This is a genomic window from Novosphingobium hassiacum (genome assembly GCF_014196055.1).
Taxonomy (GTDB): domain Bacteria; phylum Pseudomonadota; class Alphaproteobacteria; order Sphingomonadales; family Sphingomonadaceae; genus Novosphingobium; species Novosphingobium hassiacum.
Map to the genome: position 1 here is coordinate 167,778 of NZ_JACICY010000002.1, position 54,324 is coordinate 222,101.

Consider the following 54,324-nt stretch of genomic DNA (forward strand, 5'->3'; position numbering starts at 1 on the left):
CCGGCAGGGCGCAAAGGCAAGCGCGGCACGATCGGCGTTGCCTTGCGTTTCCACCTCGGGCCGCATATCGAGCTGGCCGCCAGTTCGGACGGCAAAGGCGCAACGCTCGCCCTGCCCGACGGCAGCCTATGGCAATTCCGATCGGGTCGCGATGCGATATCGATCGAGGAAAGCCTCTGGGCCGATGGACAGGGGCGCCCGTTTGCAACGCGCCAGCTGGTCATCGCAAGCAAGGTTCCCCGCAGCGGAGAGAGCTTCTCCTGGCTGCTCAAGAAGATGAGATAGGAAACCCTTCACGTGACGACGGTTACCATCAAGCGGGCGCTGCTTTCAGTGTCTGACAAGTCCGGGCTTGTCGAGTTGGGCAAGGCCTTGAGCGCGCGCGGTGTCGAACTGCTTTCGACTGGCGGCACCGCCAGGGCGCTGCGCGATGCGGGCCTGAGCGTCAAGGATGTGTCGGAGCACACCGGCTTCCCCGAAATGATGGATGGCCGGGTCAAGACGCTGCACCCCACGATCCACGGCGGACTGCTGGCGGTGCGCGACAATCCCGAACACGCCGCCGCAATGGCCGAGCACGATATTGGCGCGATCGACCTCGTCGTGGTCAACCTGTACCCGTTCGAAGCGACCGTGGCCAAGGGTGCCGAGCGGGACGAGGTGATCGAGAATATCGACATCGGCGGGCCATCGATGGTGCGCTCTGCCGCCAAGAATCACGGCTACGTGACGATCCTGACCGACGCTGCCGACTATGCCGCGTTCCTTACCGAGCTGAACGAGACGGACGGCGCGACCACGCTGGAATTCCGCCGCAAGATGGCCGCCAAGGCCTATGCCGCGACTGCGGCCTACGACGCCGCGATCTCGCAGTGGTTCGCGAGCGTCGATCAGGGCGAGCATTTCCCGCCTGTGCTGGCCAGCGCGTTCACCCGCGTGACCACGCTGCGCTATGGCGAGAATCCGCATCAGGATGCAGCGCTCTATGTCGCGCGCAATCCCGCCGTGACGGGTCTGCCTCAGGCAACACAGGTTCAGGGCAAGGAGCTGTCCTACAACAATTACAACGACGCCAACGCCGCACTGGAACTGATCGGTGAATTTGCCGGCGCCAAGCCGACCGTCGTCATCGTCAAACATGCCAACCCCTGCGGTGTGGCGAGCGCGGACACATTGCTCGATGCCTGGAAGGCGGCGCTCGAGTGTGATTCGGTCTCGGCTTTCGGCGGGATCGTGGCCACCAACGTGCCGCTCGATGGCCCCACGGCCAACGCGATCTGCGAGATCTTCACCGAAGTGGTCGTGGCACCCGGAGCCGACGATGCCGCCAAGGCCGCGTTTGAGCGCAAGAAGAACCTGCGCCTGCTTCTCGTCGACAGCCTGCCCGATGCCGATCGCAAGGGACTGGTCACCGTGCCGATTGCGGGCGGGTTGCTCGTGCAGGACCGCGACAGTGGCAAAGTTACGCGCGATGACCTCAAGGTCGTGACCAAGCGCGCACCGACCGAGCAGGAACTGGCCGATGCGCTGTTTGCCTGGACCGTGGCCAAGCACGTCAAATCGAACGCGATCGTCTATGCCAAGGACGGCATCACTGCCGGCATCGGCGCGGGCCAGATGAACCGTCGCGATTCCTCGCGCATTGCTGCGGCCAAGGCCAAGGAAGCCGCCGAGACCTTTGGCTGGGCCGAGCCACGCACGACGGAATCGGCAGTCGCATCCGACGCGTTCTTCCCGTTTGCCGACGGGTTGATGGCGGCAGTCGAGGCGGGTGCTACTTGCGTAATCCAGCCCGGTGGGTCGATGCGCGACAACGACGTGATCAAGGCCGCCGATGAAGCGGGCCTCGCCATGGTGTTCACCGGAATGCGCCACTTCCGCCACTGAGCGCGGCTGTGCCAACGTGAAAAAGGCCGGTTCCCGCAGAGGGGACCGGCCTTTTTCATGTCACTTGATCGCGGCGATCAACGGTAGAAGATGTGCCCGTCGACTTTGGCCATGCGCACTTTGCCCCAGCGGGGCGAAACGTGCGTGGCGTGAAAGAACATGGCGCCTTCGACCGGGCTTTTCCACGAGCCCTGATCGGCGATGACGGCAATACGTACCGCATTCTGCCAGGCGTGGCTTGCGCGGTTGATTGCGGGCATCGAACGGCCACGGATGAACGAGAACTGCGAGGGCTGGTAAACCACGCCGCAATAGGAAGCGGGGAATCGGCCAGACTGCGAGCGCGCGATCACGACGCGGCCAACAGCAAGCTGTCCTGCCAGCGATTCGCTCTTCGCTTCGAAGAAGATGGCTCCGGCCAGGCATTCCAGTTCGTCGGAAAGGGCGGAGGGGGTGTCGGTCTGCTCAACCAGGGTGGCGAGCGAGGAAACGCTTGGCGCTTCCGAGGTTCCGACCATGTCATCAGCCTGCGCAGTGGCAACGGCTTGAACGACGGGCTGGGAGATAAACGCAGTCGCTGCGGCGACAGGAGCGTTATAACCTTGGGCGCTGGCGTGGGAACCGCCGGTGCTGAGCAAGGTTGTGATAAAAGTCGCAGCAATACTAAAGCTTGCGGCGTAACGGAACTTCTTGCTCATTCAAATTCATCAACGTGCGGTGAGCTTCCGGTCATGGCGCGACAAAAAGCCCTGCCACGCGAAACATCGCATGGGGGCAACTTGCCGAAGGGCCATGTCGGTTGCCCCCCGTCTGCGTGCCAATGCGGTCAGCTTGATCGCCTTCCGTCACCGCCTGCGCAAATCTGGTGGGCTGCCTTTATTGTGCATCTGCGAAGAGTCAACCCGCGTTCAGGTTGCCGACAGAGCACTCTGGATGAAGCGTTGCGGTTTTGCGACAGTCAGTTCGACTATCCACAAGTCGGGGTCCTGACTTTTCCGACGGTCAAGATAGTCTTCAAATTCCACTTTATTATCAGTTACTTGCGACTTCACCAGCGACCATTTCCGGGTGCCATCTCGCTCTGGCAGACGCTCGTAGAGTGTGCCAAGCCCTTGTTTATCCAGTATAACAATCAGGATCGTTCCACCGTCCCGATCACCCTTTTGCAACACCATTCCGAAGTCACCCTCGGCTTGAGCGGCTCGCATTAGTCCCGATACTTCGAGGTGAGCAGGGAGCCGTGTATCCATCTAGCCCAAAGCCGCGCGCAGGCCTGCGTTGTAACCATCGAGGCTCGACAAAGGGATCCGCGAACGCTGGAATGTCCCGGTTCCCCGCCCGACTTCTTCGCCCTCGGCATCGATCAGCCGGGCTTCGGCGACCAGCACGCGACGGCGGCCGGAAATCCACTGGCCTTCGGCGACCACCGGCCCAACCTTGATCGGCTTGGTGAACAGCAGGTTGAATGATGTCGTCAGCAGGAAGCGGTCGGTGACGTGGGTATTGGCGGCGTAGAATGCGGCGTCATCGAGCATCTTGAAATAGATCGTGCCGTGCGCGGCCCCGGCTGCATGAAAGCAGGCAGGCGTGACATTAAAGTGGATGCGCGATTTGCCTTCGGCGAGAATCTCGAGACGGGATTCGAACAGGTTGTTGACCGGCGCCGAGACGTACAAGCCCTCGAGCGCGCGCCAGTGCAGGCGGGCGCTGTCGTTGCCGCTATCAGGCTGCGTCACGGTCGAGGACGTTGACGAGCAACCCGTAGAGCGCATCTGCGCCGGGTGCGGAAACCAGCCGGTCGTGCATCTTTTCATCGCGCATCAGGCGCGAGATGGCCGCCAAGGCCTGGAGATGCGTGGCACCAGCCTGCGAGGGTGAGAGCAGGCCGAACACGCAATCGACCGGCATGCCGTCAGCAGAAGCGAAATCGACCGGATTTTCGAGGCGAAAGAACACTGCTACCGGACGCTCAAGCCCGTCGATCCGGGCATGGGGAATCGCCACGCCGCGGCCGAAACCGGTGCTGCCCAGCCGCTCGCGCTCGTCGATGCCCTCGATCACCATGTCCGGATCGAGCGCATAGACCTCCGCAAAGCAGCGCGAGAGATCGCTGAGGATCTGCTGCTTGGTGTCGGCGCGAACCACGCGCACGGCTTGCTGGTCAAGTGTGAAGAGAGCCGTCATAGCGGATTGAATGGCGTCACATAAGTGCAGGAGCACGGTGAATTGGGGGGCGCAATGCGCCGGAATGCCCTTGAACGCAAGTCCAAACCGTTGGGACAATCCGGGCTGCAACCAGCCAAGAAAATGGGGAAGGCGACCTGCGCCCTCCCCCTTGCGACTTGCCGGTCATGACCGGGATATCCTAGCGCGGTTCGACCCAGCCGATCGATCCATCGCCACGGCGGTAGACCATATTGTGTACGCCGGTGCCCGCGTTTTCGAACATCAGCGCGTTGGTATTGCGCAAGTCGAGCATCATCACTGCGTCCGAAACGGTCGCCGTCGGCACGTCGACGCGGGTTTCAGCGATTACCAATGGCGCATCCTGAGGCTCGTCTTCACTCTGTTCGTCATGCGCGAACACGGTGTAAGCGGCTTCCTGGCCATTGAGGTTGGCGATGTCTTCCTTTTCGGCGTGGACCGAGCTTTCGTGACGATCCTTGAGCCGGCGCTTGTAGCGGCGCAGCTGCTTCTCGATCTTTTCGGCCGACTGGTCGAGCGCGATGTGCGCGTCCTGCGCGATGCCGCTACCCTTGAGGATCAGGCCATTGGTGACGTGCGTGACGATGTCGCAGCGAAATCCGCCGTGCGGGGCTTTCCCCATCGTGACATGCGAGGAAAGCGCTCGGGAGAAATACTTGTCGACGATGGTGGAAAGTCGCTCCTCTGCGTGGGTTTGCAAGGCGGCGCCGGTATCGACCTGGTGTCCCGAAACGCGAATATCCATATTTCACTTCTCCTGTGCACTCGGGCGAGCAGACCCGGTCGCGCGCTTCAGCGCGACCAGAGCGGCTCGCTGAAGCCCGCCATGAATTCGGCATGACGGGCCAGCTCCTGCGCGCTCGCAGCATGCGGGCGCGGGGATCGGAATAGGCGCGTGGCAGATGCGGAAACGGTCATGACATCGACCGTCGTGACCGAACCTGAAACTATTGAACTTCCGGCCATTGCCGCTTCGACCGCCAGTTCAAGGCCGATCTGCCGTCCGCCCATAAGCTCTACGTAGAGCTGGGCGAGCAGTTCCGCATCGAGCAGCGCGCCGTGCTTGGTACGGTGGCTGCGGTCGATGCCGTAGCGCGAGCACAGCGCATCGAGGCTGAGCTTTGCGCCGGGATGCTTGCGACGCGCGATCGCGACCGTGTCGATCATGCGATCACGGCTGACGGGTTCCAGACCGCACTTGGCCAGTTCGGTGTTGATAAAGCCGAAGTCGAAGCCCGCATTGTGGGCGACAAGCGGCGCATCCCCGATGAAGTCGAGAAACTCCTGTGCCCTCTCGGCAAATTTCGGCTTGTCCGACAGGAACGCGATCGACAATCCGTGGACGTTTTCGGCCTCGGCCGGCATGTCGCGTTCGGGATTGAAGTAGCAATGGTAGACCGCACCGGTGGCTACCCGGTTGAGCATCTCGATGCAGCCGATTTCAACCAATCTGTCACCCGATCCGGGATCGAGGCCGGTCGTTTCTGTGTCGAAAACGATCTCACGCATTAATGGATATGTGGACCCCGCCGAGGGGGCTGGCAAGGGCGTTCGCGGTTAACCTGCCCGGTTTTTTTCCTTGATGGACGCGATCAGAGCCGCCACTCGCGTGCGCGTTTCATTCAAGGTCAGTCCGGTATCGATCACGTACGTCGCCCGCGCCCGCTTCTCGGCATCGGGCACCTGCAGCGACAGGATGTGGGCGAATTTCTCGGGCGTCATGCCGGGTCGTGCAAGGACGCGTTGACGCTGGGTCTCAGCGGGCGCGGACACGACCGCGACCGCATCAAGATCGGCACCGTGGCCCTTTTCAAACAACAACGGGATGTCGAACACGATCAGTGGCTGAGACGCATGTTCGATCATGAACGCCTCGCGCATGTGGGCGACGGCAGGATGGACGATGGCTTCGAGCCGCTTGAGCGCCTCGGGATCGCCGAACACTTTTGCACCGAGCTCCTGCCGCTTGACACCCTCAGGCCCGGTGGTGCCGGGAAACGCCGCCTCGATCGCGGGGATCAGCGCGCCATGTGGCCCTTGCAGGTGGTGCACAGCGGCATCGGCGTCGAACACCGGCACGCCCAATTCGCACAGCATCAGCGCTACGGCCGACTTGCCCATGCCGATCGAGCCGGTCAGGCCGAGGATGAAGGGGCGGCTCATGCCAGCAGCCTTGCGCGCAGTTCAACGTCGGCCGGGCCGCGTGGCGGGATAGCTCCAAAGAACTTGCGAAATGCGTGGTCGGCCTGTCCGATCAGCATCGACAATCCGTCGATCGTGTTGAATCCCGCTGCCTTGGCCGCTTTGAGGAAAGCGGTCTCGAGCGGGCTGGTGACGATGTCGTAGAACACCGAACCGGGTGGGGCGTGAGTCAGGTCGAACGCGAGCGGTGGTTGCCCGGTCATTCCCAGCGATGAGGCGTTGACGACAAGGTCGAGGCAGCCTTCGCGGTCGTCGAACGCAAAGTCGGTGGCATCGGTAAAGTGTCCGAGCGGCGCAACATGGTGCTCGCCTGCAGGATCGAGTTCATCAAGCAGGGCACGGGCCTTTGCCGGATCGCGGCCCGCGAGCACGACGACCATATTCTCACCTGCAAGCGCTGCCACGATGGCGCGCGCGGCCCCGCCGGTGCCGAGCACGCGTGCCATGCGAAAGTAGTGGGTCTGGGCAAGTAACGGCTGCAACGGTTCGAGAAATCCGGGAGCGTCTGTATTGTAGCCGACCAGTTCGCCGCTTTCGGGAACGATCGTGTTGACCGCGCCGATCCGCGCGGCCAGCGGATCGAGCCGGTCGAGATGCGCGATGACCGCCTGCTTGTGCGGCATGGTCACGTTGCAGCCTCGCCAGTCGGGATCGCTGCGGCGCGCGGTGAGATAGTCTGCGAGACCTTCGCTCTTCACCAGGGCGCGGCGATAATCACCCGCTATGCCCAGCTTCTCGAGCCAGAAGCCATGGATCACCGGCGATTTGGACTGTGCGATCGGATCGCCGATCACTTCTGCGTAAGGGCCGCTCACGCTTCGAGTTCCCCTTGGGTGCGCAGTGCGCTGAGTAGCGCCAGCAATGGCATGCCGAGAATGGTGAAATGGTTGCCTTCGACCTGTTCGAACAGCTGCACCCCCAGAGCCTCCATCCGAAACACCCCGACGCACCCGGAAACGGCGGGCCACTCCCTGTCGAGATAGCTGTCGATAAAGCTGTCGGAAAGCTGTCGGACCTTGAGTCTGGCCACCTCGCAATGACGCCATGTGCAAGACCCATCGCGCATCAGCACCGCGGCCGAATGGAGCCGCATCTCGTTGCCGGAAAAGAACCTGAGATGTTCGGCAGCATTCTCGCGGCTCGCTGGCTTGTCGAACATGCGCCCGCAGACTTCGACGAGCGAATCACCGCCGAGAACGAGTCGACCGGGTTTGCCCACTGAGACCGCCATTGCCTTGGCCTCGGCCAGGATCATCGCGATGTCGCACGGCGACACACCGATCAGCTCGCGCTTGATCGCACCTTCATCGACGTTGCCGGCGCAGGCCTCGAACGGCACGCCGGCTGCATCGAGCATGGTTTTGCGCGACGCGCTCTGGCTGGCAAGGACCAGCGTCATATCGGTTTTACTCCGTCTGCACCGCCGCCGCCGGCAACGCGTTCGTTATACAAATTGATCACGGCTGCTGCAGTTTCCTCGATCGAGCGGCGCGAGACGTCGATCACCGGCCAGCCGTTATCGGCAAACATCCGCCGTGCATACTGCACTTCGCGGGTGACGTGGTCATTGTCGACGTAGGCGGTTTCTGGTGCCTGGTTGAGCGAGAGCAGGCGATTGCGGCGCACTGCGATCAGGCGCTCGGGACTGGTGGTCAGGCCGACGACGAGCGGGCGGCCGAGCGTGAACAGCATCGACGGCGGCGGGCTTTCGATGACGATCGGGATATTGGCGACCTTATAACCGCGATTGGCGAGATAGATCGAGGTGGGGGTCTTCGAACTGCGCGAGACACCGGCCAGCAGGATGTCGGCTTCTTCCCAGTTTTCCCAATTCACCCCATCATCGTGCGCGATGGTGAACTGGATCGCATCGACGCGGGCAAAATACGCCTCGTCCATCATGTGCTGGCGGCCGGGGCGCCCCTTGGCCTGGACGCCCAGTTGTTGTTGCAGGGCATCGGTCACCGTATCGAGCGCAGGCACGCTGGGCAGGCCTAGCGTGGCGCAGCGCTGTTCGAGCCGGGTCCGCGTCTCGGGATTGACGAGTGTATAAAGCACCAGACCGGGGTTTGCCGCGATCTCGCCCATGATACGGTCGAGATGCTGCATCGAGCGCACCATCGGCCAGAAATGGCGCACGACGTCGGCGCCATCGAACTGCGCAAGCGCGGCCTTGGCGATCATTTCCAGCGTTTCGCCGGTCGAATCCGACAGGAGGTGCAGGTGCAAACGCTGCATTCACGCGCCTTTGGCAAGGGGCCGGGACAGCCCTGTGGACACCCGTCCGATAAACCACGGGAGAGGAGCGGGGACAAGTTGAACGCACAGATCCATGCTTCTTTCCGGCCTTGCTCCTCCATGGTTATAGACAGTGAGGCTGGCTTGTCCCCAGCCTGTGGAGAGCGTTGAGAACTCGCGCTTGACCCGTTTTGCCGCAGAGTCGGACCAGTGGAAAAGTGTGGAAGGTGACTCACAAATCGGGCAGAGCGCCGCCGTCCCCGCTTTCCACAGGGCCAACTAATACCATCAACCTGATTCTAAGAATCTAGTTTAAGTAGAATGGATCGAAACCCGCGATGCCCGGCCCCCTTCTCGAGACTCTCAAAGGTGCCAATCTTGCCCGCCGCCCGATATGGCTGATGCGTCAGGCGGGGCGCTATCTGCCCGAGTATCGCGCACTGCGGGCAGAGCGTGGCGGCTTCCTCGCGCTGGTCTACGACACCGACGCTGCGGCCGAGGTCACCGTCCAGCCGATCCGGCGCTTCGGCTTCGATGGCGCGATCCTGTTTTCGGACATCCTGATCGTGCCTTACGCGATGGGTCAGGATCTGCAGTTCCTCGCCGGAGAAGGTCCCCACCTTTCGCCACGGCTGATCGATGCCACGCTGGAGAGCCTCACAGCCGTGCCTGAGCGCCTTGCCCCGATCTATGAGACGGTGGCCAAGGTGAAGGCTCAGTTAGCGCCTGAGACGACCTTGCTGGGCTTTGCAGGAAGTCCGTGGACTGTGGCGACGTACATGGTCGCAGGTGAAGGCAGCCGCGATCATCACGACACCCGCGCCATGGCCTATCGCGATCCGCAGGCGTTCCAGGCGATCATCGACGCAGTCGCGGACGTGACCATCGAATATCTCTCGGGCCAGGTCGAGGCAGGCGCAGAAGGCCTGCAGCTGTTCGATTCCTGGTCGGGCAGTCTTGCCCCTGCGCAGTTCGAACGCTGGGTTATCGCACCAAACGCGAAGATCGCCGCCGAAATGCAGCGCCGCTATCCGCACGTTCCGATCATCGGCTTCCCCAAGGGCGCAGGCGAGAAGCTTGCGGCTTATGCCCGCGAAACCGGCGTGAATGCTGTGGGCGTGGACGAGACGATCGACCCGTTGTGGGCCGCGCGCGAACTGCCAGCGAACATGCCGGTGCAGGGCAATCTCGATCCGTTGCTGCTGCTGTCGGGCGGTGCGGATCTGGAAACGCAGACGATCCGGGTGCTCGAAGCTTTTGCCGACCGTCCTCACGTGTTCAATCTGGGCCACGGCATCGGCCAGTTCACGCCTCTCGAGCATGTCGAGCAGTTGCTGAAGATCGTGCGGAATTGGTCGCGTTAGTGCCTGCTCGATGAGGCTCTTGCAAAGACCATCAAGCAAGCCGAAATAGCGCCGGGCGACCACTCGCAGCGACGCGGAACCGCAACTCATGCAGCAGGTACTGGCGATGATCTATCTCTGGCTGAAGGCCGGCCATCTCATCTTCGTGATCTTCTGGATGGCAGGCCTGTTCATGCTGCCGCGGTTTTTCGTGTATCATCAGGAGTCCGCGCCAGGTTCCCCCGAAAACGCGATCTGGATCGATCGCGAGGCCAAGTTGATGAAAATCATCATGTGGCCATCGCTGCTGGTGGTTTGGGTACTGGGCCTGACGCTGGCGATGAGCATCGGCGCGTTTTCGCAAGGCTGGTTTCATGCCAAGCTGGCGCTGGTTCTTGCGCTGACCGGATACCATTTCTGGCTGGCCAACTACGCGCAGCTCCTGGCGGCGGGCCAGAGGAAGCTGACCGGCAGGAAGCTGCGCATGCTCAACGAGATCCCCGGCATCGCTGCGGCGTTGATCGTGATCCTGGTGATCGTGAAACCGTTCTGAGCGATACGCGCGCAATTGACTAAATGGCAGCGTGGGCATATCCCGCGACCGACCGGAAATAGATGCGCTGCCTCAATGCAGCCTCCCTCTCGCTTTCTCCAAGCCCTTCAGAGGCTTCCGGCCATTCCAGCTTCTGCTTTGGATTTAGTACTATGCATTTGAAAGACCTCAAGAAAACACCACCCGCCGAGCTGGTCCAGATGGCCGAAGAGCTCGAGGTCGAAGGTGCCAGCACGCTGCGCCGCCAGGACCTGATGTTCGCGATCCTCAAGGAAATGGCCGAAGACGGCGAAGAAATCCTCGGCATCGGCACGATCGAGGTGCTGCCCGACGGGTTTGGTTTCCTGCGCAGCCCCGAAGCGAACTACCTCGCTGGCCCGGATGACATCTACGTTTCGCCCAATCAGGTCCGCAAGTGGGGCCTGCGCACGGGTGATACCGTCGAAGGCGAAGTCCGCGCACCCAAGGATGGCGAACGCTATTTTGCGATCACCCGCCTGATCAAGGTTAACTTCGATGAGCCGGACGCGGTCCGCCATCGCGTCAACTTCGACAACCTGACCCCGCTCTATCCCGATGAACGCCTGCGCCTCGACACGCTCGACCCCACGGTCAAGGACAAGTCGGCGCGCGTGATCGACCTCGTATCGCCGCAGGGCAAGGGCCAGCGCGCGCTGATCGTCGCGCCACCCCGCACCGGCAAGACCGTGCTGCTGCAGAACATGGCCAAGGCGATTACGGACAATCACCCCGAAGTGTTCCTGATCGTTCTGCTGGTCGATGAACGCCCCGAAGAAGTCACCGACATGCAGCGCAGCGTGAAGGGCGAGGTCATCTCCTCGACCTTCGACGAGCCCGCCACGCGCCATGTGCAGGTTGCCGAAATGGTCATCGAAAAAGCCAAGCGCCTGGTCGAACACAAGCGCGATGTGGTGATCCTGCTCGATTCGATCACGCGCCTTGGCCGCGCCTACAACACCGTGGTGCCATCGTCGGGCAAGGTCCTGACCGGCGGTGTCGACGCCAACGCCCTGCAGCGCCCCAAGCGCTTCTTCGGTGCGGCCCGCAACATCGAGGAAGGCGGTTCGCTGTCAATCATCGCCACCGCGCTGATCGATACCGGCAGCCGCATGGACGAAGTCATCTTCGAAGAGTTCAAGGGCACCGGTAACTCCGAAATCGTGCTCGACCGCAAAGTTGCGGACAAGCGCATCTTCCCCGCGCTCGACGTGGGCAAGAGCGGCACCCGCAAGGAAGAACTGCTGGTTCCAAAGGATCAGCTCAGCAAGATGTGGGTCCTGCGCCGCATCCTCATGCAGATGGGCACGATCGACGCGATGGAATTCCTGCTCGACAAGATGAAGGAATCCAAGACCAACGAGGACTTCTTCGCGACGATGAACCAGTAGAACTCGTTCGCGATAAACCCCGGACTTACGGGCAAGAGATTGAGGGCGGGGATAAATTCCCCGCCCTCGCTTGTTTCAGGGCATCATGCCCGCCACATTCCCGTTCATGGCCAATCGAACGCCAGCGCAGATCCGGCAGACGGCGCATACCGGCGTGGTCAAGGCGGTGCTCGGCCCGACCAACACCGGCAAGACCCATCTCGCCATTGAACGGCTCTGTGCGCATTCGTCGGGCGCGATCGGGTTTCCGCTGCGGCTGCTGGCGCGAGAGGTCTACGACCGGGTCTGCGCGATCAAGGGCCCCGACAAGGTCGCGCTGATCACCGGCGAGGAACGGATCGAGCCGAAGAACGCGCGCTGGTCGCTGTGCACGGTAGAAGCCATGCCGAGCCGCCCGGATGTAGCTTTCGTGGCGCTGGACGAGGCCCAGCTCGCGGCAGATCCCGAACGCGGGCATGTGTTTACCGACCGGTTGCTGCACACCCGTGGACGCGAAGAAACCATGCTGCTGGGCTCGGCCACGCTGCAGCCGATGATCAAGGCGCTGGTGCCCGAGGCGGAGATAGTTTCGCGCCCGCGCTTTTCCACGCTGACGCATGTGGGCGCCAAGAAGCTCTCGCGGATTCCACCACGTAGCGCGATCGTCGCGTTCAGTGCCGAGCAGGTCTACGTGATGGCCGAAATGCTGCGGCGTTTTCGCGGTGGGGCGGCTGTGGTGATGGGCGCGCTGAGCCCGCAGACGCGCAATGCGCAAGTCGCGATGTACCAGGCCGGCGAGGTGGATTACCTTGTGGCAACCGATGCCATCGGTATGGGGTTGAACCTCGATGTGCATCATGTCGCCTTCGCCGGCCTGTCGAAATACGATGGCCACCGCCACCGCCGCCTGACAACGGCTGAAATGGCGCAGATCGCCGGGCGCGCCGGGCGGCACCAGCGCGATGGCACGTTCGGCACGCTGTCGGGCATGGGCGGCCACGATCCCGCCTTCACCGACGAGGAAGTCTACGCGATCGAGGAGCATCGCTTCGCACCGCTGACCCGGCTGTTCTGGCGCGAGGCCGAGCCGCGGTTCGACAGCATCGCGACGCTGATCGAGGATCTCGAAAGCCCGCCACCCCGACCCGAACTGTCGATTGCGCCGCAAGCCATCGACCTTGCCGTGCTCAAGCGCCTTGCCGACGATCATGACGTGACCGGTAGCGTGCGCGGACAACGCGCGGTCCAGCGCTTGTGGGATGTCTGCCGCCTGCCCGACTTCCGCCAGCAGGGCGAGGAGGTGCACAGCCGCTTTGTCGCGCGGCTGTGGCAGGACCTCCAACGCGGCTATCTCGGGGCTGACTATGTGGCGCAAGCGATTGCGCAGCTCGATCTGCCGACAGGCGATATCGACACGCTGCAAGGGCGAATCGCCGCGATCCGTTCGTGGTCCTATATCGCGCAGCGGCCAGACTGGGTGCTTGCGAAAGAGGAGATGTCAGCGCGGGCCCGCGCGGTCGAGACGCGATTGTCCGATGCGCTGCACGCGCGACTGACCGAGCGCTTCGTCAACCGCAGGACCACGGTGCTGATGCGCAAGGCAGGCTCTGATGCGGGGCTGCTGCCGGTGCGACTGTCCGAGAGCGGTTCGGTGCTGGTTGATGACGAGCCGATCGGTCACCTCGAGGGGTTTCGCTTCGTGGTCGATCCGCTTGCCCGGGCGAGCGACCGCAAGTTGCTGCTGGCTGCTGCCGAGCGCCATCTTCCCGCGCTGTTTCAGGCGCGTGCCGAAGAACTGATCGTGGCTGCGAGCCAAGGCGACGGACTGCGCCAGGTTGACGACGCGCTGTTGTGGAATGATCTGAAAGTCGCGCGGATCGAGCGGGGACGAACCTTGCTCGAACCACGCGTTGTACCTGATCCGGCTCTCGACCGACTGCCACCTGCAGTCAGGGCAAAACTGGGCGATGTTTTGCAGGGCTGGTTTTCGGGCTTCGTAGCCCAGCTGCTCGGTCCGTTGCTGGCGCTGTCCGATGCGAGCCGAGCAAGCCAATCGGGGGCCAGCTTGCGCGCACTGCTGCTGCATATGGTCGAGGCGGGAGGTGTCTTGCCGAGAGCTGAATCCGGACTCGACCGGCTCGACCCGGTTCAGCGAGAGCATCTCAAGAAGCTGGGAGTGCGGATCGGTGCGCTCGACCTGTTCGTGCCTTCGATGCTGCGGCCCGCGCCGCTGGCGTTATGGTCAGCCTTGGCAAGCGTATACGGGACGGTGTCTGCTGCTCCCCCTGTATCGGTCGCCCCGGTGATTGAGGCGCAGAATGCTCCTGCCGGATATCGCAAGTTCGGCATCCAGTGCCTGCGCGTGGACCTCGCCGAGAAGCTGCTGCAAGCGGCCCATCGGACGCGTATCAGCAGCCGTGGACGCCGCTGCTACATCGATCCGGCGCTGGCCCGCTCTATGGGTCTGTCGACCGCCAGCTTCGCCGCGTTGTTGCGGGCAGGCGGCTTCCGCGTGTTCATGGGGCGCGAACTTGCCAAGGGAGCGCATGGCGCGCCTGTGCCACCGCTGTGGGAGTGGCGACCGACACGGTCCGGAGCGGCGGACGCTGCCTTGCCACCGCCCGTGCCAACCGGAGCGTTCGCCGCACTGGCGGAACTGGTCGCGCGTTAGGGAGAACGCCATTTGCGGATCGACAAGATTCTGTGGTTCCTGCGTTTTTCGGGGTCGCGCAGCCTGGCGCAGGACTGGGTAGCGGAAGGTCATATCCGTCTCAACGGACGCCGGATCGAGCGGGCCAGCGCCGACGTGAAAAGCGGCGACGTGCTGGTCCTGCCGATGCGCAGCGGGATCAAGGTGATCGAACTTGTCGACCTCCCTCTGCGACGTGGACCGGCCGTTGAAGCGCAAGCGTGCTATCGGGTGCTTGACGATCCGGGTGCAACGCCTCTAGCACGGCCTTCAAGAGAACTTGAGGGACGAAATTCGCCATGACTTATGTGGTCACCGACGCCTGCATCCGCTGCAAATTCATGGACTGCGTCGAGGTATGCCCCGTCGATTGCTTTTACGAAGGCGAGAACATGCTGGTGATCAATCCCAGCGAGTGCATCGACTGCGGCGTGTGCGAACCCGAATGCCCGGCTGAAGCGATTCTGCCCGATACCGAATCGGGTCTCGAGCAGTGGCTCGAACTCAACGCCAAGTTCTCGGCGGAATGGCCCAACATCACCGCCAAGAAGGATGCGCCCGACGACGCCGACGAGCACAAGGGCGAGGACGGCAAGTTCGACAAGTACTTCTCGCCGGAGCCAGGCGAAGGCGATTGATCTGACTTTTCCGGCTGGCTGACGAACCGCGAAGTTGTCGCCGATCTGGCGGCAACGACCGATTTTGTGTGCACTGCACACCGACGGGGCTGGTAATTTTATTGCCGAAGTGTTATATGGACCACCAAGCGCTGGTGGGCTCCTGCCTGTCTGGCGTCTTTTCACCACGAAAAGGCAGGACAACAAAAGCAAACGGATCGTTGGGCTTCGCAAGACCGCCTGTGGGCTGGCTATTGCCGCTTTCTCCCCGAAAAAGCACCCGATGACCGTTGGCTCGTCCCGCCCGCGTCGAAAGGAATACCAATGGCAGTCAAGGCTCTCGCCTTCGATGTTGGGGACTACGTAGTTTATCCGAAGCATGGTGTCGGCCGCGTGGTCGAGCTTCAGGACGAAGAAATTGCCGGCATGAAGCTGCAGCTTTACGTGCTGCGCTTTGAAAAGGAACGCATGACGCTGCGGGTTCCGGTCAACAAGGTCGAATCGATCGGCATGCGCAAGCTGTCATCGGACAAGACGTTGCGTGAGGCGCTCGATACTCTGAAGGGCAAGCCCAAGGTCAAGCGCACGATGTGGTCGCGCCGTGCCCAGGAATACGAAGCGAAGATCAATTCGGGCGACCTCGTGTCGATCGCCGAAGTGACGCGCGACCTGTTCCGTGCCGACGATCAGCCCGAGCAGTCCTATTCCGAACGCCAGATCTTCGAAGCGGCGTCCTCGCGCCTTGCGCGTGAACTGGCCGCGATGGAAAAGACCGACGAGCCGGCCGCGCTCAAGAAGATCCTCGCGATCCTCAACGAATACGCACCGAAGTATTACGAGACGGCCTGACCGTTTTCGGCCCAACACTATGAAAAGGCCTCCGGTTTCCGGAGGCCTTTTTCGTTGGTTCGCGTGATCAGACCGGGCGGATGAAGTAGCCGGCAACTTTCCAGCCAGTAGCTTCGCGCGCCAGAATGACGGTTTCGGTGGTCGCTGGCGCGTTTGCGAAGCCGGTCGAGAACTGCATCAGGATGTAATCGCCTTCGGGCGCGCCCGGCAGCACGCTGGTCTGCTTTGCGTCTTTCAGGGCCCGCGTGGCAAGCGCGCCGAGCGGCTTTCGAACCGGCTCGATCATGCTGGCCCACTTGGCGGTCGTAACCTGCGTCCTGAACATCGTAGCGGCACCGTTCCAGCTCTTGTCCCAGTTTCCTGCGTCTACCAGTCCAAGCCAGGTCCGCGCGGACGCTTCGGCTGCGGCGGTCACGGACGGGGACGGCGTCGAAGATGTTTGCGGAGCAGGCGATGCAGGTGCGGGCGGGGCGGTAACGGGGGCACCTTGTGCGAGCAGCACGGCAGCAATCGTGACAAGCATGGCTGTTAGACCTCCAATGATCCAGACATTTACGGATCGCTCGTTTCGGCCGATCCGCTGACCTGCCTCTGTCACCGCTTGCTCGTTCTCGCCCACCCCGAATTGCGTGTACCCAAGCGATTTGGGTGTGGCTTGTTCGGCTTCGGCAAGGATACGCGCGGCTTCGCGGCTGCTCGAAACACCCAGCTTGCGCCGCGAATCGCGCAGTCGTTCGTTGATCGTGTGTACCGACAGGCCGAGCGCCCGGGCTGATGACTTTGCGTCGTGCCCGGACAGCAACAGGCGCAATGTCTCCTTTTCCCGCTCGCTCAACTGGTTGGCATCGTCGTGCATTGAGGTCGAATAGGACAATTGGCCAAGCGATACGAGGGTGCAAAACACGATTGTTGAAGCAGCACCGATACGACCAACCGATGTCTGCGTTCCACTAACGACTTGGTCAATGTCGTATTACCGTGTTACCACGGCAACACAGCCGATAGAGGTTTGGCAGGAGAGAGATCGTCATGTTCCAGTCGCTCGTTCGCACGCTTGCCGGTGTCGCCGTGCTTGGTCTTGCTACCGCGCTTGGCGGTTGTGATGCCTCGAATATCTCGTTCAACGGCAAGAAGGGCGTTCCCTTGTCCGAGTTGGACCTGGGCGGCCCCGCGCCCACGACGATCACTCTGCTCGGACCCGATAACGTTCGCGTAACGCGTGGCGACAAGCTCGCGATTACCGTCGAAGGCGAAGGTACCGACAAGCTGCGATTTGCATTGTCCGAAGGTCAGCTCGGAATTGCGCGCGAGGACTGGAAGCTGGGTTCATCGAATCAGACCGCGACAGTCAACGTGACGGTGCCGATGCTGAGTGAGGTCGTTCTGGCAGGCTCTGGCAATCTGGTGACGGACCAGCTGGGTGGTGCGAATGCCAAGATCACGGTCGCCGGATCAGGCACGATCGAAGCGCGCGCAATCGACACGCCCAAGCTCGACGTCGATGTCGTCGGTTCGGGCAGGCTGCGCGCAGCGGGCAAGGCTACCGAAATGAAGCTGACCGTCGCGGGAAGCGGCGATGCCGAGATGGACGGGCTGACCGTCGATGAAGTGAAGGTCGATGTTGCCGGATCGGGCAATGCGCGCTTTGCATCCAACGGCAGCGTCAACGCCAATATCATGGGTTCGGGCGAGGTGCGCGTGTTTGGTCGCGCCACGTGCAAGGTCTCGTCGATGGGCTCGGGCAAGCTGGTCTGCGAAGCGGGCGTCACGCCGGATTCCAGCGACGCGGCGAACGAGGACAAGTAAGCGGTTCAACCGTCCGTCGCATCGCATTAAGCTCCATCTTGCCATGGCGAACTCATCGTGAGATTTCCGTGGCAAGGGAGCCACTTATGATTCACAGCCGCGCCATCGTGCTTTGTTTTCTGGCGATGCTCCCCGGGTGCGTCGCCAAAAGCGCGTTCGACCTTGCTACAGCGCCCGTGCGGATTGCTTCACGCGCGGTCAATACGACGGCGGATGCTTATGATCGCGTCACTGTCAGCGATTCGGAGCGTGACCAGAAGCGCGGACGCGAGATCCGCAGGCGTGAGGAGCGCTATGGCAAGCTGTCCAAGGACTACGATCGGGCGATGCGCAACTGCGACCGCGGAAATGATGAGGCCTGCGACGATGCACGACAGATCTATGGCGAGATGAATGCGATGCGCGGCTCTGTGCCCTACGAGCGGGACTGACGCTCAGACTGCAGCGCGGCGAAGGCGATCGTTTATGGCAAGGCCGATGCCTTCGTCGGGAATTGGTGCAACCGCGATGCGTGGCTGAGGAGCTGCAGCCCCGAGGTGCAGGCAGGCGTAGAGGTTTGCTGCAGCTTGGGCGAGGTCGCCGCCCTCGGACAGGCTGACGTTTCCCGGGATTTCACCGAAACCGATCAGGAACTCGCCCGGCTGAGCCTGATTGGCGGAAAGACGGACGGGTTTGCCTGGGGCGTAGTGGCTGGCCAACTGTCCGGGGGCTTCGATCTTTGTTGACGTCACGACGTCGCTCTGGCGGCCGAGTACGCGCGCCATAGCGGTCTCGGTGATCGGACCCGGGCGCAGGACGGTCCATGTGCCGTCGGCGCGCAAGGCGACGATGGTGGATTCGATGCCCTGTTCGGTCTCGCCGCCATCGAGGATCAGATCGACGCGTTTGCCCAACGAATCGGCGACGTGGAGCGCACTCGTCGGGCTGACGCCGCCGCTGCGATTTGCCGAGGGTGCGGCGAGTGGCAATCCACAGGTTTTCAACAGGGTCTGCATCACCTCGTGCGCGGGGACACGCAAGGCGACGGTCGGCAGGCCAGCGCTGACGGCTGCGGCGAGCGCGGCATCGTCGCGCCGGGGCAGAACCATCGTCAGCGCGCCGGGCCAGAATGCTGCTGCGAGCGCATGCGCACGATCGTCGAACACGGCAAGAGCCTGCGCTGCCGTAACGTCGGGCACGTGCACGATCAGCGGGTTGAAGTCGGGGCGACCCTTGGCGCGGTAGATGGCAGCTACCGCCGCATCATCGTCGGCGCGCGCCGCTAGTCCATAGACCGTCTCGGTCGGCACGGCGACGGTCCCGCCTGCCGCGATGATGGCAGCTGCCTTTGTCATGCCAGTGCTGTCCGGAACATGCACGTTCGAAGGCTTTGTCGGCTCCATGTCCTTCGCTATAGGGGGCGCGCCGGGTGGCGCAAGCGCTGCCGATGGGAGAGCCAAGCCATGTCGTTTACGCCGCCAACCGCCGACCAGATCCTGGCCATCAAGGTGAGCGCGGGCATCGACGACATTGCGCAGGCTGAGCGCTTCGCCGCCGCCACGCCCGACATGGTCGAGGCGATCGTCGAGGGCATCGGCGCGTTTGCCGCCGGCGAATGGGCGCCGCTGCATCGCGCGGGCGACCAGATCGGCGCGAAGTGGAAAGATGGCGTCGTCACCATGCCTCCGGGCTATGTCGCTGCGTACAAGGATTTCGTGGCCCAAGGGTGGGGTTCGATTGCCGGCCCTCAGGCGTTCGGCGGACAGGGCCTGCCCTTCACACTGGCAACCGCCGTGATGGAAACGCTGGGCGCGGCTAACATGGGCTTCACCCTGCTGCCGATCCTGACCGTCGGTGCGATCGAGGCGATCGACCATCACGGCAGCGATGCACAGAAGGCGCTCTATCTGCCCAAGCTGATCAGCGGCGAGTGGTCGGGCACGATGAACCTGACCGAGCCTCAGGCAGGCTCCGACGTCGGCGCGCTGCGCACCACTGCAACGCCGATCGTCGACGGCCCGCACGCTGGCAAGTACCGCATCGCAGGCACGAAGATTTACATCACGTTCGGCGAGCATGACGGGGCGGAAAACATCATCCACCTCGTGCTGGCGCGCACGCCGGGTGCGCCCGAAGGCTCGCGCGGGATATCGCTGTTCGTCGTGCCCAAGTTCCATCTCGATGCCGACGGCAATCCGGGCGAGCGCAACGATGTCCAATGCGTCTCGATCGAGCACAAGCTCGGCATCCACGCCTCGCCGACATGCGTGATGTCCTACGGCGACAACGCAGAATGCATCGGCGAGATGATCGGGCACGAGAACGGCGGCCTGCGCGCGATGTTTACGATGATGAATTCGGCGCGGATCAACGTCGGATCGCAGGGCGTGCAGATTGCCGAGCGTGCCTTGCAGCAGGCGAGCGCCTATGCCCGCGACCGAATTCAGTCCGCCCGCGCCGGATCGCCGGACAAGACCCCGGTGTCGATCGTGGAGCACCCCGACGTCCGCCGCATGCTGATGCGGATGCGCGCCTTGACCGAAGGCTCGCGCGCGCTGTTGTATTATACCGCCGGGCAGGTCGATCGCGGGACGCTGGGTGACGGCGCGGCGCAGATGCGCGCGGAACTGCTGGTGCCGATGCTCAAGGCCTGGGGCACCGACATCGGCTGCGAAGTCGCCAGCCTTGGCATCCAGGTTCACGGCGGCATGGGCTTTGTCGAGGAAACCGGCGCCGCGCAGCACTATCGCGACGCGCGGATCGCGCCGATCTATGAAGGCACCAACGGCATTCAGGCGGCCGATCTGGTGACGCGCAAGCTGGGTTACGAGAACGGCGGCGTATTGCAGGCGCTGATGGCCCAGATCGCAAGCGAGATGGAAGACGTCCCCGAGGTCGCGGCGCTGGCCAAGGACGCTGCGGCGATCGGCCAGTGGATGAGCACGACGGCCTCGCTCGATGACAAGCTGGCGGGTTCGGTGCCATTCACGACGATGTGTGCGGTGGCCGTGGCGGGCTGGCAACTCGGCCGGCAATCGCGCGCTTCCGGTTTGCACGCCAAGACGGCGGTCACGAAGTTCTTCAACCGGGTGATCGTGCCCGAGGCGCGCGGTCTGGGCTCGTCGGCGATGTCGGGCGCTGCGCTACTCTACGATCTCGACACGGACGCGCTGGTCGGATGAGCGAGGCGCTGCTTACGCGTATCGCCGAGGCGCTGGAGCGGATTGCTCCTGTACAAAGCCAAGCGGCCGACTGGCTGGCCTTTCCGGCCTATGTCTGGGACGGCAAGGGCGCGCGCGGGGTTGCACGGCTTGAAGCCCCTGCCCTCGATCTGATGCAAGGCATCGACAAGCAGAAGGTCGCCGTGGTCGAGAATGTCGCGCGCCTCGCTCGTGGGTCGGCGGCGCATGACATGCTGCTGTGGGGTGCGCGTGGCATGGGTAAATCGGCACTGCTGCGTGCGGCGACACTCTCCGCGCAGCACGCGTCGCCTGGTTCGATCGCGCTGGTTCAGGCGAGTCCCGACGCTGGCTTGGCCGATCTGTTCGCGACCTTGCGTGGGATCGACCGGCGCTTTCTCGTATTCCTCGACGATCTCGGTTTCGACGCGGGGGATTCGTCCGGCTCGCGTAAGTTGCGGTCGTGGCTCGAGGGCGGTGTCGAAGCGCGTCCTGCCAACGTGCGGCTGGCGGTGACATCGAATCGGCGGGCGATCGTTGAGCGACACCTGTCCGAACAGGACGATCCGATAAATCCCCGTGACGCGGTCGACGACCGGCTTGCGCTCGCAGACCGGTTCGGACTCAGCCTCGGCTTCCACAATTGCACGCAGGACGAGTATCTTGCGATTATTGCGGGCTATGCCGCCCACTACGGTCTTGCGTGGGACGAGGGCGATGGCCTCGAATGGTCCAAGCGACGCGGCGGGCGTTCGGGCCGCGTCGCCTGGCAATATGTGACCGAGCTGGCCGGGAGGGCCGGTCGCTCGCTCTAGTTCGTCGGTTTCACCAGATCCGATTCGGCATTGGGTTTCATGATGAATTTGCCCGTGCCCTTGGGCTGGGGTGGCGCCTGACGGGTCGGCAGCGGCGTGATCGCTGCGGCGGGTTGAGCGCCGGGCGCCGTCACCCGCCAGATCACTCCGCCGGTGTCATCGCTGACGAGCAATGCGCCATCCTTCGCAAAGGCAACCCACGTCGGACGACCGCGGGCATTTTCGTCATCGGTGAGGAAGCCGGTCAGTACCGGCACTGGCGGCTTCTTCAGGACATTGCCGCGATCGTCGAAGCCGACGAAGACGACATCGTAGCCCGAAAGCGGGCGGCGATTCCATGACCCGTGCCTCGCGATGAACGCGCCGCTGGCGAACTTTGCGCCCATGCGGTTGCCACCCTTGGAGAACGTCAGGCCAAGCGCCGCAACGTGTGCGCCGAGCCCGTATTCAGGCTTGCGCACGTATTCCATCAGGTACTGCGGCATCGGCGCTTCGACGCGCCAGTCGATGTTCTTCTTCCAGTACGCCCATGGCCAACCGTAGGCGGCGCCGAACGGAACGTTGGTCAGGTAATCCGGCACCAGGTCTGACCCTAGCATGTCGCGCTCGTTGACCGTGGTCCACAGCTCCTGGCTGTTGGGGTTCCAGTCGAGTCCGTTGGGATTGCGCAATCCGCTGGCGAATTCGCGCGCGCGCTTCTTGGTAAAGTCGTACTCATGGATGGCAGCGCGGCCCTTCTCAGCCTCGATACCGCCCTCGGCAATGTTCGAGGCTGAGCCGACCGTGACGTACAGAAGGTTGCCGTCGGGGCTGAGCAGGAGGTTGCGCGCCCAGTGATTGCCGCCGCCCGGCAGGTCCATCAGCTTTTCCGGCGTGCCCGAAAGCGTGGTCTGGCCCAGAGCATAAGGGAATGAGACTACCGCGTTGTGATTGGCGACGAGCAGGCGACCGTCGCGGAAAGCCATGCCGAACGGTGAATCGAGTGCGGGGTTTTCCATCACGAAACGCTGCTCGGCCGTGCCGTCGCCATTGGCATCGCGCAGCAGCACGATCTTGTTGGGCGACGTGCCGCCTGCCCCGACTTTCTTGAACAGGTAACCCATCACCATGCCGGTGATGCCGCCATCATCCTTGCGCGGTGGGGAGTTGGTTTCAGCGACCAGCACATCGCCGTTGGGCAGTGTGACGACGGTGCGTGGGTGATCGAGCTTGTCGGCAAAGCGCGTGACAACAAGTCCCTGCGCGGCGACGGGCGCCTCTCCGTCCTTCCACCCAATCGGGTCGGCTGTTTTGATCGTCGGTATCGTCTGCTCGTCCGGATCGGCGAGCTTGGGGCGAGTGCCGGTCGTGTCGGCCAGTGAATATTGCGCGGATGTGCCGTGGATCGACCACGCGATATAAGCCGCAATAATGGCGATGATCACGACGATCGCGATCAGGATTTTCTTGATGAGGTTCATGAGCTGGAACCTATGCACGCTGCGCCGCGAGGGCAATGGTTGCGTGCGAATGCAAATTGCGCCGTGCGACTTTTTGCCGTGCTTGCTATGGCCCTCAAGATGTTCAGCTTTGCCCCAACGCCCGGCCAATCGAAGGCCGACCTTCATGCCGATCTGACCGCAGCAGCGCTTGCCCTGACCGATGGCGAGCCTGACGCCGTCGCAAACATGGCCAACGTCGCGGCGCTGCTGTGGGAGTTTCTGCCGGACCTCAACTGGGCGGGATTCTACCGCATGGTCGCAGGCGAGCTGGTGCTCGGGCCGTTCATCGGCAAGCCCGCGTGCATCCGTATCCCGCTGGGCCAAGGGGTATGTGGCACGGCGGCACGGACCGCACAGACGCAACTGGTGGCCGATGTCCACGCGTTTCCGGGCCATATTGCCTGCGACGCCGCGAGCAGGTCGGAGCTGGTCGTGCCGGTGCTCCGCGATGGTACGGTGATTGCGGTGATCGATCTCGACAGCCCCTCCCCCGCACGGTTCGACGACGACGACGCGCGTGGGATCGAGACGCTGGCGCAGGCAATTGCCACGCGGATCTGATTTCGACCCGATTCGGGACAGCGCCAACTCTGGTGCGGTTGGAACCTTGGATTCCTGCGGGTTTGAATGGTAAGTTTGCGGTTAATCGATCGGCGCCATCTGTGCCGTGCCCCTGGGGGATACCGCAATGCCTCACCGCTCCACCGTTTCCGTGCTGACCAGCGCTGCGCTGCTGGCCGCTGCCCTGACCGCCGCTCCCGCGTTCGCCAAGGATCGTCACCCGCCAGTGCATGGCAACTGGCAGGGACAGTCCTATGGCGGCTATGGTCCTGGCCCCGTATATTACCCGCCTATGGTCGGCGCGCCGTGGCCGACGACGGTGATGGTGCAACCGGTCGACGGTGCCCCCGAGTACCCCGGTGGCCCGCAGGGCTATCAGCACTATCCGCAGCCCGATCCGCGCTGGAGCGAGATGGAAGAGCGCTGCCGTAAGGTCTATGGCGACAAGGGGATCGGCGGGGCGCTGCTCGGCGGTGTGATCGGTGGCGTTGTGGGTAATCGCGTGGCGGGCGGCAACCGCGTGCTGGGAACGGTCGCTGGCGCTGCGGTCGGCGCGGTCGCGGGAACAGCGATCGACAAGGCCGAGGACCGGGACTTGCGCCGTGAATGCGATGACTACGCGCGCTCGGTTCAGTATCAGCCTGCATATGGCTATCCCGGTGCCGGCGGTTATGCACCCTATGGCTATATGATGGTCCCGGTGATGGTGCCGAACCAGCAGCCCTGCACCGAGACAACGGTCGTGACCGAGCGCTGGGTAAGCGAACCTGTGCGTCATCGCTCGATCCCGCGCCGCAAGGAAAAGCGGATCAAGGAAAAGCGCGTTTATACGGGTTGATGCTCGGGTGTTTCACGTGAAACGGCCCGTCCTTAAAAAGGGCGGGCCGTTTTGCGTTGCCTGATCTGTGCGAGGGGAGATGTATTCAGAGCTTGCGGCCGATCAGTTCTTTCATGATTTCGTTGGTGCCGCCGAAGATGCGTGTCACACGCGCCGCGCGCCATGAGCGCGCAATGGCATATTCGTTCATGTAGCCAGCGCCGCCGTGCAGCTGCAGGCACTTGTCCATCACTTCCCACTGCAGTTCGGTGTGCCACAGCTTGGCAGCCGCGCCTTCTTCAGGCGTGAGTTCCTTCTTCAGGTGCCGTGCAAGCGCCCAGTCGAGATGCGCCCAACCCACCTGCAGCTTGGTCTTGAGATCGGCGAGCACAAAGCGCGTGTTCTGAAAATCAAGGATCGGTTTGCCGAAGGCCTTGCGGTCGCGGGTGAATTCGACGGTCTCGTCAAACGCTTTCTGGGCGGATGACTGTGCGCCTATCGCGATCGACAGGCGTTCCTGCGGCAATTCGCTCATCAGATAGATGAAGCCCTTGCCCTCTTCACCGAGGCAGTTGGTGATCGGCACGCGTACATCGTTGAAAAACAATTCGGAGGTGTCTGCCTCATCCATGCCGATCTTGTCGAGATTGCGGCCGCGCTGGAAGCCTTCGCTGTCGGCTTCGACGAGGACGATCGAAACACCTTTCCAGGCCGGCTCGATATCGGTGTCGGTCTTGCAGCAGACGAGCACGAGATCGGCGTTCTGGCCGTTGGTGATGTAGGTCTTCGACCCGTTGATCACGTAATGGTTGCCGTCCTTCTTCGCAGTAGTGCGCATGCCCTGAAGGTCGGAGCCGGTGCCCGGTTCGGTCATCGCGATTGCGGTGATGACCTCACCCGAGACCATCTTGGGAAGCCATTTCTGCTTCTGCTCCTCGGACCCGTAAGAGATCAGGTAGTTGACCACGATGTCCGACTGCAGCGAGAACCCGGTGGCGGCGCGCCCATAGTAGGAACTTTCCTCGTCGACGATCGCGTTGTAGCCAAAGTCGAGGCCCAGCCCACCGAACTCCTCGGGGACTGTCGGGCACAGCATGCCGAGTGCACCTGCCTTGGGCCAGATCGACTTGGGAACGATGCCCGCCTCGGCCCACTTGTCAGAATTGGGTGCAACCTCTTCGAGCAAGAAGCGCCTCACGGTCTGGCGGAAGGCTTCGTGATCTTCGTTATAGGCGGAGCGCGGGATTACATCGAGCGACATGGCCATTCTCTCCGGGTTTGTCTTGTTGCACGCAGCCTATGCGCGCAGACGCCTCCCGGTCAACGGCTATTTAATCGGATGATTAAGTCGCTAGAATTCCCCACCAGTCAGGCGCTGGCAGATCAGATCCAGCTGATCGAGGTTCTTGTAACGGATCGCCACCGCTCCGGTCGTCGGATCGGAATCGGCGGTGATTGTGACCTTGAGGCCGAGGAAGTCCTCGAGGTGCTGCTGGATCATCGCGATATCGGCCGCTCCGACCGGATCCTTGGCCGACCGCGCCTGACGCCGCACACCTTCGGGCCTGCTGGCCTTGCGTGCCAGTTTTTCGGCATCGCGGACAGACAGGCCCTGCCCCACGACCTCGCGCGCGAGCGCGACCGGATCGGGGGCGTTGATCAGCGCGCGCGCATGGCCCATGGACAGTTCGTCGCGCACGACCATGTCCAGCACTTCGTCGGGGAGCCCCAGCAGGCGCAGCATGTTGGCGACGTGGCTGCGCGACTTGTCGACGAACTTGGCAATTTCCTGCTGGGTTAGACCTTCGCTGTCGGCGAGACGCTGATAGGCGCGCGCTTCTTCGACGGGGTTGAGATCCTGACGCTGCAGATTTTCGATCAGTGCGAGGGCTGCCACTTCGCGATCGTCGAGCTTGCGCACGATCGCGGGAATTTCGTGGACTTGCGCCTTTTGCGCGGCACGCCAGCGGCGTTCGCCGGCGACGAGCTGATAGCGATTTCCACCCAGGGGCCGCACGATTACCGGTTGGATCACGCCGCGTGCGGCGATCGACTGGGCAAGTTCGTCGAGCGCTGCTTCATCGAAGTGGCGGCGCGGCTGTTCGGGGTGCGGCTCGATCGAGCCGACGGTGAGCATGGCAAGGCCGCCATCGCGTGATGTGGATGCATCGTCGCCCGAGACCGAGATGCGCGCGATCGGTTCTTCGCGACGGACTTCGCCCATCAGCGCTCCGAGGCCACGACCCAAACCGGTGCGACGCGGCGCGGCCTTCACTGCATCTTCGCTGCTCATGCCGCTATCCTCCGTTCGGGAAGGCGCGCAATCAACTCGCGCGCCAGCTTCATGTAGGCCTGCGAACCCGGGCAGGCATGATCGTAGATCAGCGCGGGCAAGCCATGGCTCGGTGCCTCGGACAGCCGCACGTTGCGCGGTATCACCGCTTCGAAAACCAAGTCGCGCAGGCATGAGCGAACGTCATCGGCGACCTGGTCCGTCAGGCGGTTGCGTCGGTCGAACATGGTCAACACGATCCCGAGAATGCCGAGATCGGCGTTGAACCGTTCCTGCACACGCTCGACCGTCTGCAGCAATTGGCTCAGGCCTTCGAGTGCAAAAAATTCGCACTGCAATGGCACGAGGATCGAGTCGGCTGCAGTCAGCGCATTGAGCGTGAGCAATCCCAACGAGGGCGGGCAATCTATCAGACAGATATCGTGACCGGTATCGCCGTTGAGGACCTTCCGGAGGCGATGGGTGCGGTCTTCGATCGTGACAAGTTCGACCTCCGCCCCGGACAAGTCGACCGTTGCCGGGACGAGATCAAGGCCCGGAATCCGCGTTGCCATCATGCAATCGGCAACCGATGCCTGATCGATCAGCAGATCATACGTCGACCGTTCGCGATCATTGGCCGATACGCCGATGCCGGTCGAACAATTGCCTTGCGGATCGAGGTCGATCAGCAGGGTCTTCCACCCCGTTGCCGCCAATGCGGTTGCAATGTTGATCGCCGTGGTGGTCTTGCCAACACCACCCTTCTGATTGGCTACCGCAATCGTGATCATCGACGTGTGCCTTTCGGGCGCGGTGTTCCAAGGAGGCTTCCGACAATGATACCCGCTGCTGGATCTGTCAGCGATTGTTCCACGTGGAACGTGTGACGCCATGATTCGGAGAGCATTGCCAGTTCATGCGGCGCTCCAGCCCCTTTCGGCAACAGCCACAGCGTGTCGGGTGTGGAAAAGCGCGCAGATACCGTGAGAAGTTTTTCGAGCGGGGCGAATGCGCGGGCAGAGATTACGGAGTAGACTTGAGTTTCTAGTTCTTCAACGCGTCCGTGGATCACGCGCACGTTGTCCAGGCTGAGTGCCGAGGCCGCGCGGCTAAGCCAGTCGGTGCGCAGGCGCCGCGAATCCACGACCGTCACTTGCCGCTCGGGTTGCAGCGCGGCGATGACCAGTCCAGGAAAGCCGGCACCCGTGCCCAAATCCAGCCACTCGCCACCGGGTAGTGTTTTACGTGGAACATGGAGCAACTGCGCCGAATCAACGATATGGCGCTGCCAGACATGCAGCAGTGTGCCTTGCGCAACAAGGTTCTGACGCGCGTTCTCTTCAAGCAACAGCGCCGCCAACTGGTCAAGGCGGCTAAGTACATCAGGGTCGATACCAAGCGTGGTCTTGAGCCAATCGCTCGCCTCGGCTTCGGTCGTAACAGTCATGCGCATTCCCGCTTGCGAGCGTGGACCAGCAAGTTCGCGAGAGCAGCGGGGGTTATGCCCGCGATGCGACCTGCGGCTGCGAGGCTCTCGGGCCGGGCGCGTTCCAGGCGCTCGACCATTTCGCGCGAGAGGCCAGGGATCGTGGCGAAGGGGAAATCATCGCCTAAGCGGACCGCATCAGACGCGCGCAAGTCGCGCAGCTCGGCGTCCTGCCGCGCGAGATATGGCGCGTAGGCCGCGTCTTCCTCAACCTCTTCGAGCAAGTCGGCTGCATAGTCGTGTGAACCCAGAAAGGGTTTGAGTGAGGCGAGATCGACTTCGGGAAAGCGCAACCATTCAGCGAGCGGGCGACGCGCGCCGTCGGGACGCACAGGCATTCCTGCTGTGATGAGCGCGCCTGACGTTGCATCGCTTGAAAGGCTTGCCGTGAGTTCGTCGCGCTGCTCTGCGCGGCGTTCGAACCACGAGCGACGCTCGGTGCCAACGCAACCGAGTGCGATGGCGGCGGGCGTCAGGCGGGTCGAGGCGTTGTTCGCGCGCAGCCGCAGGCGATATTCGGCACGGGCGGTGAGCATGCGATAGGGCTCGGTGACGCCGTGCAGCGTGAGGTCATCAACCATCACGGCCATGTAGGAATTGGCTCGGTCCAGCGCGGGGGCTTCGCAGTCAAGGACGGCGGCGGCGGCATGCATGCCAGCGACGAGGCCTTGCGCGGCGGCCTCTTCGTAGCCGGTGGTGCCGTTGATCTGCCCCGCGCAATAGAGGCCGGGGAGCGCCTTCACCTCTAGGCTGTGGCGCAAGGCGCGGGGGTCGATGTGATCGTATTCGACCGCGTAGCCTGGGGTGGTGATGACGGCTTGATCCAGACCCTCCATCGAGCGGACCATCGCTATCTGGATGTCGGTGGGGAGTGAGGTGGAAATACCGTTGGGATAGACGGCGGTGTCGTCGAGGCCCTCGGGCTCGAGGAACACCTGATGCCCGTCGCGGTCGCCGAAGCGGTGAATCTTGTCCTCGATCGAGGGGCAGTAGCGCGGACCTTGCGCATCGATCGCGCCGGTGAACAGCGGCGAACGATCGAGGCCGGTGCGGATGATGTCGTGTGTGCGCGCGTTGGTACGGGCGACGGCGCAGAACACTTGCGGTAGCGGGCGTGTCGGCGTGAGCGGAGACATCGTCCAGGGGTCGGCGTCGCTGGGCTGCTCGGGCAGGCGCGCCCAATCGATAGTGCGACCGTCGATACGTGGGGGTGTGCCGGTCTTGAGGCGCGCCATCGGGAGATCGGCGGCGCGCAGTTGCTTTGCGAGTTTGTGCGCAGCGCTCTCGTCGATGCGTCCGCCGTCCATGCACTCCTCGCCGCGAAACAGGCGTCCGCCAAGGAACGTGCCGGTGCACAGGATGACTGCCCTGCCCCGAAGCGCTGTGCCGTCGGCGAGATCAATACCGGTGACGGTACCGCGCTCGATGCGGAGCGCGGCAGCCTCTCCACCGATCACGGTCAAGTTCGGCTGGGTAGCAATCATGCGCTGGATCGCGGCGCGGAAACGCTTTCGATCGGCCTGGACGCGCGGCCCCTGAACCGCACTACCTTTTGAGCGATTAAGCATGCGATAGTGGATCGCGGCCTGATCCGCCGCGCGGGCAATGAGGCCGTCGAAGGCATCGACCTCGCGGACGAGGTGACCCTTGCCGAGGCCGCCGATCGCGGGATTGCAGCTCATCGCGCCTATCGTCGCGGGATCGAACGAGACGAGCGCGGTGCGCGCGCCCATGCGCGCGGCGACGGCGGCGGCTTCGACGCCGGCGTGTCCGCCGCCTACGACGATGATATCGAAGTCCTGCATGGCGGGTGCGATAGTGGAAATGGCGCTGCGGGTCAAAGCCGCCGATGTTTCACGTGGAACATCACTTGCCGATGCAGAAGCGACCGAACAGGGCGTCGAGCATATCCTCGGTGCCGGTCCGGCCGACAAGGGCGTCGAGGGCTCGGCGCGCGAGCCGCAGGTGTTCGGCAGCAAGGAGCGGGTCGTGCTGGATCTGGGCTTCCGTTAGCGCCTTTACGACGTCGGTCAGAAGCGCATGCTGACGGCGGTTCAGGGCGACAGAACCGGGAGCAGGTAGCGCGGCGCGGGCGTGGGAAAGCAATGCGTCGCGAAAAGAGATCATGCCCTCACCGGATTGTGCGGACAAACGGATCGCGCTGGCGGATTTGAGGAGTGCGTCGGGGCGGTCGATCTGCGCGGCGACTTCCAACAACGGAAGACCCGACGGTCCCTCCCCTTCGGGACCGAGCCAAAGGATCAAATCCGCGCGCTGTGCGGCGGCGCGGGCGCGGGCGATGCCGATGCGTTCGATCTCGCCCGCATGATCGTCGCGCAAACCGGCAGTGTCTACGAAGGTGAACGGGACGCCGTCGATCGCGACAGAGTGGGTCAGGACGTCTCGGGTCGTGCCCGGCTCGGCGGCGGTGATCGCGGCTTCGTGCTCGACCAGCGCGTTGAACAGCGTCGATTTTCCGGCATTGGGTGGCCCGGCGAGGACGACCCGGAAGCCTTCGCGCAAGGGTTCGGCGCGGGGGCGGGCAAGCCATTGACTGAGGCTCGCGGTTAGTGCGTCGCAGTCGGTGGCGAAGTTGGCGGGGAGCAAGCTCTCCCCCGCCCCGACATCGTCCTCATCGGAGAAATCGAGGGCGGCTTCGATCCGGGCGCTGAGCATCAGCAGCGCGCCGCGCCACGATTCGGCTTGGCGTGATAGCGTGCCTTCGGCCATCGCCAGTGCGGAGCGGCGCTGGAGTTCGGTCTCGGCGGTCAGGAGATCGGCGAGACCCTCGGCCTCGGCAAGATCGATGCGGCCGTTCGCGAAAGCGCGGCGGGTGAATTCGCCAGCCTCGGCGCGACGCAATCCGGGGAGCTTGCCGAGGGCGGCTTCGACCGCCGTAACCACAGCGCGGCCTCCGTGGAGGTGGAGTTCGGCGCTATCTTCGCCCGTTGCGGTGCCGGGTCCGGGCAGCCAGAGCACCATGGTGCGATCGAGCGGTGTTCCGTCCGCGGGATCGATCAGCGTTGCCAGCACCGCGCGTCGCGGCGGCGGTAGCTTGCCGGTCAGTGCGGATAGTGCGGGGCCTGCGTGTGCGCCACTGATGCGGATCACGGCGATGCCCGCAGGCGGCGGTCCGGAGGACAGGGCGAAGATCGTGTCGGTCACGCGCCCTGCCCTACACGATCGGATGCCTTGCGTCAGTCCTTCGGCTTCTTGCCGGAGAATGCGCCCATGCCGCCTTGTTCCATGAACTGCTGGAACATCTTGAGTCCCATTTCGCCCATCGGCGCGACCTGTTTGATGTAGCCCTGGAGTTGCTCGATGTTATTGACGCCTTGCATGGCCTTGGCGATGTTATCGACATAGACATCATTGGCCTTCGACACATCGGGCAGGCCGAGGAAGCGACGGGCTTCTTCGGGGGAACAATCGCACTCGACCGTGAATTTCATGACTGATGACTTTCGTGAAGCGGGTCCCGGCCCATGCGCGAGAATGTCATGCGTGCTTGGCAAAGTCCACGGGCAGGGCCAAACTCCTATTCGACCACGATAACCCAACGGCAGGATGAACGACATGGGCGAAAAAATCACGTTCGCAGCGCTTGATGGCAGCGCGGAGATTCCAGGGTACCTCGCCCAGCCCGAGGCTGGCGCCACCGCAGCGATCATCGTGGTCCCCGAGATTTTCGGGGTGAATGCAGGAATCCGACAGAAGTGCGAAGCATGGGCGGAGATGGGCTATGTCGCGCTGGCACCCGACATCTTCTGGCGGTTCGCGCCGGGTGTCGAACTCGATCCCGACGTGCCCGAACAGTTGCAGGAAGCGTTCGGCTATGCTGGCCAGTACGATCCAGAACTCGGCATTCAGGACATCGAGGCCGCGATCCGGTTCCTGCGCGGTCAGGATGGGGTCGGCAAGATCGGACTGGTCGGATTCTGTATGGGTGGCCGGATGGCCTACATGGCCGCGACGCGAACCGATATCGATGCGTCGGTCGGCTATTACGGCGTGATGATCGACCAGATGCTGGGTGAATCGCACGCCATTGCCAATCCGCTGCTGCTGCATATCCCCACCGCCGACCATTTTGTGGCGCCTGACGCGCAGAAAGCGATCCATGATGCGCTCGATGCTCATCCCAAAGTGACGCTGCACGATTACGAGGGGTTGGATCACGGCTTTGCCGCCGAGACGGGCAACCGCCGCGATGAGGCAGGGGCGGCGCTCGCTGATGGCCGTACGCGCGAATTCTTCGCGCATCATCTGGGATGATCTTCGCACGGCAGGGCAGTTGCGCCGGATCAATGCTGTCGCAACCGTCCTGCCCCACTTTGGTCGTGACGAACACTTGGGAGAAGCGGCATGAACCTCGGTCTGGCAGCATGGCATCGCTACATGCAGAGCAACGATCCGGCACAACTGGATCAACTTGTCGCCGACGATGCGGTGTTCCATTCTCCGGTTGTGCACACGCCGCAGGTGGGCCGCGAAAAGGTGCTGATGTACCTGACGGCGGCGGGCCAGGTCTTCGGCAACGGGACCTTTCGCTATGTCCGCGAGCTGGTCGATGGGCCCGAGGCCTGCCTTGAATTCGAGTGCGAGATGGACGGGATCGCGGTCAACGGGATCGACCTGATCCGCTTCGACCTTGAAGGGCGGATCGTCGATTTCAAGGTGATGGTGCGGCCGTTGAAGGCGATCAACAAGGTGTGGGAACTGATGGCGGTGCAGATGGAGAATACGTGAGGTGCCGCAGGCCTACCCCCTGCCCCTCCCGCAAGCGGGAGGGGGGAAGAAGCGGTGCAACAAAAAACCCCCGGTTGTGGCCGGGGGTTTTCAAGTATTTGAAATCGCTGAATAATCAGCCGTCGTAGTCGGCACCCAGCGAGGTGTTGCGAACCGGAGCAGCGGCAGTGATGCGCAAGGCTTCGGCCGACTGGGACAACGAGCCGATTTCATCGACTTCATCGTCATCGTCAGGCAGAACGCGCTGCAGCGACTGGATAAGGTTTTCCTTGAGCACTGTCGGGCGCACGGTTTCTTCGGCGATTTCGCGCAGGGCGACGACCGGGTTCTTGTCGCGATCGCGGTCGATCGTCAGTTCTGCGCCGCCGGAAATCGCGCGGGCACGCTCAGCCGCGAGCAGCACGAGATCGAAACGGTTGGGAATCTTGTCGACGCAATCTTCGACGGTAACGCGCGCCATCAGGGCACTCCGATATACTGGTAAAGACGGAAAGACCGGCAGCTAGGCCGCAGGTGTGGAAAAGTCAAGGAAATGAGGAGGTGCGCGCGGTCACCTACTCGTCATCCCCATAGGAGTTGGCGCGCATGTCGTCGGGCGCGAGGTCGGAGAAGCGGGTGATCTTGGCTTCGAAGCGCAGGCGGACCTTGCCGGTCGAGCCATGGCGCTGTTTGGCGACGATCAGTTCGGCGAGGCCGTAGACGCGTTCCATTTCGGCCTGCCAGGCAGCGTGGGCCTCCTGAGTCTTGGAATCGTCGCTGCCTTGGGGCACCTTGGGTTCGCGCGACATGACGTAGTAGTCCTCGCGGAAGACGAACCAGACCATGTCGGCGTCCTGCTCGATCGAGCCCGATTCGCGAAGGTCGGAAAGCATCGGGCGCTTGTCCTCGCGCTGCTCAACCGCACGGCTGAGCTGCGATAGCGCGATCACCGGAACCGAGAGCTCCTTGGCCAAGGTCTTGAGGCCACGCGAAATTTCCGAGATTTCGTTGACCCGGTTGTCGCTGGCGCGGCCCGAACCTTGCAGCAGCTGGAGGTAATCGACGACGATCAGGCCGATGTCGTGACGGCGTTTCAGGCGGCGGGCGCGGGCGCGCAGGGCACTGATCGTCAGCGCCGGGGTATCGTCGATAAACAGCGGCAGTTCGGCGAGTCGCTGGCTGGCGAAGGAGAGCTGCTGGAAATCCTCGCGACTGATTCGGCCCATGCGCAGCGCTTCGGAACTGATGCCAGACTGTTCGGCCAGGATACGTGTGGCGAGCTGGTCCGCGCTCATTTCCAGGCTGAAGAAGGCGACCCCCGCCCCGACCGAGTCCTTGAGTGCGATGCCATCTGCCTGATCGCGACGCAGGCGGTCGGCAGCGTTGAACGCGATATTGGTGACGAGCGACGTCTTGCCCATGCCGGGACGGCCAGCGAGGATGATAAGGTCCGAATCGTGGAGGCCGCCGATCTTCTCGTTGAGCGAGACAAGGCCGGTGGTCTTGCCCGAGATATGGCCGCCCGAAAGCAGCGCCTTCTCGATCATCTCGAGCGACGTGCGCGTTGCCGCGCCGAAACTTTGCGCCTCGTTGCCGGTCTGCGCGCCTTCGGCGACGGCATAGAGCGCGGCTTCGGCCTTTTCGACCTGTTCGAGCGGAGCAACCGAATCGCTGGTATCGAGCGCGCCTTCGACCAGATTGCGCCCGACGGTGATCAGTTCGCGCAGCAGGGCGAGATCGTAGACCTGTTCGGCCAGTTCGCGCGGGTTGAGCAGGCCTTGCCCGTCAGCGGTCAATCGCGCGAGATAGGCGGTGCCGCCCAGTTCCTTGAGGCCCTCGTCGGTTTCGAAATAGGGCTTGAGGGTGACCGGGGTAACCACCGCCTTGCGGTCGACAAGTGTCTGTATGCGTTCGTAAACGCGGCCATGGACGGCGGCGAAGAAATGGTCGGGCTTGAGCGGGGTCTGCAGTTCTTCGAGGATGCGGTTGTCGATCAGCACGGCCCCCAGAAACGCGGCCTCGGCCTCGACGTTGGAGGGCAGGGTGCGTATCTCGGAAGGTTCGCGGGACAGGATGGCTTCGCTGGCTGACATGGGCATGCTTGTGCCCGACGGCGGGGCTGGCGGCAATGCGGAGAGGGTGTGGATAGCGGGGACGGATCACCACATTCGTCATTCCCGCGAAGGCGGGAATGGATTTGTTCGATGGGCCGGATTCCCGCCTTTGCGGGAATGACGAAGGCAGTGATCGGAAGGACGAAGACAGGGGCGCGGTGGAATGACGAGCGAGAAGGCTTGCTCCTGCCCTGCCCGTCTGCAAGACAGGTTGCCCATGGCCGACCCGCGCATCTCGCATATCGAGCTGGACGAAGCGACGATCATCTGGCGCAATGCCGATATCGAGCAGGAACGGCGAATCGCGATCTTCGATCTGATCGAAGAGAACGCGTTCAAACCGCTGCGCGCGTTCGCGGCTGGGCATGATGGTCCTTACCGGCTGAAGCTTTCGGTCGAGGACGGACGGTTGATCCTGGCGATTGCCGATGATGCTGGCGAGCCGCTGGAGACGGTGATTCTCGGGCTCGGACGGTTCCGCCGGCCGATTCGGGAATATTTCGCGATTTGCGACAGTTACTACCAGGCGATTCGCAAGGCTTCGGCAAACGAGATCGAGACGATCGACATGGCGCGGCGCGGCGTCCACAACGATGCGGCCGATATGCTGCTTGAGCGGCTGGACGGCAAGATCGAGACCGATTTCCCGACCGCGCGACGCCTCTTTACCCTGATCTGCGTGCTGCATATCAGGGGCTGACACAATTCTCGGGGCGCACAATTTTCACTATGGCGAAGAAACCAACTCCCGCGCGCAGGCGTGTGCTGGCGGCGCTGCTGCTGGTGGCAGTGGTGGCGGCGGGCCTTGGCTGGTGGAAGGCGCGAACGTGGCTGCCCGATCGCGAGGACTATCCGGTTCAGGGCGTGTGGTTGAGCGATGATGACGGCGCGGTCGACTGGCGGCTGCTGCGCGCGGCGGGCGCGGACTTTGTTTATCTGACGGCGAGCGAGGGCACGGGAACGCGCGATTCGCGGTTTGCCGAGAATCTGGAAGCGGCGCGGGCACGCGGGATGCAGGTGGGCGCGGTCCACGCCTATGACCTGTGCGCTCCGGCGGATGCACAGGCGGCGAACTTCGTGACGGTGGTGCCGCGCGACAAGGACTTGCTGCCACCGGCGATCGCACTCGATATTGATTCGCGCACCTGCCCCGAAGCACCGGGCGAGGCGCAGATGCAAAGCGAGCTGACGACGTTTCTCAATCAGGTGGAAAGGCACGCCGAAAAGCCGGCAATCCTGATGGTGTCGCGCGGGCTGGAAAAGCGCTATCATCTGGCCGCTATGATCGACCGCAACATCTGGGTTTCCCAAGATTATCTGGAGCCGGGCTATGCCGGACGGCCATGGGTGATGTGGACCGCGACCGACAGGCTGCGGTTGAACGCTGCCCGCGGGCCTTTGCGCTGGGTGGTGGTGCAGCCATGAGCGATATGCTGGCAGAGCGACGCGAGGCGCTGATCGCGGCGGCACGGACCGCGATGGACACCGCCTATGCGCCCTACTCCGGGTTCCTTGTCGGCGCGGCATTGCTGTTCGAGGATGGCGCGATCGTGACTGGCGCCAACACCGAGAACGCGAGCTACGGGCTGTCGTTGTGTGCAGAGACGGTGGCCTGCGCGATCGCCACGCATGCCGGACGGCGCGGCGGCTTGATCGCGGTGGCTGTGCTGGGTGGCGCCGGCGGACGGACGGGCGCGGCAATCACGCCGTGCGGGCGCTGCCGGCAGGTGTTGCATGAACTGGCGGCGCTGGGCGGAACGGATCCGTTGGTGCTGGGCGTGGGCGAACATGAGGTGGTGGAAACGCGCCTGTCGGTGCTATTGCCCAACGCATTCGGGCCATCCAACCTGTTTTAGATTTCTTCGGGGGAGCACCTTTGGCCATACTTTCCGACAAGTGGATTCGCGAGCGCGCGCTGGCCGACAGGATGATCGAGCCGTTCGTAGAGAACCAGAAGCGCGACGGGTGCATCAGCTATGGGCTATCGTCCTACGGCTATGACGCGCGGGTGGCAGACGAGTTCAAGATCTTCACCAACGTCAATTCGGCGGTGGTGGACCCGAAGAACTTCGACGGGGACAGCCTGGTCGATCGCAAGACCGATTGCTGCGTGATTCCGCCCAATTCGTTCGCGCTGGCCCGGACGGTCGAGTACTTTCGTATTCCGCGCGATGTACTGGTGATCTGCCTGGGCAAGAGCACGTATGCGCGCTGCGGGATCATCGTGAATGTCACGCCGCTCGAGCCCGGCTGGGAGGGCCACGTGACGTTGGAGTTTTCGAACACCACCCCGCTGCCTGCCAAGATCTATGCCAACGAGGGCGCGTGCCAGTTCCTGTTCTTGCAGGGCAACGAGCCGTGCGAGGTCAGCTATGCCGACCGCGCGGGGAAATACATGGGTCAGCGCGGGGTTACGCTTCCGAAGCTTTAACCGCACGCTTGAAACCGGTTGCAATCGTCTGCGACTTCGTCGAGCCTCTTGCCGATAACAGAACAGGCGGAGTGGGTGATGGACAAGTCGGGGCGGCCCTATGACATCGTGGTTTATGGGGCGACGGGGTTTACCGGGCGGTTGGTGGCCGAATATCTGGCGCGCCACTACGGTCAGGAAGGCCCCCACTGGGCGATGGCGGGGCGCAGCGCGGCGAAGCTCGCCGAAGTGCGGGCGCTGATCGGTGCGCCCAAGAACACGCCGCTGATCGTGGCCGATATTGCCGATCCGAACAGCCTCGCCGCGATGGCGCAGCAGACGCGCGTCGTGCTGACGACGGTCGGGCCGTACCAGCTTTATGGCGAACCAGTGCTCGAGGCATGCATTGCGGCGGGCACCGACTATGCCGACTTGTGCGGCGAGCCGGTGTGGATGCGGCAGATGATCGACAAGCATGGCACGGCGGCGGAGCAATCGGGCGCGCGGATCTGCTTTTCATCGGGCTTCGATTCGATCCCGTTCGATCTGGGCGTGCTGATGCTGCAGAAGGAGGCAGTGGCGCGGTTCGGTCGCCCTGCCCCGCGGGTCAAAGGACGCGTGCGCGGGATGAAGGGCGGCGCTTCGGGTGGCACTGCGGCGAGCCTCAAGGCGACGCTCGCCGCGATGGGCAAGGACCCTTCGCTGATCCCGCTGATGCAGAGCGCTTTCTGCCTGACGCCGGGGTTCGAAGGCCCCGAGCAGCCTTCGGGCAATGCGGTTCAGCACGATGATGCATTGGGTAGCTGGGAAGCGCCGTTCATCATGGCGGCGATCAACACCAAGAACGTTCACCGCACCAATGCGCTGCTCGGCCATCCGTGGGGCACGGACTTTGTCTATGACGAGATGGTGCTGACCGGACCCGGCGATCAGGGCAAGGCGGTCGCCGAGCATATGGCCAAGACGCCGATGATCGGTCGTCCGGACGATCCGGTGCCGGGCGAAGGCCCGTCGAAAGAAGAGCGCGAGACAGGGTTCTACGACGTGCTGTTCGTCGGCGAAATGCCCGATGGGCAGACGATCCACTATGGCGTCAAGGGCCGCTACGATCCCGGCTATGGCTCGACCAGCCGGATGTTGAGCGAAACCGGAATTGCGCTGCTTTCCAGCAATGCAGCGGGTGGCATCGGCACGCCCGGCGCGATTCTGGGAGAGGCGCTTGTGGCAAGGTTGCGGGCCCACGCCGAGCTCACGTTCAGCGTGGAAGCCTGAGCAGGGCACGGAACCCGCCGACCGAATTGGGATACATGGTCGGCGGTCTGGACATCAGGGTCTGAGCGCAGGCTCAGGCGGCGGCCGCATAGGCATCGACTTCCGCAGCAATCAGGATGTCGGCGAGCATCCAGTAAGCCTCGCCCCAGGCATCTAGCACTTCATCGGTGGCAACGTCGGAACCAAGCACGTCGCGGATCGCGGGTAGCAGGGCCGCAGCGACCAGCGGATAGTGTTCGGCCTTTACGCCCGTTTCGACATGGCGAGCGACCATGCGCTGCACGGCGGGGCCGAGGTTGTCCAGTTTGTCGATGTTTTTGGCGTAAGCGAGAATGGCGCCCGCCAGACGGCGCGGTTGTTCGCCGCTTTCCTGCGCTGCGCGATCAAACATCGCGGCCACTTCGGGGTTCTGGAACAGCCGCGCATACATGGCGGTGGTGATTGCCAACCCGTGCTTTTCCAGCGCCGGGGCCGTGGATTTTACGATTGAGCGGGCGTGTTCGGAAGCGATGCGCATGGGGCTCTCCAATCCAGTAATTAAAATACCGGTATTTATATTACTTGATTTAGGCAAGCGGAAATTCGACATAGCTGAGCATGCAACTCACCCAGCATACTGACTTCGGCCTGCGCCTGTTGATCGTGCTCGCGCGCAAGGACGCGCCGGTTTCGCTGCCCGCGTTCTCGGCCGAGCAGGGCTTGAGCTATCATCACGTTGCCAAAGTGGCCCAAGCACTGGTGCAGGAGGGTTTCGCCCGGTCTCAGCGCGGGCGTAGCGGCGGTATTGCACTGGCGCGGGCCGCCCAGGACATTCGGGTGGGCGAGGTCGTTCGCGCGATGGAGCGCGGGATGCGGCTGGCCGACTGCGCCCGTTGCGCGCTCAAGGCCGACTGCGCGTTGAGCGGCGTTCTTGCCGAAGCGCTCGACGCGTTTCTCGCGGTGCTCGACCGCTATTCGCTGGCTGACGTTTCGCGCGAAGGGGTTCCGGCTTTCGCGCCGTGGAGCATCCTGCCCCCCTCGCCCGGCTGCGGAGCTATGGCGCCTTCCTGAGTGCGGTGACGCAGGCGGCGCGGTCGACTTCGCGACCGTCGCTGCGGCGTGCGTCGACATATGTCGCGGTGGGGCGCGGGTTGCCGGGTTGCGGGTAGAGGTAGATGTCGAGGATGCAGGCGGTGCCGGTCCACTGCAACTTGCGCGCGTCGTCTTCGATCACGTCGAGCCGGGGGGCGCCGAACTGGCGACCCAGCTGAGCCACGTCGGCTCCGATCACGTTTTCAAGGCCGGGGATCATCTGGACTTGTGCCGGTGGTCTGGCGACCGGGCCAGGGCGCGGAACGGTTGTGCGGACGGGAGGTCCCGATGGTCTGACCGGGGCGGAGCTGCGCGGGATCGCACCTCCTCCAGCGCACGACGCAAGGAACAGGGCGGAGAGCGCGACGGCGCAGTTTGCACGGATGGTTGGCACGGATGCGGGGATGGAGCGCCCTGCCCGCGCGGTCAACGTCTGCCCTCGCACTTTGTCGCGTAACGCTGGCGTTCCGGCGCTTGCCGCAGTGGTGCGATGCCGCTAGGTCCGCCCGGAATTTGCGGAAATGGAGCCAGCCAGACAATGTCCGACCCGATCTACGACGTCATCGCCATCGGCAACGCCATTGTCGACGTGATGGCCCCTTGCGAGGATTCGGAAATCGAGTCGCTGGGACTGGCCAAGGGCGGCATGACGCTGGTGGACACCGACCGCGCGCGCGAATTGTACGATGCGATGGGGCCAGCGCGTGAGATTTCGGGCGGATCGGCAGCCAATACGCTGGCCGGTCTTGCCGCGCTCGGCGCGAAGTGCGCGTTCATCGGGCAAGTTGCCGATGATCAGCTGGGCGAAGTGTTCGCGCATGACATCCGCGCAGGCGGGATTGCATTCGATACCGCGGCACGCGCGGGCGACCCGCCGACGGCGCGCTGCCTGATCTTCGTGACGCCCGATGGCCAGCGGACGATGAACACGTTCCTTGGCGCGTCGCAGTTCCTGCCTGCCGATGCGATGGACGATGCGACGATCGCCTCGGCCAAGGTTCTGTACCTCGAAGGCTATCTGTGGGACCCCGAAGAGCCGCGCAAGGCCATGCGTCGCGCGATTGCTGCTGCGCGCAATGCAGGGCGCAAGGTTGCGTTCACGCTGTCGGATGCGTTCGTGATCTCGCGCTATGGCGACGATTTTCGTGCGCTGATCGACGCCGGGCAGATCGACATCCTGTTTGCCAACGAGCATGAACTGGCCGCGCTGACGGGAATCGAGGACTTCGACGCAGGTCTGGCGCAAGTCGCCGCCAAGGTGCCGACGGTGGTCGTGACGCGCAGCGAGAACGGCGCACACGCGGTGAGCGGCGGCGAACATGCACAGGTTCCGGCCGAGCCGATCGCCAAGGTCGTCGATACGACCGGAGCAGGCGATCTGTTCGCAGCGGGCTTCCTGTTCGGCCACGTGCGTGGGCGCCCACTGGCAGAATGCCTGACTTTGGGTGCGGTCTGTGCGGCCGAGATCATCTCGCACTATGGCGCGCGACCCGAAGCGGACCTGGCTGAGCTGGTTGCCGCGCGGCTGGGCTGATCATATCGTAAAAATGATTACCCGGCGCGGCCGCTACCCCTGCTGGATATAGACCCGCATGGCGTCGGCTTCGGCTTCGACCTTGTCGATGCGGTGTTTGACCAGATCGCCGATCGAGACGAACGCGACCATCTCGCCGTTTTCGACGACCGGCAAGTGGCGGAAGCGGCGTTCGGTCATCAGCGAGAGTGCTGCCAGCACGGTCATCTGTGGCGAGATCGTGACGACGGGCGCGGTCATCATTTCGCGCACTTTCATGTGCAGCGCGGCCTCGCCGTGCTTGTGCAGGCAGCGCATCATGTCGCGTTCGGAGAAGATGCCGGCGACCGCGCTCTGCCCGTCGCGTACCGGGAGCGCGCCGATGCGGTGCCGGGCGAGCATATCGACCGCGTCGGACACGTTGTCGTCGGCGTTGCAGCTCCACACTTCGCCGCGACCGGCAATGACCTGGGCAATCGTCATGGCATCCTCCATCTTGGTTTCCGGTGCCCTGTCCTTTGCGAACCTTTGACTCCGGCAATCTCCTGAAGAGGATCATGCCATCGAAAGGCGCGTGACGAAAGCACCTCTTGCAAGCAGCGTTGCCAGCCCGATATGCGAGTCGCAAAGGACATGCGATGACCCGCCCCTCCCCGCTTGATGACCCGCTTAACGCCAGCTTCGCCTGGGCGCGCTACCGTATGTTGCTGAAATGGATGGCATTGTTCATCGCAGTGGTAGTGATTGCGGTGCTGGGGTTGCTGTACTGGATGGTCGGGTTCGTTTCGATCCACCTGTATATCGCGACGACGCTGGGGCTGGGCTGCGCGATGCTGCTGATGGCGGCGCTGATGGGGCTCGTGTTCCTGTCGAGCGGGACGGGCCACGATGAATCGATCGAAGACCCGGTTTCGGACGATTAGAGCTCGCTGAGTTCATACCAGACGGCTCGTCATTGCGAGCGGAGCGAAGCAATCAAGAACGTCTGCGTGCGGAACTCTGGCTTGCTACGTCGCTACGCTCCTCGCAATCACGAAGCATATTGAGGTCATGACGGTCTCGGTTGAGGTTTGGGACCGGGCGTCCTATCTAGGGGGCATGTCCGAAACCATGATCTCGCTCGCCCCCAGCGCCGCCAAGCGCATCGCCACGATTGCCGCCAAGCAGGGCACACCTGCGATCCTGCGGCTGTCGGTCGAAGGTGGCGGGTGTTCTGGCTTTCAGTACAAGTTCGGCCTCGCCGACGCGCCTGAAGCCGATGATACGGTGACCGAGACCGATGGCGTGCGGCTGGTAGTCGATGAGGTCAGCCTCGGGCTGCTTGAGGGCAGTGTGGTCGAATATGTCGAATCGCTGGGCGGTGCGGCGTTCCGGGTGAGCAATCCCCAAGCCGCATCGGGTTGCGGGTGCGGGTCCAGCTTCGCGATATGATCAAGGTCGCCTCGTTTAACATCAACGGGATCAAGGCGCGTTTGCCCCGACTACTCGAATGGCTCGAGGAAACGCGGCCGAGCGTCGCGTGCCTGCAAGAGATCAAGACGCAGGACGAGGGCTTTCCCGCCGCCGAGTTCGAAAAGATCGGATATCACGCGATCTGGCACGGGCAGAAGGGCTTCAACGGAGTCGCGATTCTGGCCGATGGGGTGCAGCCGGTTGAGGTGCAGCGCGGGCTGGCGGGCGATCCCGAGGACGAGCATTCGCGCTATCTTGAGGCTGATGTCTACGGGTTGCGCGTGGTGTGCATCTACTTGCCCAATGGAAATCCGCAGCCGGGGCCGAAGTTCGACTACAAGCTGCGCTGGATGGAGCGGTTGCGCACGCGCATGACCGAGCTTGCTGCGCAGGAACTGCCGACAGTGGTGATCGGCGATTACAACGTCATTCCCGAAGACAAGGACACGTTTTCGGTGCGGGCGATGGCTAGCGACGCGTTGATGCAGCCCGAATCGCGCGATGCGTACCGGCGGCTGCTCAATGATGGATGGACCGATGCGCTCGACCTGTTCAACCCACAGGGCGGGGTGTGGACGTTCTGGGACTATCAGGCGGGCGCGTGGCAGCGCGATCACGGCTTCCGCATCGATCACGCGCTGCTCTCGCCCGATCTTGCCGACAGGCTGATTTCGTCGGGTGTCGACAAGGCATACCGCGGCCGGGAAAAGGCCAGCGATCATGCGCCGATGTGGGTGACGCTCAAAGCCTGAACGCGACACTGTGCCAAGGGTCACTGCAGGTTCATGCAAGGTGGTGCAGGGCAGTGCCAACACCATCAATTGCAAAGAGATGCGTCATGGGCCTGTTCAAGCCTGATTTTTTCCGTTCGCTGGCCTTCGGGCTGGTCATGGGCACCGCTGCGATGGCGATGTCTGCAGGGATCAGTGCGTCGGCAACACCTGACGTTTCGGTACAGCAGGTTTCGCGCTGATGAAGCGCCGGACCATTGCCGCGTTGACGGCGTTTGCGATTGCCGTGGCTGCATGCCAGCAACCGGCGCTGGCCGAGGGTACGATGGCGACGCCCGCAGCGGCGGTGCAGGCCAATGAGACGCCGGGTAGCAAGGTCGCGGTGTTTGCTGGCGGATGCTTCTGGGGCATCGAGGCGGTGTTCAGCCATCTCAAGGGCGTGAGCAGCGTGGTCTCGGGCTATCACGGCGGTTCCAAGCGGGATGCGCGGTACGAGACGGTAAGTGACGGTAATACCGGCCATGCCGAGGCGGTGCGCGTGACCTACGATCCGGCGGTGATCCGCTACGACCAGTTGTTGCGCGTGTTCTTTGCAGTGGGAGCCAACCCCACACAGTTGAACTTCCAAGGGCCGGACCACGGCACGCAGTACCGCAACGCGTTGGTCCCGACGGACAAGGAACAGGCGCGGGTTGCAGCGGGTTACCTGGCGCAGTTGAAGCGGCTCAACCTGTGGAAGAAGCCGATCGTGACCGCGGTCGAGCCTTATGGCGCGTTTTTCCCTGCAGAGGCCTACCATCAGGACTTCATGCTGAAGAACCCCGAGCATGGTTACATCCGGCAGTGGGATGCGCCGAAGGTGCGCGCGCTCAAGACAATGTTTCCCGATCTTTACAAGACCAGCTTCACGCGCAACTGATTTGCGTGAATGGCCCAGCGTGCCTATCTATGGCACATGGCATTGCACCATCACCACGATTCAGCTGGCGAGAAACTGACCCAAGCCGCGCGCGACGTATTGGTCGACGCGGGTGAGCAGTGGACGCAGATGCGTGCCGACGTGTTCGAGGTGCTGGCTGCGCGTGACAGGCCGGGTTCGGCCTATGATATCGCCGAAAGCGTCGGCACGCTGCGTGGCAAACGCGTGGCGGCCAATTCGGTCTACCGGATACTCGACCTGTTCGTGCGCACCAATCTGGCGCGCCGGGTCGAAAGCGCCAACGCTTATGTCGCCAATAGCCACCCGGGTTGCCGCCACGACTGCATATTCCTGATCTGTGATGTGTGCGGCGCGGCGGTGCATATCGATGACGACAAGCTGACCGGGGCGCTTCGCCGGGCGGCGCAAGATGCCGGTTTCGCCGAAGTGCGGCCCGTCGTTGAAATTCGCGGCCATTGCTCGGAATGTGCCAGCGGCGAGCAGTGAAATGCAGTGGCGATTCGCGCGGCCCAATCGGCTATTTGCGCTCGCGGTGGCCATAGCTTCGGGATGAAGCCGCAGGGTAGCGCCACCGATTCGTGGGCCGGGCAGGTTCATGTGTGGATGCAGTCCGAGGGCTTGCTCAGGTCAAACCCCCGCAACAGGCTTTCGCCCAAGGGGGCAGGCCATCGCTGCATGATCGGGTTCGACACCGCGAATGCATCGGTGTAAGGGCGGTGGGATGAGTTCAGAACCGGCAACCCCGTTGCTTGACACGGTAGATACGCCCGAAGACCTTCGCACGCTTGCGCCATCGCAGCTCCGCCAGCTGGCCGATGAGCTGCGGGCCGAGATGATTTCCGCTGTCGGTACGACCGGCGGGCATCTGGGGTCGGGGCTGGGCGTGGTCGAATTGACCGTGGCACTGCATTATGTGTTCGATACGCCACGCGACCGGCTGGTGTGGGACGTCGGGCATCAGGCCTATCCGCACAAGATTCTGACCGGACGGCGCGACCGTATCCGCACGCTGCGCCAGGGCGGTGGTCTCTCGGGCTTCACCAAGCGCAGCGAGAGCGAATACGATCCGTTCGGTACGGCGCATTCGTCGACCTCGATCTCGGCCGCGCTGGGCTTTGCCGTGGCCAACAAACTTTCGGGCCGCGCGGGCAAGGGCATTGCGGTTATCGGCGATGGCGCGATGAGCGCGGGCATGGCCTATGAGGCAATGAACAACGCGCAGGCCGCGGGCAACCGGCTGGTGGTGATCCTAAACGACAACGATATGTCGATCGCGCCGCCGGTGGGGGGGCTTTCTGCCTATCTGGCGCGGCTGGTATCGTCACGCCCGTTTCTGTCCTTGCGCGATATCGCCAGGCGGTTGTCGCGCAAGCTGCCGCGCCCGCTGCACGAAGCTGCGCGCAAGACCGACGAGTTCGCGCGCGGTATGGCGATGGGTGGCACGCTGTTCGAGGAACTGGGCTTCTATTACGTCGGCCCGATCGATGGTCACAACATCGAACAACTGATCCCGGTGCTCGAAAACGTGCGCGATGCCGCAGAAGGTCCGTGCCTGATCCACGTGGTGACGCAGAAGGGCAAAGGCTATGGCCCGGCCGAAGCGGCGGCGGACAAGTACCACGGCGTACAGAAATTCGACGTGATTACCGGCGAGCAAGTCAAGGCCAAGGCGTCTGCACCTGCCTACCAGAACGTGTTCGGCGAAACGCTGGCCAAGCTGGCAGACAGCGATCCGCGCATCTGCGCGATCACGGCGGCGATGCCCGGGGGCACGGGCGTGGACAAGTTTGCCAAGGCGCATCCCGAGCGCACATTCGATGTCGGCATTGCCGAACAGCACGCGGTGACGTTTGCAGCGGGGCTTGCGGCGGAGGGTATGCGCCCGTTCTGCGCGATTTATTCGACGTTCCTGCAGCGCGCCTTCGATCAGGTGGTGCATGACGTGGCGATCCAGAACCTGCCGGTGCGCTTTGCGATCGACCGCGCAGGGCTGGTCGGAGCCGATGGCGCGACGCATGCCGGGTCGTTCGACGTGACCTATCTGGCAACGCTGCCCAATCTGGTGGTGATGGCGGCGGCCGACGAGGCCGAACTGGTCCACATGACCTATACCGCAGCGTGCCACGACAGCGGGCCGATCGCGTTCCGCTATCCGCGCGGCAACGGTACCGGGGTTGCGCTGCCCGACGCTCCCGAGCGGCTGGAAATCGGCAAGGGGCGGATCGTGCGGCAGGGCACGAAGGTGGCGCTGCTGTCGCTCGGTACGCGTTTGGCCGAAGCGCTGAAGGCGGCGGACCTGCTGGAGGCCAAGGGGCTGTCGACGACGGTAGCGGACCTGCGCTTTGCCAAGCCGCTCGACGAGGCGCTGATCCGCCAGCTGATGACCACCCATGACGTGATCGTAACGGTCGAGGAAGGCTCGATCGGCGGGCTGGGCGCGCATGTGCTGACCATGGCAAGCGATCAGGGGCTGACCGATGCGGGCCTGAAGATCCGCACGATGCGCTTGCCCGATCTATTTCAAGACCACGATTCGCCGGAAAAGCAGTACGATCAGGCGGGTCTCAACGCGCCGCAGATCGTCGATACGGTCCTGAAGGCGCTACGGCACAACAGCACAGGCGTCAGCGAAGCGCGCGCCTGAGCGCTCGTTCGGCGTTCAGGCAATCCACAGCCACGGCCCGGCGGGGATGCCGAACAGTTCCCAGTGGACGATCGTGATGAGGAACCAGACCAGAAACGCGATAACCCAAGTAAGCTTGAGATTGCCGAGTTTGCGCAAGTCCGGCCAAAATGACGTACGGCGCTGCCACGGATTGAATTCGCGCTTGTTCTGGGCGAGCTTGCGCTTGTCCTGAAAATGGGATCCGAGCAGCGCAACCAGGATCAATGCAGCCATCAGGATCAAAACCGGCGCGGTCGGCGCGACGACGATGTGCCCCAACGCCCATAAGGTGATGCCCCACATCATAGGATGGCGGGTGATTGTGAACACGCCCGAAGGGATGACCGTACCAAGGCCCGCGGCCTTGACGCCGGGCAGGGCGGGGTTGCGCTTGAACGATGGCAGCAGCAAAGCGAGCGATGCGATCGTGAGGATACTGCCGGCGATCCACGCCAGCGGGTGCATGCCATCCCACGCCGCGCCGGTAACCGGCGCGCGATCGAATGCGACGATGGTCCAGCCGAGCATGGCGATGGAAATCAGCGAATAGAAAGTCAGGAAGCCCTGTTCGCGCCATGCGGCCACCATGCCGGCACGTAGCGGGCCGGACATGGCGAAGTGGGTGATGACGAAACTTCCTGCCGCGATGATCAGGTGGACTAAACCCGTGTCCATGCGCAATGCCCTTCGATTATCTTATTTGTACTATCGTAGACGTCAATACAGACTGGCGGATGACGCACGACAGATTGTGCTAATGGTCACTTTGAAATAATTTGTCGCTCGTCACAACTGGTTCGACATTGCAATTGATGATTGACGACGCAAACTTGCGCCAAATCGGAGAAATATTGCGAAAAATCAGGTGCCTGCGGATTGGGGTACTGGGTCAGGAATCCGTTTGTCGGCAGCAACGGCATGCCTGGCAAGCAGCAGGTGCCGATCACCGCGGGATGTTGTGGTATGTCGTCAGCCGTGCATTCCAGCGGAAAAGTCGCGCAACATCTGCTTGGCGATGACCAACTGCATGATCTGGGTGGTGCCTTCGTAAATACGGTAGATGCGGCTGTCGCGGAAGAAGCGTTCGGCTTCGTATTCGGCAAGGTAGCCTGCCCCGCCGTGGATCTGGACGCAGCGATCGGCGACGCGGCCGCACATTTCCGAGGCGAACATCTTGAACGCGGCAGCTTCGAGCAGGACCTTGCGACCTTCATCGGCCTTTTTGATCGCGTCGCGCATCATGCATTCCGCAGCGTAGATTTCGGCATAGCTGTCCGACAGCATCGCCTGGATCAATTGGAAATTGGCGATCGGTTCGCCGAATGCCTTGCGCTCGGTCGCGTACTTGACGGCAGTATCGAGCGCGCGCCGGGCATAGGCGGTGCTGGCGGCACCGACCGAGAGGCGGCCGTTGTCGAGGCTCTGCATTGCGGTGGCAAAGCCCTTTCCTTCCTCGCCGCCGAGCAGTGCATCGCCGGGGACGAACACGTCCTCAAGGATGATGTCGCCGATGTGGCTGCCAGGCTGGCCCATCTTCTTGTCCGACTTGCCCCGCGTGACGCCGGCGGTGTCGAGCGGGACGAGGAAGGCCGAGACGTGGCCGTTCTTGGGCAGGTTTTCCTTGGACGTGCGCGCCATGATCAGCGCTATTTTGGCGAAAGGCGCGTTAGTGATGTAGCGCTTGGTGCCGTTCAGGACATAGCCGTTGCCCGAGCGCACGGCGGTAGTCTGGAGCCCAGCGGAATCCGAGCCCGAACCGGGCTCGGTGAGGCCGAACGAGGCGATTTCACCGGCGGCAAGGCGGGGCAGCCATTCGGCCTTCTGCTCAGGCGTCCCGGAATTCTTGATCGCCGAACAGACCATGCCGAGGTTGATCGAGGTGATCGAGCGATAGGCGGGCATCGCGTAGCTGAGCGTGTAGATCGTCTCGATGTACTGGGTGACGTTCATCCCCGCGCCGCCGTATTCCTCCGGCATCGTCAGGCCGAACAACCCCATCTCGCGCATCTCGGCGAGCAGGTCGTCGGGGATACCGTCGTTGGCGATGACGTCATTTTCCGCCGGGATCAGGCGCTCGCGGACATAGCGCCGGAGCTGCTCCTGGAACTGCTCGAAGACTTCGGCGTCCATGCCGGGGTTGACGTTGCTCATCGCGTGGTTGCTCCTCCGCCTCATTCCGATGGCACGTTTTAACCGATTAATTAAGATGATGCCAAGCTCTGAATCGCGGACGCTTCACCTTCGGTCAGGTGACGCCGTGCATGAGCCGCTTGAGCGGGATTGCGACGACCAGCAGGACGATGCCGATGCCAACCGAAATCCAGCCGATCGTGGTGAACACGCCGACATAGGTATCAAGGCTGACCTTGAGGTTGGTAACCTGTCCGCCAACCGTTTCGACGCTGGCGACCTGCGCGACCATGCCGGCAACGTATTGCGCCACCGCGATCGACAGGAACCACACGCCCATCATCATGCCGACGACGCGCGCCATCGACAGCTTGGTGATCATCGACAGGCCGACCGGCGAGATGCACAGTTCTGCCATCGAGTGGATCAGGTAGAGGCCTGCCAGCCACATCAGGCCGACCTTGAACTGCGCATCGGCGAACTGCGATCCCCAGACCAACAGCAGGAAGCCGGCGCCGACGCCCATCAGCGCGATGGCGAACTTGACCGGGATCGAGGGCTCCACGCCGCGGCGTGCCATCGCGTTCCACATCACGCTGAACACGGGTGCGAGCGCGACGATGAACAGCGCGTTGAAGATCTGCGTCTGACCGGCGGGCATGACGTAGACCGGGTCAGTGGCAAAGCCTTTGCTGCGCGCGTAGATCATGCCGAGGAAACCCACGATCATGACTGCGGCGAAACCGACGTCCATCTTGCGCCGCGTAGCGGGGGTTTCGCCGCTGCCGAAGAACCACGCGAGTAGCCAACCGAGGCCGCCGAGCAGCAGCGCGAAAAAGATGTAGTAGCTGGCGGGCAGGGCATTGAACATCGCGAATAGCGGGCGGGTCCAGCCCACTTCGAGCATGGTATTGCGTTCTGCGAACAGCGTCAGAGAGGAGCCGGCCTGTTCGAAAAGGGTCCAGAACACGACGTTGAACACGATCAGCACCATCGCCGCGAGCATCATCTGGAACTCTACGCGCGTGCCCGACACCAGCGCCCAGATCAGGATCCCGGGGACGGCGACAAGAAACGTGCCGAACATCAGCTTGCCCATAATCGGCAACCCGAGGAAATAGCCGACGATGCCTTGGCCCTCGGCAGGCGGGACATAGGACATCAGGTTGACGAACAGGAACCAGAACAGCGGTACGCAGACCAATGCGGCGCCATAGATGAGCCAGTCCTTGCGCGGATCGGCACCGGCGGGACGTTCGCCATACCCATCGAGGCGGCCGCCGTCGAACTGCACAAGCACCCACGAGAAGGTCATGCCCAGCGCGGCTAGGCCGAAGCCCGCCCACCAGCCGACCGATTCAGCCAGGATCGGGCAGAAGAACTGCGACAGCAGCGAGCCGAGGTTGATGCCCATGTAGAACAGCGTGAACCCGGCGTCGCGGCGTCGGTCGCCATCGGCGTAGAGCGTGCCGACCATGGTCGAGATGTTGGGCTTGAAAAAGCCATTTCCGACGGTGACGATCGACAGGCCGACCAGCAGCAGCGCAATGTAGAAGGGCGAACGTTCGCCGTCCGATTGGAACGCGCCCGGAGCGATGCGGCGCGCCTCGGTGCCGTCAGCCGCCTTGAGCGAGACCGACTTGTCGTCGTTGCCGACGATTTCGAGGCGCTGGCCACCCGCTTCGATCGAGCGGCTTTCGGTGCCGTTTATGTCGGCGACCGTGACTTCGTAGCGCTGGCCTTCGATCGTGGCGTAAGGCTTGGCCGCTTCGCCGCCGAAGCAGAGCATGAAATAGCCTGCCGCCATCAGGATCGCGCCGAACTTTACCGACCGTTTCGAGCCGAGGTAGCGATCGGCGATCAGGCCGCCGATGACCGGGGTGAGGTAGACCAGCGCGGTGAAGCCGCCGTAGATTCCAGTGGTCGTCGTGTCGTTGAACAGGAAATGCTTGGCGAGATAGAGCGTCAGGATCGCGCGCATGCCGTAGTAGCCGAAGCGTTCCCACATCTCGGTGGTAAACAGGCGCTTGAGCTGCGCGGGGTGGCCGAACCACTCCCCGAAGGCCTGGCGGGGTTGTGGAATTGCGGTCATGTGTTCCTGAGTCATGCGGGCGCGCGATCTCGTCTTATGGGGTGACTGCGCCTCTCCTGCGCAGCGATAGGCGGCCTTAGTCGCACGATCGCACAAGGCAAGAAACTATTTTCAATCGCAACCAGTCGGGGCGAGGCTAATGGTGGGAGGCGTTTGTCCCCAGGCGGGCGTTGTGCATCCTGCTGTATTATGGCAGTATATCACCCATGATCAGCAACAGCCGCCCCGTCTATCTGCGTCTGCGCGACGAAATCTGTGCTGGCATCCTCGATGGGCGCTATCCCGAAGGCGCGGCGTTGCCATCGGTCCGCGCATTTGCGGCCGAGCAGGGGGCCAACCCGCTGACCGTGGCCAAGGCGTATCAGCAGTTCCAGGATGAAGGCATGGTCACGGTGCAGCGCGGCATCGGCATGTTTGTGGCACCCGGCGCGGTTGCCGCCTTGCGTACGCGTGAACGCGAGTCGTTTCTGACCGGAGAGTGGCCCGAAATTGCCGCTCGCATGCGGCGGCTGGGGCTGTCGGTGGCGGACCTGACCGAAACGGCCTGAATCGGGCCATTTTTCAGATGCCTTCGGAATATCAACCGATTGTAATAAACCTTTTAGCGTGGCAGGATCGCGAAATGCGTTCGTACGGGGGTTCGAACGCTGGGATCGTTGCATAAAAGGGGGATGCGCCCGTGCATCCGGCGGAGGGTATAACATGATCAGGTCGGAGTTGCTCCAAGCGCTTGCCAAAGAAAGTCCGGGTATGCGCAGCGAAGAGATCGAGCGCGTCGTTGACGTGTTCTTCGACGAAATAGCAAAGCGTCTGGCCGATGGTGGCCGGGTCGAGCTGCGTGGCTTCGGCGCATTCTCCACGCGTGAGCGCGATGCGCGCAAAGGCCGCAACCCGCGTACCGGCGATACGGTCGAAGTGCCGGGCAAGCGCGTGCCGTACTTCAAGGCAGGGAAGGAAATGCGCGTTCGGCTCAACGCCGACTGACGCGCTTCCACCGACAATTGGCGACGGGCGTTGCAACGGGCGTTGCGACGCCCTTTCTGCTGTGGCAGGCGCACAATGCACCAGCGGGGAATAGCCCGACATGCGGACGTGGCGGAATGGTAGACGCCGGGGACTTAAAATCCCCTGATCCTTGATCGTGCGGGTTCGAGTCCCGCCGTCCGCACCATGACTATTGCAGTTCTGCGACACGATGGCGGCTTCTGTCGCCGAACGGTATTCGCGCCGTCGCAAAACCGTCAGCAACCACCCTTAGAGGCAACGCCAAGCAAAGCGTTACCATGAGGGGCTTCCATGATGACCAAGTTTTTCAAGGGATCGCACCGCGCGATCCTGCTGTGCGGCGCTGCCTTGTGCATCGCCACGCCCGTCCATGCTGCCGAAGAGCCAGCAGTTCCCGCAGCGGCCGATGACATGGCTGATGATCAGACGCGTACTGCGCGCGAAATCGTGGTTCAGGGCAGCATCGGCTTTCGCAATCACAGCGACGAGGCTGAGCCGAAGCTGGTCTATGACGAGGAATATTTCCGCCGTTTCGAACCGCTGACTGCGGGCGATGCGCTCAAGCGCGTGCCATCGGTTACCTTCCTTTCGGACGTGCTCGAATCGGACGGTGCGCGTCTTCGCGGCCTCGACCCGGGCTATACGCAAATCCTGATCAACGGCGACCGCATCCCCGGTTCGAACGTCGACCGCTCATTCTTTCTCGACCGCGTTCCGGCCGAGTTGATCAAGCAGGTCGAGATCGTGCGCTCGAACTCGGCGCGTCGCACCGGCGATGCGGTTGCAGGCACATTGAATATCGTGCTGCGCGATGCTTTCACGATGGATGGCGGCTATCTGCGCGGCGGCGCGCTGATTTTTGACGATGGCGAGATCAAGCCGTCGGGCGGCCTGTACTATGGCGGCAAGTTCGGCCCCGGCCGTCTTCTGGCAGGCGTGAACGTTCAGGGGCGCTACAACCCCAAAAAGAAGAAGAGCCTGCGCTTCGACGATTCGCCAGAGAACAATCCTGACTATGCCACGCAGGACTTCAACAATCGCGAAGACCAGGACGACGTTCGTGACGGCACCGATTATGCCGGCAACCTGAACTGGGCCTACGATGACGGCGAGAACAAGTTCGAGATCGCGGGCAATTATGTGAGGACCGACCGCGACCAGATCGAGCGGTCATTCGAATACAACGATCTCACCTCGACCAGTGGCCCGGTCCGCCTCAACGCTGACGGCAACCTGCTAAGCGACAACTTCAACCCGCTGTTCATCAAGCAGGAAAGCTGGGCGCTATCGGGCAAGTTCAGCAAGGAATGGGATCTGGGCAAGACCACGTTCAAGATCAGCTTCGCGCGGTTCGACAACGAGGAAGACGAGCTTGAGCACGAGATTGATTTCAACCGTTCCACCCCGCGTTATACCGGCGATTTCGCGCTGACGCGCATTCAGGACGATGAACTGTCCGGACAACTGGAGCAGACGTTCCGCATTTCCGATGGCCTCGACTTTGCGCTGGGCGGCTTCTTCCAGAACAAGGATCGCGACACCAACATCGCCGAAGCCCCACGCAATCGCTTCAATGTGTCGCGCACGACCCTGGCCGGGTACAGCCAGTACACCAACGCGCCGCAGGACTTTGCGATCGACTTCCGCCCAGTCGTACCGACCCCCGGGGGTCTGAACACCATCGAGGAAGACCGTCGCGACGTTTATGCGCTGGTCGAAGGCACCAGCGGTCCGGTCAAGTTCGAGGCTGGCCTGCGCTGGGAAAACACCACGGTCAGGATCAACGACCAGACGGTGGCCGCTGCCCTTGCGCTGAACACCGTCAAGTATG

62 protein-coding genes and 1 tRNA gene (2 of these 63 running past the window's edge) are annotated in these 54,324 nt (G+C 63.0%); 35 read left to right on the top strand and 28 right to left on the bottom strand.

From position 1 onward, the window contains the following. Both GGQ88_RS05475 and purH read left to right on the top strand, forming a co-directional pair. A protein-coding gene (locus tag GGQ88_RS05475; RefSeq protein ID WP_183612124.1) for a heparinase II/III family protein crosses the window boundary here: on the top strand, positions 1-285 show its 3' portion. The gene continues 1,593 nt to the left of window position 1, outside the view; the window shows 285 of its 1,878 coding nt (coding positions 1,594-1,878); its start codon lies beyond the left edge, outside the window; its stop codon occupies positions 283-285. A 12-nt stretch (positions 286-297) separates the two neighbouring features. Continuing rightward, on the top strand, positions 298-1,887 hold the full coding sequence (gene purH / locus GGQ88_RS05480) for a bifunctional phosphoribosylaminoimidazolecarboxamide formyltransferase/IMP cyclohydrolase (protein ID WP_183612125.1): 1,590 nt from the start codon (positions 298-300) through the stop codon (positions 1,885-1,887). 77 nt (positions 1,888-1,964) lie between these two features. Here purH and GGQ88_RS05485 read toward each other — a convergent pair whose 3' ends face one another. From GGQ88_RS05485 to GGQ88_RS05530, 10 genes are all read right to left on the bottom strand, one after another. After that, a complete protein-coding gene (locus GGQ88_RS05485; RefSeq protein WP_183612126.1) occupies positions 1,965-2,585 on the bottom strand; it encodes a cell wall hydrolase in 621 nt (206 codons plus the stop codon). A 210-nt stretch (positions 2,586-2,795) separates the two neighbouring features. Next, positions 2,796-3,137, bottom strand: coding sequence for a DUF1491 family protein (locus GGQ88_RS05490; protein WP_183612127.1), 342 nt, complete (start codon positions 3,135-3,137; stop codon positions 2,796-2,798). Next, entirely contained in the window at positions 3,138-3,623 is a 486-nt protein-coding gene (locus GGQ88_RS05495) for a PaaI family thioesterase (protein ID WP_343057100.1), read from the bottom strand. After that, positions 3,610-4,071, bottom strand: coding sequence for a PTS sugar transporter subunit IIA (locus GGQ88_RS05500; protein WP_183612129.1), 462 nt, complete (start codon positions 4,069-4,071; stop codon positions 3,610-3,612). Before GGQ88_RS05500 ends, GGQ88_RS05495 begins: the two co-directional genes overlap by 14 nt. Positions 4,072-4,252: 181 nt before the next feature. After that, positions 4,253-4,837, bottom strand: coding sequence for a ribosome hibernation-promoting factor, HPF/YfiA family (hpf, locus tag GGQ88_RS05505; protein WP_183612130.1), 585 nt, complete (start codon positions 4,835-4,837; stop codon positions 4,253-4,255). 47 nt (positions 4,838-4,884) lie between these two features. After that, the gene (gene dnaQ / locus GGQ88_RS05510) at positions 4,885-5,601 is read right to left on the bottom strand and encodes a DNA polymerase III subunit epsilon (protein WP_183612131.1); all 717 of its coding nucleotides are present in this window, start codon (positions 5,599-5,601) and stop codon (positions 4,885-4,887) included. Positions 5,602-5,649: 48 nt separating this feature from the next. Next, on the bottom strand, positions 5,650-6,255 hold the full coding sequence (gene coaE / locus GGQ88_RS05515) for a dephospho-CoA kinase (RefSeq protein ID WP_183612132.1): 606 nt from the start codon (positions 6,253-6,255) through the stop codon (positions 5,650-5,652). Continuing rightward, on the bottom strand, positions 6,252-7,109 hold the full coding sequence (gene aroE, locus GGQ88_RS05520) for a shikimate dehydrogenase (protein ID WP_183612133.1): 858 nt from the start codon (positions 7,107-7,109) through the stop codon (positions 6,252-6,254). Before aroE ends, coaE begins: the two co-directional genes overlap by 4 nt. Further along, positions 7,106-7,693: a nucleoside triphosphate pyrophosphatase gene (locus GGQ88_RS05525; protein ID WP_183612134.1), complete on the bottom strand. Its 588-nt coding sequence runs from the start codon at positions 7,691-7,693 to the stop codon at positions 7,106-7,108. The genes aroE and GGQ88_RS05525 overlap by 4 nt, the downstream gene beginning before the upstream one ends. Then, on the bottom strand, positions 7,690-8,532 hold the full coding sequence (locus GGQ88_RS05530; RefSeq protein WP_183612135.1) for a pyruvate, water dikinase regulatory protein: 843 nt from the start codon (positions 8,530-8,532) through the stop codon (positions 7,690-7,692). The genes GGQ88_RS05525 and GGQ88_RS05530 overlap by 4 nt, the downstream gene beginning before the upstream one ends. Before the next feature lie 338 nt (positions 8,533-8,870). On the opposite strand from GGQ88_RS05530, the gene hemE reads away from it, so the two are divergent. The 7 genes from hemE (at position 8,871) to GGQ88_RS05565 (ending at position 15,971) form a co-directional block, all read left to right on the top strand. Then, positions 8,871-9,896 (top strand): uroporphyrinogen decarboxylase, encoded by a 1,026-nt coding sequence (hemE, locus tag GGQ88_RS05535; protein WP_183612136.1) that lies wholly within the window; start codon positions 8,871-8,873, stop codon positions 9,894-9,896. Between the two features lie 88 nt (positions 9,897-9,984). Next, a complete protein-coding gene (locus GGQ88_RS05540) occupies positions 9,985-10,428 on the top strand; it encodes a CopD family protein (protein ID WP_183612137.1) in 444 nt (147 codons plus the stop codon). Positions 10,429-10,580: 152 nt separating this feature from the next. After that, complete coding sequence (gene rho, locus GGQ88_RS05545; RefSeq protein WP_183612138.1) at positions 10,581-11,837, top strand: transcription termination factor Rho; 1,257 nt, start codon at positions 10,581-10,583, stop codon at positions 11,835-11,837. Positions 11,838-11,943: 106 nt separating this feature from the next. Further along, a complete protein-coding gene (locus GGQ88_RS05550; protein ID WP_246385604.1) occupies positions 11,944-14,487 on the top strand; it encodes a helicase-related protein in 2,544 nt (847 codons plus the stop codon). A gap of 12 nt (positions 14,488-14,499) precedes the next feature. After that, positions 14,500-14,808, top strand: coding sequence for an RNA-binding S4 domain-containing protein (locus GGQ88_RS05555; protein WP_183612140.1), 309 nt, complete (start codon positions 14,500-14,502; stop codon positions 14,806-14,808). Then, complete coding sequence (gene fdxA, locus GGQ88_RS05560; protein ID WP_183612141.1) at positions 14,805-15,143, top strand: ferredoxin FdxA; 339 nt, start codon at positions 14,805-14,807, stop codon at positions 15,141-15,143. The genes GGQ88_RS05555 and fdxA overlap by 4 nt, the downstream gene beginning before the upstream one ends. A gap of 303 nt (positions 15,144-15,446) precedes the next feature. After that, positions 15,447-15,971 carry a CarD family transcriptional regulator gene (locus tag GGQ88_RS05565; protein ID WP_183612142.1) on the top strand — a complete coding sequence of 175 codons (525 nt, stop codon included), beginning with the start codon at positions 15,447-15,449 and terminating at the stop codon, positions 15,969-15,971. Between the two features lie 67 nt (positions 15,972-16,038). On the opposite strand, the gene GGQ88_RS05570 is transcribed toward GGQ88_RS05565, so the two are convergent. After that, positions 16,039-16,827, bottom strand: coding sequence for a helix-turn-helix domain-containing protein (locus tag GGQ88_RS05570; RefSeq protein ID WP_183612143.1), 789 nt, complete (start codon positions 16,825-16,827; stop codon positions 16,039-16,041). 173 nt (positions 16,828-17,000) lie between these two features. Between GGQ88_RS05570 and GGQ88_RS05575 the strand changes: the two genes are divergently transcribed. Together GGQ88_RS05575 and GGQ88_RS05580 are read left to right on the top strand one after the other, a co-directional pair. After that, on the top strand, positions 17,001-17,777 hold the full coding sequence (locus GGQ88_RS05575) for a head GIN domain-containing protein (protein ID WP_183612144.1): 777 nt from the start codon (positions 17,001-17,003) through the stop codon (positions 17,775-17,777). Positions 17,778-17,863: 86 nt separating this feature from the next. Beyond that, a complete protein-coding gene (locus tag GGQ88_RS05580; RefSeq protein WP_183612145.1) occupies positions 17,864-18,208 on the top strand; it encodes a hypothetical protein in 345 nt (114 codons plus the stop codon). Between the two features lie 3 nt (positions 18,209-18,211). Here the strand turns inward: GGQ88_RS05580 and GGQ88_RS05585 are convergent, their stop codons facing one another. Further along, positions 18,212-19,159, bottom strand: a complete 948-nt coding sequence (locus GGQ88_RS05585) for an L-threonylcarbamoyladenylate synthase (protein WP_183612146.1) — start codon at positions 19,157-19,159, stop codon at positions 18,212-18,214. A gap of 60 nt (positions 19,160-19,219) precedes the next feature. On the opposite strand from GGQ88_RS05585, the gene GGQ88_RS05590 reads away from it, so the two are divergent. Together GGQ88_RS05590 and GGQ88_RS05595 are read left to right on the top strand one after the other, a co-directional pair. After that, on the top strand, positions 19,220-20,938 hold the full coding sequence (locus GGQ88_RS05590) for an acyl-CoA dehydrogenase family protein (RefSeq protein WP_183612147.1): 1,719 nt from the start codon (positions 19,220-19,222) through the stop codon (positions 20,936-20,938). Further along, entirely contained in the window at positions 20,935-21,750 is an 816-nt protein-coding gene (locus GGQ88_RS05595) for an ATP-binding protein (RefSeq protein WP_183612148.1), read from the top strand. The genes GGQ88_RS05590 and GGQ88_RS05595 overlap by 4 nt, the downstream gene beginning before the upstream one ends. Here the strand turns inward: GGQ88_RS05595 and GGQ88_RS05600 are convergent. Next, complete coding sequence (locus GGQ88_RS05600) at positions 21,747-23,210, bottom strand: PQQ-dependent sugar dehydrogenase (RefSeq protein ID WP_183612149.1); 1,464 nt, start codon at positions 23,208-23,210, stop codon at positions 21,747-21,749. The genes GGQ88_RS05595 and GGQ88_RS05600 overlap by 4 nt on opposite strands. Positions 23,211-23,309: 99 nt before the next feature. On the opposite strand from GGQ88_RS05600, the gene GGQ88_RS05605 reads away from it, so the two are divergent. Next, positions 23,310-23,792 (top strand): GAF domain-containing protein, encoded by a 483-nt coding sequence (locus GGQ88_RS05605; protein ID WP_183612459.1) that lies wholly within the window; start codon positions 23,310-23,312, stop codon positions 23,790-23,792. 127 nt (positions 23,793-23,919) lie between these two features. Continuing rightward, positions 23,920-24,630 (top strand): glycine zipper 2TM domain-containing protein, encoded by a 711-nt coding sequence (locus GGQ88_RS05610; RefSeq protein WP_183612150.1) that lies wholly within the window; start codon positions 23,920-23,922, stop codon positions 24,628-24,630. 85 nt (positions 24,631-24,715) lie between these two features. Here the strand turns inward: GGQ88_RS05610 and GGQ88_RS05615 are convergent, their stop codons facing one another. The 7 genes from GGQ88_RS05615 to GGQ88_RS05645 all read right to left on the bottom strand — a co-directional run bounded on the left by GGQ88_RS05615 (position 24,716) and on the right by GGQ88_RS05645 (position 31,822). Further along, entirely contained in the window at positions 24,716-25,870 is a 1,155-nt protein-coding gene (locus GGQ88_RS05615; protein WP_183612151.1) for an acyl-CoA dehydrogenase family protein, read from the bottom strand. Positions 25,871-25,960: 90 nt separating this feature from the next. After that, positions 25,961-26,902 (bottom strand): ParB/RepB/Spo0J family partition protein, encoded by a 942-nt coding sequence (locus GGQ88_RS05620; RefSeq protein ID WP_183612152.1) that lies wholly within the window; start codon positions 26,900-26,902, stop codon positions 25,961-25,963. Then, positions 26,899-27,675, bottom strand: a complete 777-nt coding sequence (locus tag GGQ88_RS05625) for a ParA family protein (RefSeq protein WP_183612153.1) — start codon at positions 27,673-27,675, stop codon at positions 26,899-26,901. Before GGQ88_RS05625 ends, GGQ88_RS05620 begins: the two co-directional genes overlap by 4 nt. Beyond that, entirely contained in the window at positions 27,672-28,331 is a 660-nt protein-coding gene (gene rsmG, locus GGQ88_RS05630) for a 16S rRNA (guanine(527)-N(7))-methyltransferase RsmG (RefSeq protein WP_183612154.1), read from the bottom strand. Before rsmG ends, GGQ88_RS05625 begins: the two co-directional genes overlap by 4 nt. Further along, on the bottom strand, positions 28,328-30,175 hold the full coding sequence (mnmG, locus tag GGQ88_RS05635) for a tRNA uridine-5-carboxymethylaminomethyl(34) synthesis enzyme MnmG (RefSeq protein WP_183612155.1): 1,848 nt from the start codon (positions 30,173-30,175) through the stop codon (positions 28,328-28,330). The genes rsmG and mnmG overlap by 4 nt, the downstream gene beginning before the upstream one ends. 61 nt (positions 30,176-30,236) lie before the next feature. After that, a complete protein-coding gene (mnmE, locus tag GGQ88_RS05640; RefSeq protein WP_183612156.1) occupies positions 30,237-31,535 on the bottom strand; it encodes a tRNA uridine-5-carboxymethylaminomethyl(34) synthesis GTPase MnmE in 1,299 nt (432 codons plus the stop codon). A gap of 32 nt (positions 31,536-31,567) precedes the next feature. Beyond that, positions 31,568-31,822, bottom strand: a complete 255-nt coding sequence (locus GGQ88_RS05645) for a DUF6489 family protein (RefSeq protein ID WP_183612460.1) — start codon at positions 31,820-31,822, stop codon at positions 31,568-31,570. A 124-nt stretch (positions 31,823-31,946) separates the two neighbouring features. Between GGQ88_RS05645 and GGQ88_RS05650 the strand changes: the two genes are divergently transcribed. Both GGQ88_RS05650 and GGQ88_RS05655 read left to right on the top strand, forming a co-directional pair. Then, positions 31,947-32,645 (top strand): dienelactone hydrolase family protein, encoded by a 699-nt coding sequence (locus tag GGQ88_RS05650; RefSeq protein WP_183612157.1) that lies wholly within the window; start codon positions 31,947-31,949, stop codon positions 32,643-32,645. A 90-nt stretch (positions 32,646-32,735) separates the two neighbouring features. Next, on the top strand, positions 32,736-33,119 hold the full coding sequence (locus GGQ88_RS05655) for a nuclear transport factor 2 family protein (RefSeq protein WP_183612158.1): 384 nt from the start codon (positions 32,736-32,738) through the stop codon (positions 33,117-33,119). A gap of 115 nt (positions 33,120-33,234) precedes the next feature. On the opposite strand, the gene rpoZ is transcribed toward GGQ88_RS05655, so the two are convergent. Further along, the gene (gene rpoZ, locus GGQ88_RS05660; RefSeq protein ID WP_183612159.1) at positions 33,235-33,579 is read right to left on the bottom strand and encodes a DNA-directed RNA polymerase subunit omega; all 345 of its coding nucleotides are present in this window, start codon (positions 33,577-33,579) and stop codon (positions 33,235-33,237) included. Between the two features lie 94 nt (positions 33,580-33,673). Further along, positions 33,674-35,191 carry a replicative DNA helicase gene (locus tag GGQ88_RS05665; protein WP_183612160.1) on the bottom strand — a complete coding sequence of 506 codons (1,518 nt, stop codon included), beginning with the start codon at positions 35,189-35,191 and terminating at the stop codon, positions 33,674-33,676. Between the two features lie 238 nt (positions 35,192-35,429). Here GGQ88_RS05665 and GGQ88_RS05670 point away from each other — a divergent pair, with 238 nt between their 5' ends. The 5 genes from GGQ88_RS05670 to GGQ88_RS05690 all read left to right on the top strand — a co-directional run bounded on the left by GGQ88_RS05670 (position 35,430) and on the right by GGQ88_RS05690 (position 38,894). Beyond that, a complete protein-coding gene (locus GGQ88_RS05670) occupies positions 35,430-35,912 on the top strand; it encodes a UPF0262 family protein (protein WP_183612161.1) in 483 nt (160 codons plus the stop codon). Between the two features lie 29 nt (positions 35,913-35,941). Beyond that, positions 35,942-36,637, top strand: a complete 696-nt coding sequence (locus tag GGQ88_RS05675) for a glycoside hydrolase family 25 protein (RefSeq protein ID WP_183612162.1) — start codon at positions 35,942-35,944, stop codon at positions 36,635-36,637. Next, positions 36,634-37,068 (top strand): cytidine deaminase, encoded by a 435-nt coding sequence (locus tag GGQ88_RS05680; protein WP_183612163.1) that lies wholly within the window; start codon positions 36,634-36,636, stop codon positions 37,066-37,068. Before GGQ88_RS05675 ends, GGQ88_RS05680 begins: the two co-directional genes overlap by 4 nt. A gap of 20 nt (positions 37,069-37,088) precedes the next feature. Continuing rightward, complete coding sequence (gene dcd, locus GGQ88_RS05685; RefSeq protein WP_183612164.1) at positions 37,089-37,643, top strand: dCTP deaminase; 555 nt, start codon at positions 37,089-37,091, stop codon at positions 37,641-37,643. Positions 37,644-37,721: 78 nt separating this feature from the next. After that, complete coding sequence (locus GGQ88_RS05690; protein WP_183612461.1) at positions 37,722-38,894, top strand: saccharopine dehydrogenase family protein; 1,173 nt, start codon at positions 37,722-37,724, stop codon at positions 38,892-38,894. A gap of 73 nt (positions 38,895-38,967) precedes the next feature. On the opposite strand, the gene GGQ88_RS05695 is transcribed toward GGQ88_RS05690, so the two are convergent. Beyond that, on the bottom strand, positions 38,968-39,411 hold the full coding sequence (locus tag GGQ88_RS05695; protein WP_183612165.1) for a globin domain-containing protein: 444 nt from the start codon (positions 39,409-39,411) through the stop codon (positions 38,968-38,970). An 80-nt stretch (positions 39,412-39,491) separates the two neighbouring features. On the opposite strand from GGQ88_RS05695, the gene GGQ88_RS05700 reads away from it, so the two are divergent. Beyond that, positions 39,492-39,944 (top strand): RrF2 family transcriptional regulator, encoded by a 453-nt coding sequence (locus GGQ88_RS05700; RefSeq protein ID WP_183612166.1) that lies wholly within the window; start codon positions 39,492-39,494, stop codon positions 39,942-39,944. On the opposite strand, the gene GGQ88_RS05705 is transcribed toward GGQ88_RS05700, so the two are convergent. Beyond that, on the bottom strand, positions 39,928-40,185 hold the full coding sequence (locus GGQ88_RS05705; RefSeq protein WP_343057101.1) for a hypothetical protein: 258 nt from the start codon (positions 40,183-40,185) through the stop codon (positions 39,928-39,930). The two genes, GGQ88_RS05700 and GGQ88_RS05705, sit on opposite strands and share 17 nt — an antisense overlap. 318 nt (positions 40,186-40,503) lie before the next feature. Between GGQ88_RS05705 and GGQ88_RS05710 the strand changes: the two genes are divergently transcribed. Continuing rightward, positions 40,504-41,499, top strand: a complete 996-nt coding sequence (locus tag GGQ88_RS05710; protein ID WP_183612167.1) for an adenosine kinase — start codon at positions 40,504-40,506, stop codon at positions 41,497-41,499. 33 nt (positions 41,500-41,532) lie between these two features. On the opposite strand, the gene GGQ88_RS05715 is transcribed toward GGQ88_RS05710, so the two are convergent. Then, the gene (locus GGQ88_RS05715; protein WP_183612168.1) at positions 41,533-41,961 is read right to left on the bottom strand and encodes a CBS domain-containing protein; all 429 of its coding nucleotides are present in this window, start codon (positions 41,959-41,961) and stop codon (positions 41,533-41,535) included. Positions 41,962-42,116: 155 nt separating this feature from the next. Here GGQ88_RS05715 and GGQ88_RS05720 point away from each other — a divergent pair, with 155 nt between their 5' ends. The 7 genes from GGQ88_RS05720 (at position 42,117) to dxs (ending at position 47,245) form a co-directional block, all read left to right on the top strand. Beyond that, positions 42,117-42,401, top strand: coding sequence for a hypothetical protein (locus GGQ88_RS05720; protein WP_183612169.1), 285 nt, complete (start codon positions 42,117-42,119; stop codon positions 42,399-42,401). 175 nt (positions 42,402-42,576) lie between these two features. Then, positions 42,577-42,909, top strand: coding sequence for a HesB/IscA family protein (locus tag GGQ88_RS05725; protein ID WP_183612170.1), 333 nt, complete (start codon positions 42,577-42,579; stop codon positions 42,907-42,909). Then, on the top strand, positions 42,906-43,682 hold the full coding sequence (gene xth / locus GGQ88_RS05730; protein WP_183612171.1) for an exodeoxyribonuclease III: 777 nt from the start codon (positions 42,906-42,908) through the stop codon (positions 43,680-43,682). Before GGQ88_RS05725 ends, xth begins: the two co-directional genes overlap by 4 nt. 86 nt (positions 43,683-43,768) lie before the next feature. Continuing rightward, on the top strand, positions 43,769-43,903 hold the full coding sequence (locus GGQ88_RS21520) for a hypothetical protein (protein ID WP_281372385.1): 135 nt from the start codon (positions 43,769-43,771) through the stop codon (positions 43,901-43,903). Next, positions 43,903-44,580: a peptide-methionine (S)-S-oxide reductase MsrA gene (msrA, locus tag GGQ88_RS05735; RefSeq protein ID WP_183612172.1), complete on the top strand. Its 678-nt coding sequence runs from the start codon at positions 43,903-43,905 to the stop codon at positions 44,578-44,580. The genes GGQ88_RS21520 and msrA overlap by 1 nt, the downstream gene beginning before the upstream one ends. Positions 44,581-44,616: 36 nt before the next feature. Further along, entirely contained in the window at positions 44,617-45,087 is a 471-nt protein-coding gene (locus GGQ88_RS05740; RefSeq protein ID WP_183612173.1) for a Fur family transcriptional regulator, read from the top strand. 235 nt (positions 45,088-45,322) lie between these two features. Beyond that, positions 45,323-47,245, top strand: coding sequence for a 1-deoxy-D-xylulose-5-phosphate synthase (gene dxs, locus GGQ88_RS05745; protein WP_183612174.1), 1,923 nt, complete (start codon positions 45,323-45,325; stop codon positions 47,243-47,245). 15 nt (positions 47,246-47,260) lie between these two features. On the opposite strand, the gene GGQ88_RS05750 is transcribed toward dxs, so the two are convergent. The 3 genes from GGQ88_RS05750 to GGQ88_RS05760 form a co-directional block, all read right to left on the bottom strand. Continuing rightward, a complete protein-coding gene (locus tag GGQ88_RS05750) occupies positions 47,261-47,941 on the bottom strand; it encodes an NnrU family protein (RefSeq protein WP_183612175.1) in 681 nt (226 codons plus the stop codon). Positions 47,942-48,235: 294 nt separating this feature from the next. Then, the gene (locus GGQ88_RS05755) at positions 48,236-49,417 is read right to left on the bottom strand and encodes an acyl-CoA dehydrogenase family protein (RefSeq protein WP_183612176.1); all 1,182 of its coding nucleotides are present in this window, start codon (positions 49,415-49,417) and stop codon (positions 48,236-48,238) included. A gap of 94 nt (positions 49,418-49,511) precedes the next feature. Further along, the gene (locus GGQ88_RS05760; protein WP_246385560.1) at positions 49,512-51,488 is read right to left on the bottom strand and encodes a peptide MFS transporter; all 1,977 of its coding nucleotides are present in this window, start codon (positions 51,486-51,488) and stop codon (positions 49,512-49,514) included. 206 nt (positions 51,489-51,694) lie between these two features. On the opposite strand from GGQ88_RS05760, the gene GGQ88_RS05765 reads away from it, so the two are divergent. The 4 genes from GGQ88_RS05765 to GGQ88_RS05780 form a co-directional block, all read left to right on the top strand. Next, positions 51,695-52,036, top strand: coding sequence for a GntR family transcriptional regulator (locus GGQ88_RS05765; RefSeq protein ID WP_183612178.1), 342 nt, complete (start codon positions 51,695-51,697; stop codon positions 52,034-52,036). A 154-nt stretch (positions 52,037-52,190) separates the two neighbouring features. Then, a complete protein-coding gene (locus GGQ88_RS05770) occupies positions 52,191-52,472 on the top strand; it encodes an integration host factor subunit beta (protein ID WP_183612179.1) in 282 nt (93 codons plus the stop codon). A 102-nt stretch (positions 52,473-52,574) separates the two neighbouring features. After that, positions 52,575-52,659 (top strand) — tRNA-Leu (locus tag GGQ88_RS05775). Positions 52,660-52,784: 125 nt separating this feature from the next. Further along, on the top strand, positions 52,785-54,324 hold the 5' portion of the coding sequence (locus tag GGQ88_RS05780; RefSeq protein WP_246385563.1) for a TonB-dependent receptor plug domain-containing protein. Its footprint extends 824 nt past the window's final position; only the first 1,540 of its 2,364 coding nucleotides appear in the window; it begins with the start codon at positions 52,785-52,787; the stop codon falls past the right edge of the window.

Bases quoted from the DNA above. Each gene is read 5' to 3' on its own strand.
- GGQ88_RS05585 (WP_183612146.1), bottom strand. From the start codon at position 19,159: ATGGAGCCGACAAAGCCTTCGAACGTGCATGTTCCGGACAGCACTGGC.
- mnmG (WP_183612155.1), bottom strand. From the start codon at position 30,175: ATGCAGGACTTCGATATCATCGTCGTAGGCGGCGGACACGCCGGCGTC.
- GGQ88_RS05500 (WP_183612129.1), bottom strand. From the start codon at position 4,071: ATGACGGCTCTCTTCACACTTGACCAGCAAGCCGTGCGCGTGGTTCGC.
- hemE (WP_183612136.1), top strand. From the start codon at position 8,871: ATGCCCGGCCCCCTTCTCGAGACTCTCAAAGGTGCCAATCTTGCCCGC.
- GGQ88_RS05600 (WP_183612149.1), bottom strand. From the start codon at position 23,210: ATGAACCTCATCAAGAAAATCCTGATCGCGATCGTCGTGATCATCGCC.
- xth (WP_183612171.1), top strand. From the start codon at position 42,906: ATGATCAAGGTCGCCTCGTTTAACATCAACGGGATCAAGGCGCGTTTG.
- GGQ88_RS05725 (WP_183612170.1), top strand. From the start codon at position 42,577: ATGTCCGAAACCATGATCTCGCTCGCCCCCAGCGCCGCCAAGCGCATC.
- dxs (WP_183612174.1), top strand. From the start codon at position 45,323: ATGAGTTCAGAACCGGCAACCCCGTTGCTTGACACGGTAGATACGCCC.
- GGQ88_RS05485 (WP_183612126.1), bottom strand. From the start codon at position 2,585: ATGAGCAAGAAGTTCCGTTACGCCGCAAGCTTTAGTATTGCTGCGACT.
- GGQ88_RS05665 (WP_183612160.1), bottom strand. From the start codon at position 35,191: ATGTCAGCCAGCGAAGCCATCCTGTCCCGCGAACCTTCCGAGATACGC.
- GGQ88_RS05675 (WP_183612162.1), top strand. From the start codon at position 35,942: ATGGCGAAGAAACCAACTCCCGCGCGCAGGCGTGTGCTGGCGGCGCTG.
- GGQ88_RS05580 (WP_183612145.1), top strand. From the start codon at position 17,864: ATGATTCACAGCCGCGCCATCGTGCTTTGTTTTCTGGCGATGCTCCCC.
- GGQ88_RS05575 (WP_183612144.1), top strand. From the start codon at position 17,001: ATGTTCCAGTCGCTCGTTCGCACGCTTGCCGGTGTCGCCGTGCTTGGT.
- GGQ88_RS05690 (WP_183612461.1), top strand. From the start codon at position 37,722: ATGGACAAGTCGGGGCGGCCCTATGACATCGTGGTTTATGGGGCGACG.
- GGQ88_RS05740 (WP_183612173.1), top strand. From the start codon at position 44,617: ATGGCATTGCACCATCACCACGATTCAGCTGGCGAGAAACTGACCCAA.
- GGQ88_RS05705 (WP_343057101.1), bottom strand. From the start codon at position 40,185: ATGATCCCCGGCCTTGAAAACGTGATCGGAGCCGACGTGGCTCAGCTG.
- GGQ88_RS05540 (WP_183612137.1), top strand. From the start codon at position 9,985: ATGCAGCAGGTACTGGCGATGATCTATCTCTGGCTGAAGGCCGGCCAT.
- GGQ88_RS05750 (WP_183612175.1), bottom strand. From the start codon at position 47,941: ATGGACACGGGTTTAGTCCACCTGATCATCGCGGCAGGAAGTTTCGTC.
- GGQ88_RS05610 (WP_183612150.1), top strand. From the start codon at position 23,920: ATGCCTCACCGCTCCACCGTTTCCGTGCTGACCAGCGCTGCGCTGCTG.
- GGQ88_RS05650 (WP_183612157.1), top strand. From the start codon at position 31,947: ATGGGCGAAAAAATCACGTTCGCAGCGCTTGATGGCAGCGCGGAGATT.
- GGQ88_RS05615 (WP_183612151.1), bottom strand. From the start codon at position 25,870: ATGTCGCTCGATGTAATCCCGCGCTCCGCCTATAACGAAGATCACGAA.
- GGQ88_RS05765 (WP_183612178.1), top strand. From the start codon at position 51,695: ATGATCAGCAACAGCCGCCCCGTCTATCTGCGTCTGCGCGACGAAATC.
- rho (WP_183612138.1), top strand. From the start codon at position 10,581: ATGCATTTGAAAGACCTCAAGAAAACACCACCCGCCGAGCTGGTCCAG.
- GGQ88_RS05760 (WP_246385560.1), bottom strand. From the start codon at position 51,488: ATGACCGCAATTCCACAACCCCGCCAGGCCTTCGGGGAGTGGTTCGGC.
- GGQ88_RS05570 (WP_183612143.1), bottom strand. From the start codon at position 16,827: ATGCACGACGATGCCAACCAGTTGAGCGAGCGGGAAAAGGAGACATTG.
- GGQ88_RS05605 (WP_183612459.1), top strand. From the start codon at position 23,310: ATGTTCAGCTTTGCCCCAACGCCCGGCCAATCGAAGGCCGACCTTCAT.
- GGQ88_RS05670 (WP_183612161.1), top strand. From the start codon at position 35,430: ATGGCCGACCCGCGCATCTCGCATATCGAGCTGGACGAAGCGACGATC.
- rsmG (WP_183612154.1), bottom strand. From the start codon at position 28,331: ATGACTGTTACGACCGAAGCCGAGGCGAGCGATTGGCTCAAGACCACG.
- rpoZ (WP_183612159.1), bottom strand. From the start codon at position 33,579: ATGGCGCGCGTTACCGTCGAAGATTGCGTCGACAAGATTCCCAACCGT.
- GGQ88_RS05755 (WP_183612176.1), bottom strand. From the start codon at position 49,417: ATGAGCAACGTCAACCCCGGCATGGACGCCGAAGTCTTCGAGCAGTTC.
- GGQ88_RS05525 (WP_183612134.1), bottom strand. From the start codon at position 7,693: ATGACGCTGGTCCTTGCCAGCCAGAGCGCGTCGCGCAAAACCATGCTC.
- GGQ88_RS05550 (WP_246385604.1), top strand. From the start codon at position 11,944: ATGGCCAATCGAACGCCAGCGCAGATCCGGCAGACGGCGCATACCGGC.
- GGQ88_RS05620 (WP_183612152.1), bottom strand. From the start codon at position 26,902: ATGAGCAGCGAAGATGCAGTGAAGGCCGCGCCGCGTCGCACCGGTTTG.
- GGQ88_RS05625 (WP_183612153.1), bottom strand. From the start codon at position 27,675: ATGATCACGATTGCGGTAGCCAATCAGAAGGGTGGTGTTGGCAAGACC.
- GGQ88_RS05710 (WP_183612167.1), top strand. From the start codon at position 40,504: ATGTCCGACCCGATCTACGACGTCATCGCCATCGGCAACGCCATTGTC.
- GGQ88_RS05770 (WP_183612179.1), top strand. From the start codon at position 52,191: ATGATCAGGTCGGAGTTGCTCCAAGCGCTTGCCAAAGAAAGTCCGGGT.
- GGQ88_RS05490 (WP_183612127.1), bottom strand. From the start codon at position 3,137: ATGGATACACGGCTCCCTGCTCACCTCGAAGTATCGGGACTAATGCGA.
- hpf (WP_183612130.1), bottom strand. From the start codon at position 4,837: ATGGATATTCGCGTTTCGGGACACCAGGTCGATACCGGCGCCGCCTTG.
- GGQ88_RS05715 (WP_183612168.1), bottom strand. From the start codon at position 41,961: ATGACGATTGCCCAGGTCATTGCCGGTCGCGGCGAAGTGTGGAGCTGC.
- GGQ88_RS05565 (WP_183612142.1), top strand. From the start codon at position 15,447: ATGGCAGTCAAGGCTCTCGCCTTCGATGTTGGGGACTACGTAGTTTAT.
- GGQ88_RS05695 (WP_183612165.1), bottom strand. From the start codon at position 39,411: ATGCGCATCGCTTCCGAACACGCCCGCTCAATCGTAAAATCCACGGCC.
- GGQ88_RS05530 (WP_183612135.1), bottom strand. From the start codon at position 8,532: ATGCAGCGTTTGCACCTGCACCTCCTGTCGGATTCGACCGGCGAAACG.
- GGQ88_RS21520 (WP_281372385.1), top strand. From the start codon at position 43,769: ATGGGCCTGTTCAAGCCTGATTTTTTCCGTTCGCTGGCCTTCGGGCTG.
- GGQ88_RS05590 (WP_183612147.1), top strand. From the start codon at position 19,220: ATGTCGTTTACGCCGCCAACCGCCGACCAGATCCTGGCCATCAAGGTG.
- GGQ88_RS05680 (WP_183612163.1), top strand. From the start codon at position 36,634: ATGAGCGATATGCTGGCAGAGCGACGCGAGGCGCTGATCGCGGCGGCA.
- dnaQ (WP_183612131.1), bottom strand. From the start codon at position 5,601: ATGCGTGAGATCGTTTTCGACACAGAAACGACCGGCCTCGATCCCGGA.
- msrA (WP_183612172.1), top strand. From the start codon at position 43,903: ATGAAGCGCCGGACCATTGCCGCGTTGACGGCGTTTGCGATTGCCGTG.
- GGQ88_RS05720 (WP_183612169.1), top strand. From the start codon at position 42,117: ATGACCCGCCCCTCCCCGCTTGATGACCCGCTTAACGCCAGCTTCGCC.
- GGQ88_RS05645 (WP_183612460.1), bottom strand. From the start codon at position 31,822: ATGAAATTCACGGTCGAGTGCGATTGTTCCCCCGAAGAAGCCCGTCGC.
- coaE (WP_183612132.1), bottom strand. From the start codon at position 6,255: ATGAGCCGCCCCTTCATCCTCGGCCTGACCGGCTCGATCGGCATGGGC.
- GGQ88_RS05595 (WP_183612148.1), top strand. From the start codon at position 20,935: ATGAGCGAGGCGCTGCTTACGCGTATCGCCGAGGCGCTGGAGCGGATT.
- GGQ88_RS05700 (WP_183612166.1), top strand. From the start codon at position 39,492: ATGCAACTCACCCAGCATACTGACTTCGGCCTGCGCCTGTTGATCGTG.
- GGQ88_RS05655 (WP_183612158.1), top strand. From the start codon at position 32,736: ATGAACCTCGGTCTGGCAGCATGGCATCGCTACATGCAGAGCAACGAT.
- fdxA (WP_183612141.1), top strand. From the start codon at position 14,805: ATGACTTATGTGGTCACCGACGCCTGCATCCGCTGCAAATTCATGGAC.